We start from the raw sequence: 56,856 nt of genomic DNA on the forward strand, positions 1-56,856 counted from the left end.
ACCACCTCCTCGGCCTTCTTGAAAGAGAGGGTTTTCTTTGCGGCGAGAGATTCAATGAGTTCCGATTTGTTCATTGTGCACCTCCGGAGAACCGTATTTACGTTAGCAGCATCCTTTTAAGTACTTTTTGGCTAGGTATTTGACTTCCTCGGTACGTCCCTGGCTCCCCAGGATCGGGACCAGCTTCTCGGCGGCGGCGCGCGCCACGGCCGGCATCTCCAGCGCCTTCGACCACATCTCGATCGCCTTCGCCTCGTCCCCCGTCGTCTCGTAGAGCTCGCCCAGCATGAACTGCGCCTGGTCCGCCATCACGTCTTCTGCCTGCATCCGTTCAACCAGGGCGATCGCCTCGGCATACCTGCCGCCGCCGGCCAGAAGTTGCACCAGCGCCATGTAAACCATGCCGTTTTGCGAGTTGGCCGAAAGAGCACGATTCAAGAGGCTTTCGCTCTCATGAATGCGCCCGGCCCTAAACATTATAAGTGCCACTTCGTATAATACAATGTCATTTTCACCAGATAACAGCATTTCTTGCAAAACGGGAAGTGCATTAGCGTCCTTTCCGTCGTGTATCATGAGATAGGCTTGGGCAAATTTGCTTCCCATGGCGCCGTAACGGGCTGGGAGGTCGCCGGGAAGCGGCGCCACCATGAGGTGGAACTGGTCTTCTTCCGCGAGATCGAATCCGGCGGGCTCAGCCTCCAGAGGCTTTTGGTGTGCATGGGTGCCGCAGGAGGTGCAGGAGCCTCCGCCATGCGGCTTGTAGGGGCCGGCAACTTCCTTGGCGGGAGCGGCGGCAGCCGTGGGAGCAGCGGCAGCGGCAACGGGCGCGGACTGGGGCGCGTTCCCCTGCTGCACCCTGGCAAGCCCCGCCGTTGCCTTGGCCTTGATCCGCTGGTCCGCTGCCAGTTCGCCAGCAAGGGTGAAGTGGTCGAACGCCTTTTGCAGCTCACCCTGGTTCAGGGAATGCTCCCCCTCCTCCAGGTTGAGCTCGCCCAGGCGGTTTCCCGAGTGGTCGAGCCCCTGGCGTATTTCGCCCTGGTCGGTGGCGGCGTCAGCGGGGCAAAGCCTCAGCGCTTCGAGAAAGTCGACCCGGGCGTCGGCATAGCGCTCCGCCGCCAGGAACTTTGCGCCCTGGGTCTGGTAGTAACGATGATCCTTCTTCTTGAAAAGTCCGAATAACATGAGGCCCTCCGCCTTTACATAAACCTGTATTTATTTTGTATTTCAATCCCGAATCAGTTCGGTCACGCTCTCCAGGTGGTAGGTCTGCGGGAACATGTCCACCGGCTTGGAGCGGGCGACCCGGTACCCGGCCCCGCGGAGCTGGCCCAGGTCGCGCGCCAGGGTGGCGGGGTCGCAGGACACATAAAGGATTCTTTCCGGCGCCAAAAGCGCCAGTTCCCCGGCAGCTTCGGCGCCGGCGCGCGGCGGGTCGAGGACGACCAGGTCGAACTTTTCCTTGCGCTTTGCCAGCCGCCGCACCGAAAGCGCCGCGTCACCAACTTGGTAGCTCGCGTTGAGGGCGCCGTTTGCCTCGGCGTTGGCCGCGGCGTCGACGATCGAGGGAGCGTACCCTTCCACCCCGACCACTTGGCCGACCAAGGGCGCGATGGGAACCGAGATGTTGCCGTTGCCGCAGTAAAGGTCGAGCACCCGGGCACCTTCCCGCAGCGCCCCCCACTCCCCCACCGTCTTGATCAGTTCCAGGTTCTGGCGGTAGTTGACCTGGGAGAACCCCCCGCGGCTGAAGCGAAGCCGCACCTCGCGCGACCCGGGAAAAAGCCGGGCGGGAACCCCGTAGCTCAGGGAGTCGACACCGAAGACGGCGCTCATTTCCCCCTTCTCCCCGGTCTTCAGGTAAGCTCCAGTTACAGAAGGAAGCTCCGGTCGGGCGGCAAGAAGCCGGTCCGAAAGGGAGGCGGCGTCTTGCCCGCGGTAGTGGACGACCGCGATGGACTCGCCGTCGTCGCCCATGGCGAGATCCACTTGGGATATCCCCTCAGGCTGCGGCAGCCTTGGCAAAATCCCCCTGACTTCGGCCAGCACCTGGTTCAAAAGGGGCGCAGCCAACGGGCACCCGGCGGCGAGATCGACCACGTCGTGCGAGCCGCGCTTGAAAAACCCCAGCGTCGGCGAGCCGCCTTTACGGGCGACCTTGAGCTGGATCCGCGAGCGGTAACCGTAGCACTCAGGCGAGGGGGAGACCGGCAAAACCAACTCGCGCGGCACCTTCCCGATGCGCGCCAGCGTATCGGCAAAGATCTCCCCTTTCTGCTTCAACTGCTCGGCGTAGGGGAGGTGCTGCCAGTCGCACCCGCCGCAGACCCCGAAATAGGGACAGGCGGGTTCGGTGCGCAGCGGCGAAGGCTCCAAGAGCTCAACCACCTCGGCCTCCGCGAAAGAGCGCTTCTCCTTGACCACCCGGACCCGGGCCCTGTCGCCCGGCGCGGTGAGCGGAACGAAGCAGGCCTTGCCGTCGATGCGGCCAAAGCCAGCGCCGCCGTAGCAAAGCCTCTCGATTTCGACTACCGCCTCAGCCACGGTAGCCGCCGACCACAAATGCCTTTCTCTTGCCCAGGATCCGCTTCAATTCGGACTGTACCAGCTTGCGGGGAAACTCCGAGCCGGAGAGGTATGAAAGCGAATGGTCGACAAAGTGCTGGATCACCTTTTCGACGGTCCCCGGGATGTCGTCGGTGGCGACCCCCTGGTGTTCGATGTCCTTGGAATAGCTGACGCTGCCGCCCAAAAGCTTGGCGGCGTCGCGGTGCGCGGCCGCGTCCTCGAAAAGGTCGGCGCTAAGCGGCACCTCACAGCAGATGTTGATGCGAACCTGATGATAATCGCCGAAGTAGCGGCGCGTGGCATCGAAGAATCGAACGGTGAGCCCGTTGGCAAGCGGGATCTCCCTGATAAGTTTTTTCATGTAAAGCGGGGCTCCTTGGAAAATCTCGCCCTATTTCTAGCATGTTATGAAAATCCTGTAAATAGTGTATGCTGCAGGGGGCGAAATCCTCCAGAGAGAGAAAACCAGCTTGCAATTTGCGATAAATATTTGTAGACTCACAGATTGTTAAAGAAGCCACCCAACGGCCAGGAGAAAAAATGAGCAAGGAAGAAGCAATAGAAGTAGAAGGAACGGTAATCGAGCCGCTTCCGAACGCGATGTTCAAGGTCAAGCTGGAAAACGACCACATGGTGCTGGCACACATCTCCGGCAAAATGAGGAAGTTTTTCATCAAGATTCTGCCCGGCGACAAGGTGACCGTCGAACTCTCGCCTTACGACCTTAGCCGCGGCCGCATCACCTACCGCGCCAAGTAGTCCTCCCACAAGTCTTCGGCGTCTGTCCCAGCCATCTTCCGATCAGCTGCAAGGCATAACCGATATAAAGGACCAACGGGTTTAGCCCGCCGCCTCTCGCTGCGCGCTGGATCTTTATTTAATTTCACCAGATAGAGAAGGAAGAGCACATGTATACTGCAGCCGATCTGAAAAAAGGGCTGAAGATCGCCATCAACGACGAACCGTACATCATCACCCACTTCGATTTCGCGAAACCGGGCAAAGGTCAGGCGCTTTACCGGACCAAGATGAAGAACATGATCACCGGTTCCACCATGGACCGCACCTACCGTTCCGGTGAAACCTTCGAGCCGGCCCGCCTGGAAGACCGCGTGATGCAGTACCTGTACAAGGAAGACGATCACTACTGCTTCATGGACAACGACACCTTCGAGCAGATCCACATCAGCGAAGAGGCCATGGGCGACGCCAAGAACTACCTGATCGACAACCTCCAGGTGGACGTGCTCATCTTCAGGGAGAAGGCCATAGGCGTCGACGTCCCCAACTTCGTCAACCTCAGGGTGGTGCAGACCGACCCCTGGGTCAAGGGCGACACCTCCGGCAGCGACTCCAAGCCCGCCACCGTCGAGACCGGCTACGTGCTTCGCGTTCCCCCCTTCATCGAAGAGGGAGAACTGATCACCATCGACACCCGCACTGGCGAATACTCCACCAGGGTAAAGGGGTAACGCATGGGAAGCTGGCCCCTGGCCAGGCGCCGCCAGGCGCTGGTCGAACGGGGGGCGATCTTCGGCAGGATAAGAGAGTTTTTTCAAGAAAAGGGGTATCTCGAAGTCGAGACCCCTTTTCGCATACCTGCCCCCGCCCCTGAAGCCCAGATCGACGCCATCCCCGCCTCGGGATGGTTCCTGCAGACCTCCCCGGAACTCTGCATGAAGCGGATGCTTGCGGCAGGCTACCAGCGCATCTTCCAGATCTGCCGCTGCTGGCGTGACGGCGAGCGCGGCGTGCGACACTTGAGCGAGTTCACCATGCTGGAGTGGTACCGCTCCAAAGCCGATTACCTGGTGCTGATGGAGGAAACGGAAGCGCTCGTCCAGCACGCCGCCGCAACCGGCAGCATAAGCTACCGCGGACAGCAGATAGCACTTAGCGGCAAGTGGGAGAGGATCACCGTCGCCGACGCCTTCCTGCGTTACGGCGGCATCTCCATGTGGCAGGCGCTTGCCGACGGCACCTTCGACGTAATCATGGTCGATCGCATCGAGCCCAATCTCGGCCTTGCCCGCCCCACCTTCATCTACGACTATCCGGCCAGCTGTTCCGCCCTCGCCCGATTGAAGCCTTCCGACCCGACCGTTGCCGAGCGTTTCGAGCTCTACATCGGCGGACTCGAAATAGCCAACGCATTTTCCGAACTGATCGACCCGGTCGAACAGCGGGCGAGATTTGTAACTGCGGCCGCCGAACGTGCGGCGCAGGGAAAAGCCGCCTATCCCATGCCGGAGAAGTTCCTATCCGCCCTAGACGAGATGCCGGAGGCCGCCGGGATAGCATTGGGAGTCGACCGGCTGGTCATGGTGCTGCTCGATGCCGAAACTATCGACGAGGTAGTCGCCTTCACGACGGAAGAGCTTTAACCCCCTCTACTAACCCTCCCCCCCCCGGCGCGTTGCAATTTGTCATGGCCGCATTGCAATTTGTCATGACCGCGTGCTAACTTGTCACGACCGCGTGCTAACTTGTCATGACCGCGTTGCAATTTGACATGACCGCGTTGCAATTTGACATGACCGCGTTGCAATTCGACATGACCGCGTTGCAATTCGACATGAGCGCGTTGCAATTCGACATGGGCGCGTTTCAATTTGTCACGTGCGCGTTTCAATTTGTCACGTGCGCGTTGCAATTCGACATGAGCGCGTTGCAAATTTACCTGAGCTCGTGACAAATTTACCTGAGCTCGTGACAAATTTACCCTAGCCCGCTTGAAATCCGACGCGAAGCTGGCTCCGTGAGGTTGGATAGGAGAAGATCAGTACGAGTACAGCACGGTGAGCGCGGCTTTTTCTCTGGGGTTTGCAATGCTCTCGCCTTGCGTCTCGATGCGGTACAGCGCCGGCACGTGTTTCGGGGAGACGCCGGAGGAAGCGCCTGTGACTCCGGCGGCGCTGTCGAGAAGCTCGACCCCTGAGGTGTCGGAGTTGCCGGGCTGGGTGTCGACGATCTTTGCGTAGACCTGGTAACCCGGCCCCTTAAGGCCCGGCAATTTGAAGGTCATATCGGGGGCTTGCTTGGGGTCGGGGCTCTGGTTCCCGGCTTGGCAGGCAGCCCATCCAGAGGAACGGAGGGAAAGTTTCTGCCCAAGGCAAGCATCCGAACTGAGCCCCAGGGATAGCGCAATGAAATCGTTCTTGATGGCGGCTCCGGGGGTTGAGGAGCCAAACATGCGGGGGATGAGTTCCTTGGTGATGAGCTGGACACCGCCGTGGGATGCCTCAAGAGCGGTCTTGTAGCGCTTGTGGGCGGCGGAGACCTTGGTCTGCATCAGTACCAGGTAGAGAACGGCGAGGGCGATCGCCAGCGATATCAGCGCCAGCAGCAACGCCGTGACCAGGGCAATGCCACGTTCGTTGCCGAGTACGGTGACGGGGTTGCTCCAGCTCCCCTTCTTTACTGAACCAGGTTCTTCGGGCGCGTCACTATGGTGTAGAGCTTCCAACGGTATTTTCTCCAGTCATTGGTGAATAAGGTCGCCATTTCAGTTGCGCTCAGGGTCCTGCCCGAGGTGGTGGGCCTGGCACGGTCGCCTACCTGTATCGAATCCCCGGAATAGTTGAACGAGTCGTCCCGCCGCCCTTCCTGCACCAGGAGGTAAACCCGCACAACTTTGACATGGTCTCTGATGTCGGCGGCGTCGTATGAGTTGAGCGTGGAGCCGGAAAGGTAGCTTATATCTCCGTCGTCCTTAGCGTCATATTCAAATTCGACCTGCAGGTCGGCCACGCAGTTTAACAGAGGGTACGACGTCGCGAAACGGCCGGTGGCCTGGTCGACGACCGCCTTATAAAGGATGCCTGTGCCGGGGTTGCAGGTTGGAGGCGCCGATGCCGGGCGGGACAGGTAGTAGTCGGTGCGGTGGTAAGGCATGCGCAAGACGCTCCCCAGGCCGGGGCTGTTGGCGAGACCGTAGGCGGTCACGATATGGGAACCGTCTGCCGGTTTGAAGGACTCGCCGGCAGGGAGCGCTCCGCCTGCTCCGATCTTGACCTCGAAATCAAGTCCGTCCATGAGCAGGATCTTCTCTTCGGCACCCGAGGTGGTGAAGGTGGAAAGGATGGCGGTGGCGCGGTCGCCGGGGCCGAGATCCTCGGCGTTGTACCACTTCTTGAGGTAGCTCTGATTTTCCGTACCGGTCGAGGAATAGTTCAGGTAGCTCCACTTGCGGCTGACATCGCCGGTGCCCCGGTTGAGGGCCGCCATGACCGAGCGGACCACGAGATAGTCAGGACCGCCGCTGACGTTGGCCGTATCGCTGCCGTTTACTTCCTTGCTGCAGGTTCCGGCCGCCAGGGCACGGATGTCGCCGCTGTCGACGGCGTTGAGGGAGGCGGAATCCATCCCCTGCGCCAGTGCCCCGTTCGCAGCAATCACCTCGGCATTGGCGCTTCCCCCCAGGTTTCGAAAGGTAATGGCCCCGGTGTAGCTCTGAAAGCGCCAGGGGAGGCCATAGCCGGCGTGCTCGATGTCGTAGCGCAATAGCTCCAGCCCCACGACCCCCTCGATGTTACTGACCAATGACGACGAGTTTTGGGAGGAGAGCGCGACAATGCGCTGGAACGCTTGGTTTGCCGCCAGGATCACGAAGAGGAAGATCCCCATGGCGACCAGCATCTCCGCCAGGGTGTAGCCGTTGTCGTTTCGCATCAGCTTCACTTGCCGTCCTTATAGCTGCGAACCGTCCTTACCTCGTGGAAGGAGGTCATGTTCTTGTAGGCCCACTTAACCTTCACGATGAACTGGTAGCTGTCGCTTGAAGGAATCTGAAGCGCCTCCCGTATCACCGTGTACTGTTTGTCCCCTCCTCGCAGCTGGCTCGCAACCGAGATAGTTTGCAGGGGAGTTACCGCCGACTGCGGCAGGCGCATCAACTGCGCCATCTGGCTTTCACCGATAAGTACCGCCTCGTCGCGCAGCTGGTTCTTGACGTTGCTGGCGGTGCTGAACCCTACCACCTGGAGCAGGCCGAAGAGGCTCACGATCACCACCCCCATGGCGACCATGACCTCCACAAGGGTGAAACCGGCGCTACCGGATGGTGATGTTTTCCGAACTGCATGCTGCTGATGCATTCCTTTTCCCCGTTTCTATGCGCGTGGGCGTGATGACCAAGGTGTCGGCCGCAGCCTCGTTGCCGGCTGGTTCGGTGCAAACGGCGTCGCTGTCCGCGCTGTCGCTGACGCCGGCCGCGTTGAACACGATCACGAAAGGATCCGACTTGAGCGAGAGCCTGTGCCGTAGTGTCTTTCTCTGGAGCGGGTTGCCGGTGGCGCTCCCCGAGGAGTACGCCGCGAAGCCGGTGGGGGTGAGCGACACAGCCCGGGCCCGCTTCTCGAAAAGAGCCTGGCTGCGCGCCGCTAGAAGATCGGCGTGCAGGGTCTTCACCTGCGCCTCAATGGAACTTTTCCTGGAGTAGCGGTTGAACTGGAGCGTCGCCAGGCTCAGGAGCACTGTCAGCATCGCCAGCACGATCAGGAGTTCCAAGAGGGTGAACCCCTTGCCTGCGGATATTGTGCGTTTCAAGCTTCCCCCTCGCCTCTTGTGCCCTTCCCGCTTCAGGAGGTGCCGCTAGTGTTCTTTGATGTGCATGATCCGCTTCACCGGCTTCAGGTTGCTTTTGGTGAAGATGGGGGGTGAATCCGCCGACGCTTTCCCGACCAGGGAATCGAACACCTCGCGCGGGTCCGTGTGCGGCGGCCGTTTTTCCAGGTCTAGCTCCTCGAAGCTCCCGGTGGAGAGCTGAACCAGCACCTTGCCCTGCAGCGCCGCGGCCGGGGGATTCCCCCCGGTATCGAACTTCGCCGCCCATAGCGCCGTGGTCCCCCCGAACCCGCAGGGGTCGGAGGTGGGTGCGTAGGTGGTGTAGTAGACCACCCCGTTGGTAAGCGCCACAGGATCGGTGACGACACGCTCAGCGCCGAGCGAGGCGGCAGTCTGCTCACCGGCGAGATTTATGTACCACCCCTGGTTGCTGATGCTGTTCGATATGGTGCTTGACTGGTTGGTCAGCTGCGACAGTGAAGTTCCTGAACTGCAGGAGGCATCGAGGCGGTCCGCTGAGGTGTAGCACGGATCCTTCACGCCGTAGAGCCGGCGCTGTCCGTCGTTGTCGTCCTGGTTGTAGTAGTAGCGCCCGGAGCCGAAGTAGAGCCAGAGGTTGTGGTTCTTGCGGTCCTGGAGCCGGACCACGCTGGTGGTAACCGGCCCGGTCCCGTCGATCACCTTGCTGAGCTTCCAGTTCCGGGGATTCGGGTCCTCGCCGGTAACAACCCGCAGCACCCCGCCCCCGGTCCAGGTGGTGCCTAAGAGCTGCGTGTAGCCGATGTAAATGGCGTCGTCCTGGTAGTGCCCCGGCGAGGCGGTGTTCCACCGGTCCGTGTCGGAGACGCCGCTCGTGATGGTGCCGGCGAAGGCGTTTGCTATCTTGCTGCCATCGACCAGGGTGTCGAGCACAGCGGCAACCGTGCCGTCCTCAAGGTTCAGCACGTAGATGGTGAGGTTTTGGGTCGAGGTCCCCTTGAACTGGTGGCTGGCGGTGTCAATGGGACCGGTAGGGCCCGAGGCGAGCACGGCGAACCACTTCCCGTTCTTGGACTTGTCGGGGGTGACGTTGTCCGCCTTGCGGGCGCTGATCTTCACGAGCGCCGCCCCTGCAGTGGAAAAACCGAGGTTCTGGTGCCCGAACTCCCACATAAGCGACGGCGACTCGGGCTGCGTGACGTCGAGGGCGAAGTAGGAGGAGTACCCGACACCTTTGGTGACATCGAGCGGGTCGAGGGCCGGGGTCTCGACGCAGTCGGTACCCTTGCACCCCGCACCTTTCATCTTGGACGCCCCGCCAAGCCCCATGCTCCCCACCAAGACGGTGCGCCAGTTGCTTCCGTCCGTGGCCTTGGCGCAGTTCCAGTAGTCGCTGCTGCAGCCGGCAGGCTTACCCATGCTCACGTCGTTGATGATGGTTGACCCGTCCACGTAGTAAAGGTGTTTGTATGCCGGGTCCGCGTAGTAGGTTAGATAGGGAAGCGCGTTTTTGGGGATGAAGGCCCACTGTTCCTCCCCCAAGCCGGTGCCGGAGAGGGAGGCCCGACGGTCCCCGGAACTGCTGACATCGAGTTTGCCAAGCTTGAAGGCGTGCAACATTCCGTCGTTGGCCCCGACGTACACCATGCCACGATTGGCATAGGCGGAACTGTAGATGAAGCCTGTTTTGTGCCGGTCATCGCCGTAGGAGGTGTCGCCGTATCCTCCAGGGACAGGGGTATTATAGGCATTTAGCTTCATCGTGGACTGCAGCTTGGGCGTCGAGGCAACGATGTCCCCCAAGCGCCAGACCCCTGGGGTTCCGCCTATGTTCACGGTGCGGTTTCGGTACCCCCCCTGGTCGGTCCCCGCAATATAGGAGATGATCTTGTCCGCCTCAGTCTGGTTGGCCGCCTGGAGCAGGCTGCGGGTGGAGGCGAGCGAGGTGTCCAGGCCGGTGAAACTGGTGAGGGTGCCGACAGTCTGGGTGTAGATGGTGCGCGGCGCGCTCCTCTCCCAGAGAAGTTTTCCGGCGCGCCAGATGCTCTTCACCGAGTCGGCGTCCACCTCATCGAGGAAGGTGTAGCTGTCGGCGACACCGTCCCCGTTGCTGTCGACGTCCGGCCTGCCGTCCCCCCGGGCGTCGCTGAAGCGCCGCGCCGTGGTCCGATCGAGCGAGGCATTGTAGCGAAATCCGACCACGTTATCCCGGCCGAGGTTCAGGTAGTGCGCCGGCGAGGGCGTCGCCTCGACGTAGTCGCTGTCCTCCCGCATGGTGCTGTTGCTGATGAAGGGATCGACGTAGTACCACATGTTATGCAGCTCCCCGATCCAATCCACAGAGGTCTGGGCGCCGAAGAAGCGTTTCGGGTAAAAGAGCGCCTGCAGCACGTTGGCGCCGCTCCCCTCGCTGTTGCTGAGGATGGAAGCGGCTGTGCCGGAGGAGACCCGGGCCAGGATGTCGTTGAAGGCGTTTTGCAAGGATTCGGCGAGGACGGAGCCGGTCTGGGCCTCGAAGTAGGTGTCCGGTATGCCGTCGCCGTTTTTGTCCCACTTGCGGGTCTTGTCCGGCCTGCCGGTGGAGTCGTAGTCGTCGTACCCTCCGTACTTGGCCGTCTTCTGAAGTATTTCCCGGCCGATGGCGGAATCGTCGAAGGCGAAGACCGTGTAGACCGTGATGTTCTGCTTGCCGGGAAGGACATTCTTCCCCAGGGTGGAGGAGCGCAGGTCGGTGTTATGGGCCCAGTAGGCTACCGCTTCCAGGTAGTAGCTCCCCGACTGGGCGTTGGCGCTCGCCGCGTACTGGCTGGGATACCTTTCCTGGCTGGCGATGCTGTCCATCCAACTCTTCACGTCGAGGCTTGGGTCCGTCACCTTGCCGGCCAGGTTGGTGGAGGCGCCCGGAAGGTTCTCGTCCTGAGTCGACTCCCCGTCCGTCAGGATCATCACGAAGTTCTTCTGGCAGGGATACTGGATCGGATCCCTCCCCGAGTAGGTCCCGCCGTTGTAGGCACTATCGGCAGCTTCGAAGTAGCGGCTGGCCTCGAAGAGCGTTTCCGCGAGCGGGGTCCAGGTGGAGGGATCGGTATTCTCTATCTGCGTGACCAGGTTGGTGCCGGTTGTCCCCAGATCGACAGCAACGTGACCGCCGTCCCTCACCGCGGTAACGCCGCTTTCGTAGCGGTAGCCGTCGTTAAAGAACATGAGGCCGAAATTTATCTTGTCCCGGTAGCCCGTGATCAGTCCGTCCTGCGGCGGATTCTGGCCGACGTAGACCTTGACGTCATAGCTTCTGTTGTTGGTGGTGTCCCTGATCACCTCAGTCGAAGTACCGGCACGGACGGTGTAGCGAACGTTGTTGTAGCTCTTGTAAAAGTCGCGGTCCGGGTCCTCCGCCGCGATGAGGTAGTTGGTCGTGTTGGTGGAACGCGACAGCGCCTTTCCTCCCACGAGCACCTTGCGAATGATGTCGACGCGGCGCATGGTGAGCCAGTTCAGGAAGTTGCCCGACCAAAAGGAGCTCTTGTTGACGGCGGCGGCAGTATCGGGCTCGAAGTAGGAGCCGCTGTACTTATACATCCTGGCGCTGTCGAAGTAGCCGAAGTAGGGAAAGGCCGGATCGTAACTGGTGTCGTATGAGCTGGTACCGGTACCGGGCGCCTTGTAGGCGAATTCGTACATGCTCCCCGAGTTGTCGACGATGAGGAGCAGGTTCGGCTTGACCCCTGTTCCGTCGTTGCTCACGTAGGGGGGAACCTGGCAGTAGTCGTTGAGAGAAGGTGGCGGGGTCGCCCCGGCAGTAGTAAAGGTCCAGACCTTCGCGCCGGCGAGGTAGTTGCCGGAGAGGTCCTGCACCGCAGTGGAAATGGTCACCGTATAGGTGGTACCTGCTGCAAGCGGCGCGGAAGGTGTGAAGGTGGCGACCCAGGTGGTGGGGTTATAGCTCACCGTGCCGCTCACACCGCTTACACCGAAGCTGCTGGACGATATGGTGCCGGCGCTGACGGCCTCGCTGAAGGTGGCGCTTATGGACGCGCCGGTTGCGACACCGGTGGCGCCGGAGACCGGGGTGACGGAAACCACCCTCGGAGCGATGCTGTCTAGCTTGAGGGTACGGAAGGTAAAGGTGTAATCTCCGGGCAACCGGTTCCCCGCTGCATCACCGACTGTGCTGCTTACGGTGACGGTGTAGGGCGTGTCGGAATTGAGGCTGGAGGTGGGATGGAAAGTGGCGATCTTTTGGGTGCTGTCGAGGGAAACCGTGCCGCTGACAGTGCCGCTATTGACGCTGATGCTGAAGGTGGTGATGCTGAGGGGGTCCATCACCTCGCTGAAGGTGATACTGATGTCGGAGGCAATAGGGACGTCGGTGGCGGAGCTGGCTGGGAAGGTTGCCGTAACCGCAGGAGCAGTGTTGTCCGTGGAAGGTTTCGGCTTGGTGGTGAAACTCCAGCTGTAATTGGAGCCGCTGCTGGAACCCATAGCGATGCCGCTTTTGTTCTTGACCCTGTAATCGATGCTGACCGTGTAGGTGGTACTGTACTGGAGGTTGTTCTTCAGGCTGATCTTGACCCAGTCCCCCTTTGAGTCGTTAACCAGGCTCACCGAATACTTGGCGCCGTTGTCGACGCTGATCCTGCCGGAGAAGCTGTCCTTGTCCATTCGGGCATCATCGAACTCAGCCCATATGGTGTCGACCACAGCTGGGTCAACATTGGTGGCACCGCTTGCCGGGGAAAGGGAACTGCCGAGGATCTGGGGTGCGGCAAACGCCGACGCCGCCAGGCAGCCGAAAATGAGGCAGGTGACTAAGGTGGCGAAAAGCGTCTTCATTTGGGTGCGTCCAGTATGGTAACGGTGAGAGCAGTGCCGTCCTTGGGGGCGATGCGCACCAGGGTGTGCGGCAGGACGCGGCGTTGAGGGACAGGGGCTCCCTCGTTGAAGAACCTTGTACTGTCATCGACTCTGATGCGGCGGGTATCGCCGTCAGCAAGCCGCACCGACAGATAACCTGCGTTGCGACCGGTGACGGTGCCGAGAAATTCCTCTTCTGCATGGCAGAGGGCGGCGACAAACAAGGTGGGGACGTAGATAGTCAGAAAGATGGGAAAGAGCCGTATCAAACGGTACATATCTGCTCCAATAACAGTAGCGGATCACAGAAGCCGTCCGCCGGCGCCGCTCCAGCGGTTCTGCCATTTAACGGTATACGCGGCTGAGGCAGTCAACAAAAAACCAGCAAAGATAAAAATATGAAAAATAATGTGCTGTTATTTCAGTCGTATACCACAACAATTAAGACCCGTCATCTAAATAATTTCATAACGCCATATCGCGACATTCGGCCAAATAACGTTGTTTATTGGTTAAATCTAAGTTGGATTGCAAGAGGTGAAAAAAGTCAGTAAGAACCAACAGGGGCTTCAGGGGGGGTACTGCGGGGAGCGCCACAGAGGCGGCAACTAAGGGAAGTGCTGCTACAGCATGGCGCGGCAGAATCAGATCAACTGAAGGATGAACTATGGGCTGCAACTGCAACCGCAGGAACATGACATCCCCTTGGCCTTGCCAAAAGCCTCCCTTCCTTCCTTGAAACTCAGGTACGCGATGAGCATGGCTCCAATGGCATCCAGGCTTCCGACACCGGTCAGCTCATATCCTGCACTGGAGACCAACAAAGCCAGGGAGAAGTAAAGGCAGGCGCGGGAACAGGCCGCGTCGGCCAGAATTGCGGGGGAATTGAGGGCTTTACCTACGGCCGTCTTCTGGCGGATGAGGTACCACATGAAAGAGACGGAGACCAGGGAGACGACGACGCCCCCAAAGGTGGTATCCGGCTTATGGTGCTGGTAGAGGTTGAGGAAAGCGGTAGCCACGAGCCCTGCCGTCAGCAGATAGAAGGAGACGCCGGTGATCTTCAGGGCGCGCTGCTCGAACTCGTCGCGGCTCTCCCCGCCATTCGCCCTGATCCGCTGCAGCATGTGCCAGACACCGACCGCGGATATCACCTCTATGAAGGAGTCGGCCCCGAAGCCGAACAGCGCCAGCGTCTCGTCGGCTGCCCCTATCCACATGGATACGAGACCTTCTAGGACGTTGTAGAAAATAGTGAACAGGGCGAGATAGCTCGCGCGCTTGTAGCCGGATGATCTCATACCGTGACACTCCAGGTTTTAACCTTTTCTTTGATGGCGTCCCTTATGCTGCGGATCGCGGACAGTTTTTCCTCGTCTGTCCCCTGCAGCACAGAGGGATCCGGGAAGCCCCAATGAAGCCTCAGCGCCTGCCCCGGGAAAAGCGGGCAGCGCTCGGCACTGGTTTCGTCGCAAACGGTGATGACGTAATCGAAAAGCTCACCGCTGTCGATGAAATCGGAAACCTGCTTGGTCTTGTTGCCTGAGATGTCGATGCCGACCTCCTTCAAGGCCCGGACCACGAGAGGGTTGAGCTTGCCCGATTCGATCCCCGCGCTTTGCACCTCGAACCGTACCCCGCCCGCCTGTTTCAGAAACGCCTCGCCCATCTGGCTTCTGGCGCTGTTATGTATGCAGACGAACAAGACTCTTATCTTAGGTTTCATAAACTGACTCCTTCAAATGCTGGATGCCGAAAAGTAGCGGCGCTGGAACCAGAACGCCACGTTTACCAGGGCTATCATGACCGGCACTTCCACCAAAGGGCCGATCACCGCGGCAAAAGCGGCGCCGGAATTGAGTCCGAAAACGGCGACGGCGACGGCGATGGCCAGCTCGAAGTTGTTGCTTGCAGCGGTGAAGGCAAGGGTCGTGGTCTTACTGTAGTCGGCCCCTAGCTTTTTCCCCATCCAGAAGGAAACGAAGAACATGGCGACGAAATAGATGAGCAGCGGGATCGCGATACGGGCAACGTCGAGAGGGAGCTGCACGATAAGGTTCCCCTTCAGGCTGAACATCACGACGATGGTGAAGAGAAGCGCTATCAGCGTGATCGGGCCGACCCTGGGTACGAACTCCCGGTGGTAGCGCTCCTTCCCCATCACCTTGACGCCGACCAGGCGCGTGATGGCACCGGCCAGAAACGGGACGCCCAGATAGATGAAGACACTCTTGGCGATCTGCCCTATGCCGACTTCCACGATGCTGCCCGACAGGCCGACCAGAGGCGGGAGAACCGTGATGAAGAACCAGGCATAGACGCTGTAGAAGAGGACCTGGAAGATGCTGTTGAAGGCAACCAACCCCGCGGCGTACTCGGTGTTTCCCTTTGCCAGATCGTTCCAGACGATGACCATGGCGATGCACCTGGCCAACCCTATCATGATGAGTCCCACCATGTACTCAGGCTTGTCGGGAAGAAAGATGACAGCCAGGATGAACATCAGGACCGGGCCTATCAGCCAGTTTTGAACCAGCGAAAGCCCGAGAACCCGTTTGTTGTGGAAGACCTCCGGCATATCCTCGTACTTCACCTTGGCGAAGGGAGGGTACATCATGAGAATGAGGCCGGCGGCAATAGGGATGTTGGTGGTCCCTACCTGGAAGCTGTTGATGAAACTTTCAACTCCCGGAAACAAGTACCCCGCTCCCACCCCTGCAAACATAGCGAGGAAGATCCAAAGGGTAAGATAGCGGTCGAGAAACGACAGTCTCCTGGAAACTTCGCCGGACATACATCCTCCTTTCAGACAGTTCTTTACATCCGAATGAGCGGATGCCTGGCAGCAAAAAAATCAGGCGCAGTTGGCGCCCTTGGTAAAAGAGGAGATCTTCTTCAGGTCCGCAGCGACGGCAGGCAGCTCGGTCAGCAGTTGCTTCAACACACCGGCAAGCTGTGTCTTCATGAGATCGTCGGTCGATAGGGCATAGACGATCCAGACCCCTTCCCTGCGGTCGGTGACCCATCCGGCGTTCTTTAGGTAGGCAAGATGCCTGGAAACCGTCGATTGCGGCAGTTGCAGGGTGGCGGTGATGTCGCAAACGCAAAGCTCCCCGGAACAAAGAAGCAGCGCCACGATACGGAGGCGGGTCTCATCGGCGAGAGCCTTGAAGGACTGTACGGTCGTTTTCATGGGCGCGATTATATCCGGATGAGCGGATACGTCAAGAGTTATTTTACTGCTCAACCCTGCCACTTTGACAGGCAGCCAGGCGACTGCCGCACAACCTCTATCCTGCTTCCCTCCCCTGGCCTGCGAGACAGAGACTAAAAAAGGGTCGAGACATGAAGCCTCGGCCCTTTTCACCGCCCTCTTACTCACTCACTCTGATACAGGCGGTGCCCATTCGATTCTGGGAAGAGAGTTTTTGGTCGCTGGTTGCTCCTTTTTCGCGCCCTGCTCTTCACTCCCGGGCTTACCGGTCAGCAACCCCTTTACCTTTCCGAAGAGAGAATCTGCGTTCCGGTCAAGCCTCATGTCCTTCACCTGTTCAATCGGCTCATCAAGGGTGATTGTTTGGGTCTTGCCTGAACTGTAGCTGATGATCATTTGGTCGGCATAGGCAGAACCTGAGACAATAGAAAGAGCTACGGCGAGATGCGCGCCCAACATCTTTACCTTCACTTGCCACCTCACATTTACTATCTGAGTTGTATAAGCTCTTGGCCTCCGCCGTCAATCCCTGCTGCGAGGCAGTTGGAATAATGGCACAGCCACTATTTATGTCAAGCCTGTGCCAGTTACCTGTCGTACTGAGCCATCGACAGTAACTTCCAAGCAGGCCGATGAGAGCAGATGACAAGGCAAGCCCCTCGTCCCCAGCCCCGCATTTGCCCAGCCCCGCATTTGCCCAGCCCCGGTTTCGCCTAAATGCCGATCCCGTCATCCCCGCAGTTCTTTTGGGGGTTGTTGCTCCTCTTGAAAAGCAGCACGCTTATCCCTTCCGGCGTCCGGTCGAACTCGAAGGCAAGGCAGTTCTCGTAGGCTACAAACGCCACCGGCTCCAACTGCCCCAGATCGCGCAGCCTGAAAAGGAGCCGGTTCCCTTTCTCAAGGTGCTCCAGGGTCGCCCGAGGTACGTCGATTACGAAAGCGCCCTTCTCTTCTCTCAGGTCGACAAGGTTCAGGTTGTTAGCTGCCAGTTCGCCGAGGCTGATGCGCCGCACCCATGAGCTTCCCGTTCCGGCCCCGCCCTCGGTCAACTCGGCGGCATCCTGCGGGAGAGCCTCGACCACCATGCCGGCGGCGACCGTGGCGTTGGTGAAACGATCGATAAGGATGAAGCTGCCGGTATCCCTGTTCTCGCGGTACGGGTCAAAGGAGACCGGGCGGTCGAGTTCCAGCCGCGCCAGACCGATCTCGTTCAGCCCCAGCGTCGCCACCTGCTTCTGCTCCAGGGTGTTGACGTCGGTCGCGTAGTGGACCGCGGTCACCCTGCCGGGAGTGACGCCGGTGGCGGTTTTCACCAGGTACAGCTGTCCGGGCTGCAGCGGCTCGTCGTGAAGCCATACGAGTTGCGCCTCGGGATGCCTGGTGTAAAGCGGCGGCGCTTCGGCGCGGGTCAGCATATCCCCGCGACTGATGTCGATCTCGTCTTCCAAAGTGAGCGTCACGGCCTGGCCGGCGACGGCCTCCTCCAGGTCGCCGTTCATGGTGACGATCCTGCAGACCTTGCTGACCAGCCCCGAAGAAGCGACCCGGATCTCGTCGCCGGGACGTATGACGCCGGAAGCGACTGTGCCGCAGAACCCGCGGAAATCGAGGTTGGGACGGTTCACCCACTGCACCGGCAGCCGGAAGGCCTGGTCGGCGCGGTCGTCCTCGACCTGCACCGTCTCCAGGAAGTGCAGCAGCGGCGGCCCCTGGTACCAGGGGGTGTTGGCGCTCTTCTCGATGATGTTGTCGCCGTTCAAAGCCGAGATCGGGAGCGCGGTGATGGAGCTAAAGCCGAGCGGAGCGGCGAATTCCCGGTAATCCTTCTCGATGGCAGCGAACTTCTCGGCGTCGAAATCGATCAGGTCCATCTTATTGATGGCCAAGACGATGTGCCGGATCCCCACCAGCGACACCAGGTAGCTGTGGCGCCGGGTCTGGGTCAAAAGCCCCTTGCGGGCGTCCACCAGGATCACCGCCACCTTGGCGGTGGAGGCGCCGGTTACCATGTTGCGGGTGTACTGCTCATGGCCCGGGGTGTCGGCGACGATGAACTTGCGGCGGTCGGTGGAGAAGAAGCGATAGGCGACGTCGATGGTTATCCCCTGCTCCCGCTCGGCCTGCAACCCGTCCAGAAGCAGAGCATAGTCGATGGCGCCCCCCTGGGTCCCCACCTTCTTGCTGTCCGCCTCAAGCGCTGCCAGCTGGTCCTCGAACACCATCTTCGAGTCCCATAAGAGACGCCCGATAAGGGTGCTTTTGCCGTCATCAACGCTGCCGCAGGTGATGAAACGGAGCAGGGATTTCTCCTCCTGACTCTTCAGGTAGGCGAGGATGTCTTTCTCGATCAGTTCCGATTGATGTGCCATTAGAAGTACCCCTCCTGTTTCTTCTTCTCCATGGAGCCGGCCTGGTCGTGGTCGATCAGCCTCCCCTGGCGCTCGGAGGTGCGGGTAAGGAGCATTTCCTGGATGATCTCGGGAAGAGTGTCGGCCTCGGATTCGACTGCGCCGGTAAGGGGGTAACATCCCAGGGTGCGGAAGCGGACCGATTTGTGCTCCACCTTCTCGCCGGGCTTAAGTTCCAGCCGGTCGTCGTCCACCATGATCAGCATGCCGTCGCGCTCAACCACGGGCCTGACGGCGGCGTAGTAAAGCGGAACGATCGGGATCTGCTCCAGGTGGATGTACTGCCAGATGTCGAGTTCGGTCCAGTTGGAGAGCGGGAAAACCCGGATGCTCTCGCCCGGCTTGATGCGGGTGTTATAGAGGCTCCAGAGCTCCGGGCGCTGGTTCTTCGGGTCCCAGCGGTGGTTCGCGCTGCGGAAGGAGAAGATACGCTCCTTGGCGCGCGACTTCTCCTCGTCGCGGCGGGCGCCTCCGAAGGCAGCGTCGAACTTGTAGTGGTCGAGCGCCTGCTTCAACCCTTCGGTCTTCATCACGTCGGTGTAAAGCGCGGAGCCGTGGGTGAAGGGACTCACCCCCCTCTTGACGCCGTCCTCGTTCACGTGCACCAGGAGCTCCATGCCGGACTCCTTGGCCATCCGGCCGCGGAACTCGATCATTTCGCGGAACTTCCAGGTGGTGTCGACGTGCAGCAAGGGAAACGGCGGCGGAGCAGGATAAAAGGCCTTGCGGGCAAGATGGAGCATGACGGCCGAGTCCTTGCCGATGGAGTACAGCATCACCGGGTTGTCGAATTCGGCTACCACCTCACGGATGATGTGGATGCTTTCCGCTTCGAGTTGCTGCAGATGGGTCAATTGTCTGGTCATATGAGTTCCCATGGTAAAGCTGTGTAACGGCTGCCCAATGCTGCCACCGGGCAATCCCCCTGTCGTTAGCTTCCTATCTTCTGTGCAACCCGCACTCTTTGTGCTCCGGGTTCTCCCACCACCAGCGGCCGGCCCGAGCGTCCTCCCCCGGCTGCACGGCGCGCGTGCAGGGGGCGCAGCCGATGGAGCGGTACCCCTCTTTCAGAAGTCGGTTCTGCGGCAGGCGCTGCTGCTGCACGTACGCGAGAAGCTCTTGCTCGTTCCAGTCCAGCAGCGGGTTCAGCTTGAGGATGCCCCCGTTCAAATGGTCGAGCTCGATCGATTTCAGGTCGATGCGGGTCACGTTGTGCTCCCTGCGCATCCCGGTGATCCAGCCGGAGAGCCCCTGAAGGGCCCGCCCCAGCGGTTCCACCTTCCTGATGTGGCAGCACTCGTGGCGGTTATCGAGCGATTCCCTGAACGAGAAAAGCCCTTTTTCCCTTTCCAGTTTTTCGACCGCTTCATGCCGCGGGAAGTACCAGTCGATGGAGATGCCGAAGCGCTGCGAGATGGCGTCGGCAACCTCGTAAGTCTCTTCGTTGAGCCTTCCGGTATCCAGCGCGAAGACGCCGATCTCCAGGCCGGCAGCTTTGGCCAGATCGATGATGGCGACGTCTTCCAACGAAAAGGAGCACGCCAGTTTAACCGGGCCTTCAGCGGCTTCCAAGCCGAGTCGAAGAATATCCTGCGGGGATGCGTTCGAGGGGACTTCAGGAACAGATTTCATAGCGGCTTCCTTTGCAAGGTCGTTACAGGAGCGGCACTCGCCACACTCATTAATTTTGTTGTCCACCTTGTACAATATATAACCAAAGCAGTCAAGAAAAATTTACGGCATTGTCCCGCGGCGCGGTGGAGTTTTTCGAAAAAATGTTTCCTGGAGTATGTGAGCGTTCTGGTTAGAACGTATAACTTGGCATTCTGACGAAGTTTTTCCGGAAAGAGAGCATAAGGTTCCTCCTAAGCGAAAGAGCTTCGGGAAGGTCAGGCCGGGCAGATATTTAACACTAAAACCGGTGTGAATTGCGGCGACATACGTGCTGCAGAGGCAACAGTGTACTACTGCGTGAAACTAAACAATGGTTATACGGGCAAACCCAGCTGCGGCTAAGCTGGAAGCTCCGGTTCGTGCAGAATGCGGGTCCGCCTCCAGGCGCCGAAACGAAAACGCAGCGACCAGATGATCGCGGTGACGAATACGAAGAAGGTAGCCAGGGTCCACTCGGCGACCAGCCCCGGCATGATGCGGTCGATGAGCCACAAGAAAACCAGGAATACGGCAGATGAGTAGAGGAAGGTACGGGCGATCCAGCGGGTGTCTCCCGCCGAGGCCAGCACGCAGCCGATCATGACGTTGGCGGCATCGAAGAGGCAGTAGAAGGCGACGAACTTCATGATCAGGGAGCCAGCGGCAACGATGCGCGCGGCGTCTCCCCCAGCCCCTGCAAAGACCGACATGAGTGGTGCCGACGCCGTGGCAAAGAGGATAGCCATAGCGAGCATCCATACCTCGCAGATCAAAAGCGATTGCCACGCGATGGCCGGGACCTGATCGTCTTCCCCTCCCCCGCGAGCATGGCCCACCAGAATTCCCGCGGCCTGTCCTAGCCCCAGCGCCGGGAAAAAAGCCAGCCCGTTGATACGGAAAGCGATGCTGGAGGCGGCAAGTTCCACCGTGCCCAGGCGGCCAATCGCCACGAGGAAAAGGGTCCACGCGGTGAGTTCGCCGCTGATCCTGAGTCCCATCGGGGTCGCCAGCGCGAGGAAACGGCGCCACTCCGCCCAGTCCAGCCGCCGGGCCATCCGGTCGGAGAACCCACCGCCTATGGCGAAGATGCCCAGGTAAAGCGCGGCGGAAACTCCTTGGGCGCTAACGGTGGCAACCGCGGCGCCGGCAATCCCCATCCGGGGGAAGCCCCACGCACCAAGTACCAGCCCCCAGGCCAGAAGCGCATTCACAATCAGGGAGATGAAGGTCACCGCCGTTACCAAAGCGGGGCGCCCTATGCCCGAGAGCCACCCCCCAAGTGCGGAGCCCAGAACCGGGAACAGGGACCCGGCCATGCAGAGCAGGAAGTAAACCTGCTCGTCGCGTGCTACCTGCGCTTCGTGCCCCGCCAGCAGGAAAAGCTGCGCCAGCGGCCAGGCAATGGCAAGGGCCAGGATACCGGAGGCGAGCGAGGTATGGATGCCGAGCCAGGCGGACCTGCGGACCCCGCGGGCATCGCCTCGCCCGTGGTTGTGGGCGACGAAGGTTCCAGCGTAACCGGCGGTCCCGAAGAGAAAGCCCTGGAACAGGATGACGGCGAGACCGGACGGGCCGATCGCCGCCACAGCCTCGCTGGAGTGCCGCGCCAGGATCAGGGCGTCGATAATCTGCATCAAGGTTATGGTGGAAGTGGAGAGGATCATGGGGCCTGCCAGTTTCAGCAGGCGCCGGATATGGTTATGTCTCATAGCGGCCAATGTACCTCATGAGGTGAAGCACTGTCGAGCACTAAGGCTGTTCGCTACCAGCATGCCGATTTCCATAGATAAAGATTTTGCGTTGCCATCAAGACGCAATTCAGATAAATTCCCCCAATATGCTAAAGAAAGGTAGGCGACAGACTCACACACCAAAGGAGGAAATGACAAGTATGGACAGTGGGGTTATGAGGAAATCGCTGGCCGCTGTGTCACTGGCGGCGCTGACTATGACACCGGCGCTGTGGGGAGCAGAACAGGCGCCGCCCGCAAAGCAGAAGGACGTGAAGTCCTGTTCGGTCTGCCACAAGCCTGTGGACGGGCAGATGCGCGCCTTCTTCGACCAGGTCGCGCTTAAGTCCGACAGCATCCAGCTGAAGCTCGACAATTCCTTCGAGGTGGTGAAATTCGACGTAGACGCGCTCAAGGTCATCAACGGTTCCGATCCCGGCAACGTAAAAAAATCGCTGAAAGGGATCAAGAAGGGGCACGAAGTCAGGGTGGCCTACACAGTGGGAAGCGACGGGATGAAGAACATCTCGGAGATCTCCATTAAACCGGCTATGAAGGTGCCGGCGCAAAAGCAGGTTAAGGTCGAAGAGTTGGAAAAATTGCTCTCGGGAAAGACGAAATACACCCTGGTAGACGCCCGTCCGCCCGTCAAGTTCCAGGAAGGGTCAATTCCGACTGCCATAAACATCCCGCTGCCGGCGTTCCAGAAGAACCTAGACAAACTTCCGAAGGACAAGGGGGAACTGCTGGTCTACTTCTGCGCCGGAGTCACGTGAGCGCTCAGTCCCTCTTCCGCCCGTGAGGCGGAAAAAGCCGGTTACACCAACGTAAAGATCTTCCACGACGGGATGCCCGAGTGGAACAAGAGAAACTTCACCGTCCTGAGCGCGCAGGCCCTCAAGGAAGGATGGCTGGACAAAGAACTCTCCTTCGTCCTTGTCGACCTGCGTTCCGAAAAAGAAGCGAAGGGTGGCCATATCAGGGGGGCGGTCAACCTTACCGCCTCCGAAATCATCCAAGCGCTCAAGCCGTTCAAGGAACAGAAGCCTCCTATCGTGCTGTACGACGCGAAGGGGGACGGCAGCGCCGAGAAGGTCGCCATGACACTGGTGCAAGCTGGCTTCCCCGGACCGCGGGTGCTCTCCGGCGGGTTTGCGGCCTGGCAGGGGGCGAAGCTTTCCGTGGAGGCAGGCGCGCCGGCTGCCAAGGTTGCTTATGTCCCCAAGCCCAAGGCGGGCGCCATATCGGCAGCAGAATTCCAGGCTCTGGCCAAGGCAATCCCTGCAAACGTGGTGATAGTCGACGTCCGGGGTGATGACGAGGTGGACAAAGGGATGATCAAGGGGGCAAAAAACGTCCCTGCCGACGAAGTCGCTTCGCGCCTGGCGGAGATACCCAAGGACAAGGAGCTGGTGCTGCATTGCACAACCGGCGCCCGCGCCGAGATGGCGTACAACATACTGAAGGAGAAGGGGTACAAAGCTCGGTTCCTGGATGCGGATATCACCGTCGCCAGTGACGGCGGATTCCAGATCAAGTAGCCGTTTTCAGTGCAAAGTAAAAACGCCCCGACGGCATTCGTCGGGGCGTTTTTTTGTCCGCAGCGTCACTCTGCGTCGATCGCCGATTTCCACCCCTGCGGGTTTTGCTGTATCGCCAGGAGCAGGATGGGATCGAGCTTGAAGTTCTTGTAGATGTAGTGGCTGGTCACTTCCTCAGCCTCCTCCTTGCGTTGCCCGAACTGGTCCGGGGGGGAGCAGCGGTACTCGATGAAGGAAAGTGTTGCCGGGTTGAAAAGGAGAGTTGCAGACCACCCGCTTCGGCGGGAGCTGTGCCCGACAGCTATGTCGATCGCAGAGTCGAGTTTCAGCACTTTCGCTTCGCCATTCATTGCAGTGTAACAGCATGTCCTCATAGGCCCGACCTCCTGGATTATTGTCGCCAACATCCTGAATATGGTCCGCAGCGGCGCTGAAACAGCAAAAGCCTGCCATAATGAAATGGCAGGCTTCTGACTAGCCACTTCGACAACCCCTCTTTCCAGAATGCTGGACAGGTGGCTTTGCGTCCCCAGGTTACCCTGGGTTTGCCTTTTCGTGTGTGTAAACAGAGTGTGTTGATACTGTTACGATAACTGGCAGCGATTGTCAATGAGATTATTTATTCATTTTAAGACAGCCACTCTTCATTTTGGTACTCACTCAACTAACTCCAGCAAATCAAGCACATATCTCCTGTGCCCCCCCCCCTCAAGCACCATCAAAAAATAGGTAGTATTAAAATAGATAGTATGCTATCTATTGTGATATGAGTTATTCAAAAAACATTATCGACAAGAACAATCTCCTTTTCCACATCGGCTTACTCACCCGGCACTGGCGCAAAGTCCTGGATGTGGAATTCCAGAACTGCGGCTTGACCGAGGCGACCTGGCGGCCGCTTTTGCACCTAAGTCACCTGGGCGACGGCATTCGCCAGAAGGATCTCGCGGCCTCGGTCGGGATCGAGGGGCCATCCATGGTCCGCCTCGTAGAGACCCTCATCGCGAAGGGGTTGGTGGACAGGGCCGAGGACAGCACCGACCGCCGGGCGAAACTGCTCTCGCTGACCGACAAGGGGCATTCCATGGTCGCGCGCATAAGGGAGACCGTGCTGTTTCGCGAGGAGCAACTGCTGAATATCTTTACCGAGGATGAGGTGGAGCAACTGGCCGGTTTCATGGAAAGGCTCGAGTCGGCAGTGGCAGATGCCAGACGGAAAGGAAAATGATGCAGTGGCCTAGAATGCTCCCTGCTCTCAGAGCAACCGCAGCCGCACTCGCCGCGCTGGTAGTCGCCCATCTGCTCCGCCTGGAGAACCCCTACTGGGCCGCCATGACCGCGCTGATAGTCGTCCAGCCCACGAGGACGCTTTTGTTCGAGAAGAGCTATTACCGCCTGGTCGGCACCGCCATAGGTTCCGCAGCCGCCTGGCTATTGCTGCTCCAGACCACCTCCCCGCTCGCCCTTACCGCCGCCCTCTCCATCTGGATCGCCGCCTGTGTCGGCGTCGGCAACCTGCTCCACGGCCTGCGCTCGTATGCCGCATTGATGGCCGCCTGCACCTGCGCCGTAATCGCCATGAGCGGCTATCAAAACCCCGGCCACTTGGGCGGCATGGCCTTCGGCCGGGTCGCCTGCATCGTCGTCGGCATCCTCGTCACCACCTGCGTCACCGCCCTTTTCACTCCGAGCCACCGCATGGACGAGTTGGGCGACCGGCTCAATAAAGTCGCCGCAGATGCGGTGCGCTGGCTGGCACAGCTCGCAGAAGGCGCCGGCAAGCAGGCTGGCACCGACTTGGAACAGGAGATCCTCTGCGAGGCAGCTGAAATAGAGGCGCTCCTGGATGCCGGCGGGATAAGCTCCTCTTTCAGAAGCCACAGGCGGAACGCCAGAAACGTGCTCGGCGCCCTCCTTTCCATGCTGGCCGCGGGGAGGCTCGACGCGGAATCGCCGGAGAGACTGCAACTGCTGCAGCGCGCAGCTTCAGGGTGGAGCGAAGCTTTGACCCGGCGGCTTCAGGAACTGGCGGCCGGGCTGGAACGCGACCCGGGGCCTGAATGGTGCGCTAAGGCGAAAGCCCTGGCAGCCGAGACGACGCTCCACCTCCCACTGCTGGGGCGGGCACTGTACCATCTAACCGGTACCCTGGAGGTCGTGCTGGCCAGCCATGCAGACGACGGCGCCAACGAGGCGACTTTGCACCTGATCCGCCACCGTGACTGGCAACAGGCAGGGCGCGCCGCCTTTCGCGGCGGAATCGTCATCGCCGCCGTCGGTCTCGTCTGGTCGCTGACCGGATGGAGCAAAGGTCCGCTCATGCTCATGGCGCTCTCCATCATGATCAGCATCTTTTCCAGCAAGGAGCACCCCGCCAGGTTCGTCGGCCTTATCTTCATAGGGGCGGCGACCGGGTCTACGCTCGCCGTATTCTGCCGGCTGGTGCTGCTCCACGGGGTCGGCGACTTCGCCGTCACCGCCGCCGTCATCGCCCCTTTCATACTTCTGGGCGCCTACGCCATGCAGCATCGCCGTACCGTGATACCCGCGACGGACGCCACCCTCTTCTTCATCTTCGTGATCCAGCCGGGGGTATCGGTCACGATCGCCTCGGCCGACCTTGCCATCGGAGCCGTCGCCATGGTCCTTGGGGTAGCCGCGGCCTGGATAGGGTACACCTTCCTCGTCCCCGTCAATCCGGCCCTGCGCATGCGCTCCCTCTTGGCCGCCATGGCAAAAGACATCGCACGGATGTCGACGCAGGCAAACCGCGGTTCTCGGGTACGCATCCGCGGCAAATTGCAGCATCGGGTGATACGGCTGGTGGCATTGGCCAGAAGCTTCGATATCACCCCTGCAGCCGTGGCATCGGGAGCAATCGCCGTCCTTGCGCTTACCGCCACCATCGAGCGGTTGCGCGAGAAACTGGAGTACGAAGAGCTATCCCCGGAGTCCGCGCGGCAGCTGCGGGAGACGCTGGACCGGATCGCCTGCATGGCACAAACCCCTGCCCTGGAAAGCCGCCTGCTTCAGGGGTGGGCAGATGACCTTTCGGCTGTCCTGAAACCCTTGCCCCCCACAGAGGAAAGAGTTGAGGCAGCAGACGAAGGGGCTGCCATGAGCGCCGTGATGGTGCCGGCTTCCTGACATAGCAAAGATGAACATCGAACCTGGGGGCGGACAGCGAGCCGCGTGAAGGTAGACAACGAAAAAGGAGCAAGAAATGGACATCGCAGGAAAAACAGTTTTGGTGACCGGCGCGAACGGCGGGATCGGTCGTGCTCTGGTCGAGGGATTGCTGAAAAAAGGGGCCTCCAAGGTTTACGCAGCGGCAAGGACCATCGAAGCCGTGGCGGAACTTTCGAAAATCGACAAGCGGGTGACGGCGGTAAGGCTTGAGGTCACCCATGCCACCAGCGTGGCTGCAGCAGCGGAGCACTGCCCTGAGGTCGACCTCGTCATCAACAACGCAGGGATCAACCGCTGCGCGGGCTTCATGGCTGAAAACGCCATGGAGAACGCGCGCCAGGAAATCAAGGTCAACTACCTGGGAACGCTGGCCATGTGCCGCGCCTTCGCCCCGGCCCTCATCGAGCGCAAAGGATGCATCGTCAACGTTTGTTCCGTCATCGGGCTGGTCAACCTCCCGGTTAACGGCACCTACAGCGCCTCGAAGGCTGCGGGACACTCTCTGCTGCAGGGGATCCGGGCCGAATTGGCGCCGCAAGGCGTGAAGGTGCTGGGGATCTATCCCGGCCCGGTCGACACCAGGATGACCTCAGGCCAGGAGATGCCCAAGGCGACTACTGAGGAAGTGGTGCAAGCGATACTGGAAGGGATCGAAAAGGAGCAGGAGGAGATTTATCCCGACGCGATGTCGAAAGAGGTTTCCGCAGCGCTTCTGCAGGCGCCCAAAGAGGTCGAGCGGCAGTTCTCCGCCATGATCCCCGCCTAGAGGAAATGGTCAGACGGGGGGTCCGCTAAAGCGCTACGGCGACCAGCGCGACCACCCGCCTCCTCCCCTGCGAGTCCCCCATCACCTGGAGCGGGAGTTCGACGGCGCCCCCGGCGGCTTCCTTGCGCTTTATACCCATCCTATCCACAACCACAGCTTCGCGGACCGTCCAGATATGCCGTTCGGCCCGCCCCAGTACGTCGGCAACCAGGGCAAGGTAGACGTCCAGCACCTTGTCCTCCTTCCCTATCTCCAGGAGCTGTGCCTCGATCTGCGCCAACTTCCCTTCAAGCTCCCCGACGTCCATCTTTTCACCATCGTTCTCGTCAAACCCCCAGCCGCCGCGGTGCAAGAGCGAAAGCTTGGACTGAAGCAGGGCACGGTGCTTCTCCAGCCTGCCGCGCCTGGTCTTGGTCTCGGTGATCATCCCCAGGGCTATCTCCAGCAGGTGGTCGTAGGCGCGCCGCTTGAGCTGGTAGCGGGTCTCATCCTCGGCGAGGGACACGTCCAGCAGCCGGTGCGATTCGAAGCTGACGCTGACCTGGGGTACGTCGCGCAGCACCACTTCCCCCGAAACCTCCGCCCCGAGTGTCGCCCTCTCCCGCTTTTCCATGAGCAGCAGCCCATAGGCGGTCCCCTCCGCACCCTTTCTTTGCCTCAGTTGTGCAAGGGCCGGGTCCTTTTCCAGAAACCGCTCCAGTTCGGCGGCGGAAATGAAAAAGCTACGCAGCAGTGGGTCGCTGTCGTAGCTTTTCCGGTTGAGGGTCACCGGCGGGCCGGCCTGGTCCACCAGGGATATGACGTGATCGATGGCGTGCAGAACAGCCGGGCGCAGCTTCTTCTTGTGGCTGGAAACGGCGCGTATCCAGGGATCAGTACCGTCGACCGCGCGCTCGATGGCGGCCTTCACCAGGGATTCGGGAACCCCTCCCAGCTTCCGTTTGCTGCCGAAAATCGATTTAAAGAACCTCAGCAACTGCTACCTCCAACCTGGCGCCGCTAAAGCGCAGGTTCAATCTTTGCCCTTACCCTTGCCTTGCTGCACGTCGTATTCCCTTTTCATGGTGTAAAGCGTCCGCAACAACTCGTACTCGAAGGGGGATCCGGTCTGGCGGTAACGGAAAGGAATCCGGTGCCGCCGGTCCAATGCGTTGACGCCGGTATAGGCTGTGGTGAAGGTGCTGCTGTTGGCCCAGGCAATCGGCCCGGCGTAGACGAAGGTTGCGGTATCCGCCGCAAACCCTCCGGTATCCCGGACGTTGGAAGCCCCGAGGACCGGCAGCATCAGGTAGGAGCCGTCGCCGGTTCCGTAATGCCCCAGGGTGAGGCCGAAATCCTGGGTCTTCCTTTCCAGCCCCCAGGTCGTAGCAGGGTCCCACAAGCCGGCGACACCGACCGTGGAATTGATCAGGAAACGGCCAAGGGTAACCCCGGCGGCCTTGAACTTGAACTGGAACAGGTTGTTTGTCAAGTTCGTAATCTCGTTCAGGTTGTCGATGGCGTTAGATACCCGGTCCTCCAGGTAGTTGGGCATGATGATCTCGTAGCCGCGCACCACGGGGCGGTAGAGATACTCGTCGAAGTAGTAGTTGAAGCGGTAGCTCCCCCGGTTGAACCCCTCGACCGAGTCCTTCACGTCGAGCATGTTGTGCGTCCCCGGCTTGACCAGGTCCTCGTACTTGCGCAGCGGCGGCTCGACCGGCCCGGGGCCAGCCTGGGGAAGCGTGCTGCAGCCGGATTCCAGCGCGAGCGCCAATACGGCTCCCGCGATCAGCACAGTAGCTCCGCATCGCGTTTTCATTGCGCCACCTCCTTGCCGGAAAGAAGCTCAACCATGGAAGAGACCACGCTCGGGTGGAACATGTTCCCCATGTGGCCGCCGCTGGGATAGATCCGCGCCCGGTCCCCGAAAACCTCCTTCAGATAGCCTATGTTTCCCGGGACCAGGATGACGTCGTCCTCGTTGTGAATCAGCCCGAATTTCTTGGAGCCTTTCAGGTACTGGTCGAGGTAGTGCAGGTCCTGCCGCGCCAAAAGGGCTTGGCGGGTCAATCCGGGCGAGTGCTTCTGGTAATGGGGGTAAAGCCACTGGTCGAAGTAGTCTATGAACCGCGTCTTGTAGGCGACGATGGCGTAGCGGGTGAGCGAGGTGGTGGAGGTGAGCCGGACGTTCCTCGGCACGATGTACCCTCCCCCGTTCATGACGTCGGCGGTGAAGATCATGTCCGCGGCGTTCATCCTGGAAGTCAGGCCGATCAGGGCGGCGAGGTTTGCTTCGCTTGGCTGCAGCCGCTTATAGGTACGGTACATCGATTCGCCGCTCAACCCCCCCGGCTCCCAGGACTCGGTGATGTGCATGGTCTCGGTGAAGATGTCGTGGAACCAGGCGTCGAAGTTGTCCATCCCCCCGGGGACGTTGTCGACCAGCAGCTGGTCCAGTGCCTGGACCGAATCGTAGAGGCTTACCGGCGGGTTGAGCAGGAGCACCCGCTTGAAGTTGAAGTGCCTTTGCTCCTCGTCGAGCTTCGCTACGAAGGCGGCGTCGAAAGCGCCCAGGCTGTAGCCTGCCAGGAAAAAATCGGAGACCGCGATGTCGCCGCGGACCTCCTGCCAGGCCAGATCCATCACCCGGTACAGGTCCTTGGCGTCGTCCTCGGCTATTCCGGGAAGCCCCGACGACGCGTTGACCACGAAATCCATATGGGTCGGCGAGGTGATGCAGAGGACGTGGAATCCCGCCTGGTGCAGCGCCTTTTGCAGCTTCTGCATGCGGGGCACGTCGTAACGGGAGCCGGAACCGGCGACCAGGAACAAGAGCGGCGCCTTGTGATCCTGGTAGGCGAGGCTGCAGTCAAGACCCTTCTCGTACCAGAAGACCTCGGGGATGTCCCTTTTGGGGAAAGGGCGCACCACGAACTCGCGCAGCGGCACCTTCTTGGGAAGCGAGACCTCGAACTCCTTGGGGAGTTCCATCACCGTCGCCTCGTACGGGTTCACGAACGGATAGAAGTAAGGCGGCGGCGCAGCCGCAGCGAACGGTGTCAGGCAGAGGAACCAGAGCAGTAGCGTTATCGCCATGTAGCGCATCATGATCTACCTCCCGAAATATGTGCATCAGGGGACGAGGCCTGCCTCTTTGAAATAACGGAGGGCGCCGGGGTGAAGCGGAATGACCGCGACCCGAGCGGCGTCCCGCGGGGAAAGGTCCTGCAGGATGGGATGCTGGCGGCGGAACAGGTCGAAGTTGGAGATGACCTCCCGCACCACCGCGTACACGTTTGCCTCGGGCTGATCGGCCGAGGTGAAGAGAACCGCGCGCAGGCCGATGGTGGGGACCTTGCCGCTCACTTCGACGTTGGGATAGAAGTTGGTGGGTATGGCGACGGCCATCAGCAGCGGGTTATGGCTGACCACCTGCTGGATCAGGGCGCCGTCCAGGGATATCAAGGTCACCTTGCGCTTGCCCGCGCTCGCTTCCAGCACCGTCAGGTTCGGATGGCCGACGATGCAGAGGTAGGCGTCGATGTCCCCTTTTTGCAAGAGTTCAGGCGCGATGGCGGTGGAGTGCTCCGAGGTGACCACCTCGCCGGGATTCAGCCCGGACATCTGCAGGAAGGCTCCCGCATAGGAGTTGTCTATCGACCCCGGGGCGCCGATGTTCAACCGCTTTCCCTTCAGGTCGCTCACCCGCTTGATGCCGCTGTCGACGGCGGCGACGACGGTGACGCTCTCGACGTAGAGCCCTAGCACCGCGCTTAGGCCCGACCGCGCCTTCCCTTCCCAGGGACGGACCCCCTGCGTGGCCCGCCTCAAAAGCTCGGTCTCGGCGATGCCGAAGGTGGCCTTACCGTCGGCGACCTGGTCGATGTTGGCCACCGACCCCGGCGAGGCGACCGTGGCGAGCCTCACGCCGTTTCTGCCGCTGCTGGGGTTGAACACCTTGGCTATGGCGCTTGCGGCGGCATAGTAGGAACCGGTGGTGGTTCCGGAGGAGATGGTGAGGGAGGGATACTGAAAGGCGGTGAGAGAACAGGGGACGGACAGGACGGTGACTGTCACAAGGAGCGCCATTAAGCGCGGGTAACGCCGGTGCCGGGTCATAGGCAACACCCTCCTGCCGTTCAATGTCTGTTTAAATGCACCTAAGTGTTATAGCATCTTTTTCCTTCAAGTCAGTGTCTGCTGATAAAGTGAACCAGATTTACCGGCCACTCCGGTTGCGGCTCATCCACCAGGTTGTAGTAAGCGATGACCAAGGCGATGAAGGCGATGAAAACGTAGAGCGTGATTCTGCTTCTGGACACTGGCTCCCTCCTGCAGCGGTCCACTGGCTGGGACCCGGACAATTCAAGACACAAATCAACATGCCGGGGAGCCCCTGACTGGAGGTTCCCCGGCATATTCAGTAACTTCAGTAACGGCTGACTTAGACAGAGAGGAAAGCTACTTGCTCCCCCCCCCGAGGACCCTGTAGAGGGTGACCTGGTTGCTCAGCCGCACCAGGCGCGCCGTAATCAGGTTCTGCTGCGCCGCGTAGAGCGAGCGCTGGGCGTCGAGCACGTTCAGGTAGCTGTCGATCCCGGTCTGGTAGCGGGCCTGGGACAGGCGGAAGGTCTCGGCCGTGGCGCCGGTCAAGGAGTGCTGCGCCGAGACCTGCTCGTCGATGGTCCCCTGCTGCGCCAGGGCGTCGGCCACCTCGCGGAACGCGGTCTGGATCGCCTTTTCGTACTGGGCCACCGCTATGTCGCGGTCCACCTGGGCCACCTGGAGGTTCGCCTTGTTGCGCCCCCCCTCGAAGATGGGGACTGTGATCCTGGGGGCGAAGCTCCAGGCGAAGTTCCCCGGCTTGAAGAGGCCGGTCAACTGGTCGCTGCCGAAACCGACGCTGGAGGTCAGGGTTATGCGCGGGAAGAACGCGGCCCGGGCCGCGCCTATGTTGGCGTTGGCCCCGCGCAGCAGGTACTCGGCCTGGAGGATGTCCGGCCGCGCAAGGAGCACGTCGGAGGGAAGCCCCGGGGCGAGGTCCTTGATCGGCGTCAGGTTTTCCGAGAGCGAGGCGGGGAGCAGATCGCTCCCGACGCTGGAGCCGACCACCAGGTTCAGCGCGTTCATATCCTGCGCCACGAAGGTGGTGAAGCGGGCGATGTCCACGCGCGCCGCGTCGACGCTGGTCTGCGCCTGCTGCAGGTCGAGCGCCGAGGCGACCCCGGCCTGGAAACGGCTGTTACTCAACTTGTACGACTCCTGCTGGTTGGCCAGGGTGTCCTTGGCGAGCTTCAACCGGTCGAGGTCGGAAGCCAGCGCCAGGTAGGCGGTCGCCACCTGGGAGACCAGGGTGATCTGCACGCTGCGGCGCGCCTGCTCGGTGGAGAGATATTCCTCCAGCGCCTGGTCTTTCAGGCTCCTCACCCGCCCGAAGAGGTCGAGCTCGTAGGAGCTGATTCCCACCCCCACGTCGTACTGGTGCACCGTCTTTCCCTTTCCGTTCACGGAGAGGTCGTCCGGGACCCCCTGGACGCTGAGGCCGGCGTTGCCGTTGACCTGCGGCAGAAGGTCGGCCCGCTGGATCTGGTAAAGGGCGCGGAAGCGCTCCATGTTGAGTACCGCCACACGCAGGTCGCGGTTGTTGTTCAGGGCGAGCCCGATCACCTTGCGCAGTTGCGGATCGAGGAAGAACTCCTGCCACGGGACCTCCGCCAAAGGCTTTTGCTCGGCCTTGGCAGCCTGCCCTTCCTTATAGGACGGGCCGGCGGGCCAGGCGTTGGGGACGGGAGGAGCGGGTTTTTCGTATTTGGGAGCCATGGAGGCGCACCCGGCAAGGAAGAGGAGCGCGCCCAGGGTCAATGATCTGGCGGTCAAACGTGTCATCTCTAATGTACCTCCGAGACGGGGGGTGCAGCAGGTTCGGTTGCCGGCTTCTTCTTCATGAAGAACTTCGTCACCATGACGAAGAAGAACGGGATGAAGATCAGGTCGATGAAGGTCGCCGACAAGAGGCCGCCGGTGACCGCGGTGCCGATCGCGTTCTGGGCGCCGGCGCCTGCCCCCTTGGTGAGCGCCAGGGGGAGCGTGCCGAAGAAGAACGCCAGCGAGGTCATGATGACCGGCCGGAGCCTGATCTTCACCGCGGCGAGCGTCGCCTCCACCAGTTCGTGCCCCTGGTGCATCTGGTCCTTGATGAACTGGATGATGAGGATGGCGTTCTTCGTCGAGAGGCCGACCGTGGTCAAGAGGCCGATCTGCAGGTAGATGTCGTTCGGGAGCACCCTGAGCGTCACAGCGGTGATGGCGCCGACCAGGCCGAGCGGAAGCATCAGGAGGTTTACAAACGGTATGGTCCAGCTCTCGTAGAGGGCGGCGACCGCCAAAAAGACCACCAGGAGCGAGATGGCGTAAAGCGCGGGGGCCTGGGCGCCTGCCGCCTTCTCCTCGTAGGAGAGGCCGGTCCACTCGTAGCTGATCCCCGGCGGGAGCGTGGCAGCGATGGTCTCCATCTCGGCCATTGCCTCACCGGTGCTTATCCCGCTAGCGGCGCTCCCCATGATCTCCATGGACGGGATGCCGTTGTAGCGTTCCAGGCGCGGCGAGGCGTAGTCCCAATGCGCGGTGGCGAAGGAGGAGAAGGGAACCATCTCGCCGGTGTTGTTTTTCACGTACCACCTGTTGATGTCATCGGGGACCATGCGGTACTTGGGGTCCGACTGCACGTAGACCTTCTTGACCCTGCCGTTTTGCAGGAAATCGTTGACGTAGGAGGAGCCCCAGGCGGTGGCGAGGACGTTGTTGACGTCGGCAAGAGATACCCCGAGGGCCCCGGCGCGAACGTCGTCGATGTTCAGCTTGAACTCGGGCGTGTCGTCCTGGCCGTTGGGGCGGACCGCCATCAACTTCGGGTTCTTCATGGCCATGCCGAGGACCTGGTTGCGGGCGTCCATCAACGCCTGGTGGCCGAGCCCCCCGCGGTCCTGCAGCTGGAAGTCGAAGCCGTTGGCTTGACCCAGCTCGACTACCGCCGGCGGCGAGAAGGCGAACGCCATGCCGTCCTTGATCTGGGAGAAGGCGCCCATGGCGCGCCCGGCCAGGGCCGGAGCCTTGAGGTCGGGGGTGGTCCTGAGTTTCCAGTCCTTGAGCTTCACGAAAGCGAGGCCCATGTTCTGGCCGCGCCCGGCGAAGCTGAAACCGGCGACGGTGATGAGCGACTCCACCATCTTGTTCTCCTTCACCAGGAAGTAGTGCTCCACCTGCTCCAGCACCTTGAGCGTCCTCTCCTGGGTGGCGCCGGCCGGAAGCTGGACCTGGCAGACGATGAAGCCCTGGTCCTCGTCCGGCAGGAACGCGGTGGGGAGGCGCAGGAAGAAGAAGGCCATGATGCCGACCAGGCAGCCGTAGATGAAGAGGTAGCGCAAAGGCTTACCGAAGGAGTTGCCGACTATGGACTCGTACCTGTGGCGTGCGGCGTCGAAAACCTTGTTGAACCAGCTGAAGAAACGGCTGAACCAGCTCCCCTCTCCGGGGGTGTGCCCCTTCTGCACCGGCTTGAGGAGCGTCGCGCAAAGCGCCGGGGTGAGGATCTGAGCGGTCAGAACCGACAGGATCATCGCCGAGACGATGGTGATGGAGAACTGGCGGTAAATGACGCCGGTGGAGCCGCTGAAAAACGCCATCGGGATGAAGACGGCGCAAAGGACGGTCGCGATCCCCCAAAGAGCGGAGGTGATCTGCCCCATGGACTTGACCGTTGCGTCGTGGGGGGACAGCCCCTCGTCGCTCATGATCCTTTCCACGTTCTCGACCACGACGATGGCGTCGTCGACCAAAAGGCCGATGACGATGACCAGGGCGAACATGGTCAGGGTGTTGATGGAGAAACCTGCGGCGAAGAGAACCCCCAGGGTCCCCAGGAGCACGACCGGAACCGCGATGGTCGGGATCAAGGTGGCGCGGATGTTCTGCAGGAACAGGAACATGATGATGAAGACCAGGAACACCGCCTCCATCAGGGTCTTCAACACCTCCTCTATGGAGATCTTGACGAACGGGGTGGTGTCGTAGGGGTAAACCACCTTGGCCCCTGCCGGAACGAATTTCTCCAGTTCGGCCATCTTGGCCTTCACCCGGTCCGCGGTATCCAGCGCGTTGGCGCCGGCGGCAAGCCTAAGCGCCATGGCCGCGACCGGTTTCCCCTTGTAGCGGGCCAGGATGTCGTAGTTTTCGGTGCCGACATCGGTCTTGGCGATATCCCTGAGCTTCACCGTCGACCCGTCCGGGTTGGTGCGCAGCACGATCTGGTCGAACTGCTCCGGGTTCTGCAACAGGGTCCGGGCGGTAATGGTGGCGTTAAGCTGCTGACCATGGACGGCAGGCTGCCCGCCGAACTGGCCCGCGGAGACCTGGGCGTTCTGCGCCTGCAGAGCGTTGACCACGTCGTTTGGGGTCAGCTTGTAGTTGTTCATCTTCTCGGCGTCCATCCAGACGCGCATGGCGTTCTGGGAACCGAAGACGGTGACCTCCCCTACCCCCTGGACTCGGCTTATGATGTCCTGGAGGTTGGAGACCATGTAGTCGGTCAACTGGTGCCGGTTGAGCGACTCGTCCTCGGAGACGAGCCCCACGATCAGGAGGAAGTTGCGGGTGGACTTCACCACCTGCACCCCCTGCCTCTGCACCACCTGAGGCAGTAGCGGCGTGGCGAGCTGCAGCTTGTTCTGCACCTGTACCTGGGCCACGTTGGGGTCGGTCCCCGCCCTGAAGGTCAGGTTGATGCTGACCGAGCCGGCGGAGTCGCTGGTGGAGGCCATATAGAGCAGGTTGTCGATACCGTTCATCTTCTGCTCGATGACCTGCGTTACAGTGTCCTGGACCGTCTGCGCTGAGGCGCCGGGATAGATGGCGTTGATCGAGATCTGCGGCGGCGCGATCGGCGGGTACTGGGAAACCGGCAGCGCCTTGATGGCGAGCAGACCGGCCAGCATGACGACAATGGCAATGACCCAGGCGAAGATGGGCCTGTTTATGAAAAACCTGGACATGGAATAAGACTCCTTGACTGGCGACCGTAGGTTAACGTTGTTCGTTTGCGTGCAACTTCAAGCGTGCCGTGCTGGGTCGCCTCAGGGTACTGGCTCCGCAGGTGCCTGTCCCCCTTGGCGCCCCGCACCGCTGCTACTTCTTCTGGGGCTGTGCCGCTGCCGGCGAGCCCTGCGCCGCCGGCTTGGCACCGGGAGCCGCGGCCCCAGTGGCAGCTGCCTGAGGTGCGCTCTTGGCCGCACCGGGAGCGCCTTGGGCGGCGCCCGGAGCACCCTGGGGTGCGCCCTGCGGCTGGGCCTGGAACGGGACCGCCTTCACCGGGGTGCCGGGGCGGGCTTTTTGGAGCCCTTCCAGTATCACCTTGTCCCCCGGGTTCAAGCCGCCGCTCACCAGCCAGCTTTCGCCCACGGTACGGGCGACCTGGATGGGGCGCGGTTGCGCCGTGCCGTCTGCGCCTACCACCATCACCGTCGGAACTCCGGCCGCGTTGCGGGTGACGCCGCGCTGCGGCACCAGGATGGCCGCCTCGTTGATCCCCTCTTCCAAGACGGCGCGCACGAACATACCAGGGAGGAGCGTCTGTTTCGGGTTCGGGAAGACGGCGCGCAGCGTGATGGAACCGGTGCTCTGGTCCACGGTGACGTCGGAGAACTTAAGCGTGCCCGTGACCGGGTACGGGGTGCCGTCCTCCAGGAGGAGCTTGACCCGTGCCTGACCGGCCGCGTCCCTTTTCAAGAGTCCGCTGGCGAGGCTGCGGTTCAGCTTCAGCATGTCGGAGCTGGACTGGGTCACGTCGACGTACACGCTGCTCAACTGCTGTATGGTCGCCAGTGCCGCGGGCTGATTGGCGGTAACCAGCGCGCCGTCGGTCACTGCGGAGCGGCCGACGCGTCCCGAGATGGGGGCGGTAACGCGGGTATAGGCAAGGTTGATCTTAGCGGTCTCGACGGCAGCCTTGGCTGAAGCCACGTCCGCCTCGGCCTGTTTCAGGGCGGCGTAGGCGTTGTCGTAGTCCTGCTTGGCGACCGCGTTGATCTTGACCAGGTCGCGGAAACGCTCTTCCTTGAGTTTGGCCGGAACGAGGTTTGCCTCGGCCCGCGCCTCGCTCGCCTTGGCGCTGGCGTAGGCGGCCTGGTAGGTTGCGGGATCGATCTGGTAAAGCACCTGCCCCGCCTTCACGTCGCTACCCTCGGTGAACACGCGTTTCTGGATGATGCCGCTTACCTGCGGCCGCACCTCCGCGATGAGGTACGGGGAGGTACGACCTGGGAGCTCGGTGGTCAAGGCGATGCGCTCGGGCTTCACCTCGATCACGCCAACCTCGGGCGGACCCATCTGGGGCCCCTTGGGCTGCTCCTTTTTGCCGCAGCCGGCCAGCCCCAAGATGCCGCTCAAAAGAACAACGGTAAATAAACGCGCCCTGTACTTACTCTGCATGAAACACCTCGTAATTTTTGATACTTCCGTCGTTATAGTCAGGAACCGTTTCGATATGTTGCCGGCTGGCGCATGGCAGCCGTAGCGTCGTCATTTGCGCCTGAACGAGGCGACTACGATGATGCCGCCCCAGACCAAGGCAATCAGGAATAGGAAGATTTTCATCAGCATGTTTTGGTTCGCCCCCCCAAAATGAATGTTCATTCATCACCTGCGCACAGCGTCCCAGCAGGCGCCGACGGTCTGCTCAATCAGCTCCTGGTCTAGGTTGATGAAACCAAGGATCTGATCGCGACAGACGTCGATAAGTGGCGAGAAGAACAGGGCGAAAAGGATCGACAGCGGAAGGGGCTTAAAGATCTGCTGCTCGATCGCCTCCTGGAACAACTCGCTGATGATGTCCTTCTCCCCCTTGCCGAATATCTTCTCCCGGCGATGGTCCACGCCGAACGGGGAGTTGTGGAACTGCTCGACGAAACGCAGCTCCAGCGGCGCCGAGACCAGGTAGTTGACCAGCACGGTGCCGAAGTGCATGAAACGCTCGCGCACCGGTCCGTTGTCGGGGTATCCCTTCAAGATCGCTGCCACTACCCGCGCCTCCACCATGCTGTAGATGCCCCTGATCAGCGCGTCCTTATTCTCGAAGTAGCGGTAGATGGTCCCTGCTCCGACCCCCGCCTTGTCGGCGATCATCGCCATAGGCGCGCCATGGAACCCCTGTTCCGCGACCAGTTCCAGCGCTGCCCGGACTATCAGGTCTCGCTTGTCACATTTTTCCATCCTGACTCCCTCAATGCGGAATGAACCTTCATTCCTTATAGATCCGTTGCCGATTCTTTGTCAAGACTGTTTACTCTTTGGCGGGGGTTAAAAAATAACAAGAAAAGAAGAGGCGCGGGCGAGTGACTGTCGCAGCATCGGCATGACTGCCGCGATTGTGGCTAAAGGGATTTCGGCAGGTGGCAGGATAAGCTCACGGGCCAGTGCAGGAGTAGAGAGGGAAGTACCAAGAAAAGCAAAAGGTGCAGCTATGAGCTGGGCGCCTCCGTCACAGCCGCCGGCACAAAGAGAACTGGGATCGTCGCACGCCGGGCTACTTCATTGGCGGTACTCCCCAGAATCAGTTCTGTCAGCATCCCCTTCCCCTTCCCGCCCATAACTATGGCGGTGAAGGCCCCTTTGTTCATGCTGGAGAGAATCTCCTCCGAAGCCCTGCCGTGCACGAGGTCGATGCTTACCTCTGCGGCCCCCAGCCTTTCGAGTCGACGTTTTTTCGCCTCCAGCAGGTACCAGCACTCCTCCTCGCGGCTGCGCTCAACTTCCGGGTCTTCGTCCATTGCTTCCATGACGTGCATGAGCGTCACGGAACAACCGGTCTCCAGTGCGACCTTGCCCAGGAAATCCAGCGCCTTCTCAGCTGTTTCCGAGTAGTCGGTGGGGAAAAGTATGCGGGAGAAGATCTTGCGGCAGGAAGCACCCTCTTCCCCAGCTCTGGCGAGATCCAGACGGTCCAGAAGCAAGGGGTGCGTGGTAGTCCTCAAAAGCTCCCTGGAGACGCTGCCTAGTGCTGCCGAGCGGAAGAGACCCTTGCCGTGGGATCCGGCGAGGATGGCGTTCACGCCGTGATCTTTCGCGGCCTGCTCCAGCATGGCAGCAGGCGGGCCCAATAGGCTCTCTACCGCGACCTTCATCCCAAGCATCTCCAGAGCATCCCTCTGCCTGCGCAGCACCGCGTCAACATCGACCGGTTGCACAGGCAGCACCTCGACCGCGCCGGTGGCATCGACTACTTCGGTGACATGGACAAGGACGACTTCCTCTGTCCCTATCTCTTTGAATGCCCGGGCGCACTCAATGAGCTCGTCGGATGCTGGAGTCAGATCAGTGGCCAAAAGAATTTTCCAGAACATGGCGCCTCCTATGACAGTTGTTACGCCTTCTATTTTCTCCCCATGCAGACAAATTTTCAAGTGACAGCAGCACGAGCAGGAACTCTGGTTTCACTCACTGACAGCACCCGAAGCGAAACGTTTGGATGTGACAAGAGCAGCAGGTATCCCATGGCTTTGGCTATTTCCACTGACAGACTCTGCTGTTTGACGGGAGGGAAAATTTCAGGTAGATTCACGCGCCACAACGACTTCGAAGCATGGGGAGGATAGCATGATCGATCTGCTACGCAAGCGGCGGAGCATTCGCAAGTACACGCAGGAACCTGTGTCGCCAGAGGCTCTGGAGGCGCTCAGGGAAACTGCGCTCCGCGCGCCGTCATCCAGGGGGATAAACCCATGGGAGTTCATCTTCGTGGACGACCCGTTTTTATTGAAGCAACTGGCCGAAGCCAAGCAGCACGGCTCGCAATTCGTGGGGGGCGCGCCCCTCGCCATAGTGGTATGCGCGGACAGCAGCAAATCCGATGTTTGGGTGGAGGATTGCTCCATCGCGGCCATACTGCTTCAGTTCACGGCACTCTCCCTGGGACTTGGGAGTTGTTGGGCACAGATCAGAAACCGCGGCCGCGATGCGAACAGAAGCGCCGAAGAGTACCTCCAGCAACTGCTGGGACTGCCGCAGCAGGTAAAGGTAGAGTGCATAATCGGAATCGGCCACCCCGATGAGCGGAAGCTTCCACTGGCGGCGGACAAGCTGCAGAGGGAGAAGATCAGAAAGAATCACTGGTGACATAGCGATGCGGTGCCGGCACTATCGTTGACAACACCAATGAAAGGTACTACAGTCGCGCAGCTTAAATATCCTTCACCATCAGCAAGTTCTACAGCAGGAGCGGCTCGACGCGTCGTTTGCATAAAGGGAGATAAAGGTGCGGGAAAAACTCAGGGAGATGGGGTACGGCGTCTCTCACAGCATCCATCGGGACAGGTTTTTGAAGAATCTCGACGTCTGCGTCAGGTTCAAAGGGGCAATAGTAGCGGAGGCATGCTTTACCGATGACGGCGACTCGGCCTACTGCCACCACGTGAAGGTCGAGCCGGAGTTCAGGCGCAGGGGTATCGCAACCGCCATGTACCAGTACGCCGAAACCGTATTCCTGAAGAAACTTGAGAACCACTGGCACAATGACCCGGAGACCCAGAGCCCCGAGGCCATGGCATTCTGGGCTCAACCTCACCGCCCTTTCGGCCCGGCGTCGGAATGAGGATGAAGACGGCGTCCGCCCGTCTTTGATCACAAGAAAAGGCCCGCTCGTGAGCGGGCCTTTCTTCTTTACTCCACTGCTTTTTCCCAGTTGTCAGTGCCTGTTGAGGACGCGCAGCGTCTCGTTCGCCTCCTGGAGCTTCCGGTTCAGGAGCTTCAATTCGTCCTTCGTGTAGGTCGTCGCCCCTTGTTCGTTGATCATCACCTGCAGCTTCTTGATCTTGTCCTGGATGCTGTCCACCTCCTGCCCGCAGTCCTTCAAGAGCATTTCGCATTCCTTGGCGCATTGGTCGTCGTGGTTCTTAGCGCTGTGTCCGTCAGCTGCCAGGGCCGGAGCCGCCACCGCAAACATCGATACCGCCAAAAGCATTGCCAGTTTCTTTTTCATCGTTACATCCTCCTTTGGAATTGTCTCTTTCGTCCTAAGACATCCTCTCTGTAGCATCAGGCGTGCCACGCTGTAAGTCACTGTAATATCGTCAGTTCAATGCGCCACAACGATAAGAGTAAAGAATATTCAACAACGTCGCGTGGCATATTCTCTAACCTGCTCCAGGTACCACTGGGTCCCAAAGCTTAAGCCTTGGGTTGCCTTGGGTTCCCAAGCTGGAGCTTGGCAACCAGAAAAATCAAGGCGCGATGATGAATTGGCCAGTCTCCCCTCGCCCTCTGGGAGAGGGGCGGGGGTGAGGGCGACGCCCATAGCGACAGGGGATGGACAGGTACAGAAGGGGACGGCTGGCAAGAAAGGGTTTTTACGACGGCCAGGGTTCAACGGGGGAAAAAGTCGGCACATCCTGGAGGAGGGTCAGGATGTGCCGGATAACATGTCAACCGCCCGTGAGGTCCGTCCTGATGATCGTGAGAAGCGACTCAAGGGACTCTTCCATCTTTTGTTCCAGCGCTCGACGCTGGCTGCCGGTTGGGGCCGGCGTTTTTTCCGCAACCTCTAAAGCTGCGACTTCTTCTACTGCGGGACGCCCGCTCGCCAGCAGTTCGTAGTGCACATGAGGACCGGTGGATCTCCCTGTGTTTCCCGAATAGGACAATACGTCGCCTGCTTTCACCTGCTCGCCGGCACTCACTTTGACAGAGGCGTTGTGGCCGTAGAGGGTTCTGTCACCGTTGCCGTGCTCGACGATGACGGTGGCGCCGTAACCGCGACGCTCCCCAGCGAAGACGACCCTTCCCTTGCGGGTAGCCCGGACCGGGGTGCCGACGGGGACAGCGATGTCGATGCCGCGATGAAAAGCGAGCTTGCCGCTGCCAAAGGGATCGACCCGCCAACCGACTCCGGAGGTCACGACCCCGTCCACTGGCAGGGCGAGGTCGGCCAGGGCGACGGCAGGTAGAGTGCAAAGAACGAATGCGGCTATTGGCAAAACCCTCATGCAACCGGCTCCTGAGGCGTGATTTCGGCTCCGCTAACGAAACCGGTTACAGCTCATATCAAGTACCGTGCCCAGAGGGAAGCAGCAATGGCAAGCTACTGTTTTGCTGGAGAAGACTGACCAGCAGCAGCGCCCGCTGTGGCTCTGGAAGCTGGCCCGCTGAAGAATATTCACACCCCGCTTGACGAATATTCAACAAAAGAGCGGGCCGCGGGCAAAGTGGTTCCCACATTTTGACCCCTGGGAACCTCCGACTTTTATGTTGACTTGAAAGCTCGGCATTGGTATTCAGCTGTCTCGGTGTTAACTGCAGTGGCTATTGGAGGGAAACATGAAGGTTCGTGACAGCGGCATGCCCGACGAGGAGATGTGGACCACTTTTTTCGATCCCGCCGCCATCTTCGGTACGCTGCAGATGGACCAGGGGCTGCGCGACTTGGTGGAATTCGGCTGCGGTTACGGCACCTTTACCCTCGCCGCGGCGCGCATGGTCACGGGGATCGTACACGCGCTGGATATAGAACCGGAACTGGTGGAGCTGCTCAGGAAGAAATGCGCGGAGGCCGGTATCACCAACGTCCGCCCCACGCTGCGCGATTTTATCGGAGAGGGAAGCGGCCTGAACGCGGGTTCGATGGATGGCGCCCTGCTCTTCAACATCCTGCACCACGATGAACCGGTGGCCCTGATGCGGGAGGCTTACCGCGTACTTTGCCCCGGCGGAAGGCTCGCCGTCATCCACTGGAACTACGATCCCACCACGCCGCGCGGCCCCTCCCTGGAGATTAGACCGAAACCGGAGCAGTGCGTCGCATGGGCAAAGGAGGCGGGATTTTGCTTCAACCAGGGCGGCCGCCACGACCTTCCCCCCTATCACTACGGCTTGATCTTCATAAAGCCCTGATTCGTGATTCATCGCCCTTCTCCAGCCAATACCTGCCAGATGCGCTCGGCGGCCCTGCCGTCCCACAACTGCGGCACCCTGGCCCGGCCCCGCTTCTCCAGGCTTAGCCGGTATCCCGCGAGGATCTTTTCAGGTGCCGTGCCGGCAAGGACGTTGGTCCCAATCTCTACCGTAATCGGGCGCTCGGTATTCTCCCTGATGGTTACGCAGGGAACCCCAAGCGCGGTGGTTTCCTCCTGGAGACCTCCGCTGTCGGTAAGGACTGCTTCGGCGTCCTTCCAGAGAAAGAGCGCCTCCCGATAGCCAAGCGGGGGCAGGAGGACCACCTTGCCGCTCAACTCGATGCCGTGTGCGCTCATCATATTCCTGGTGCGAGGATGGACCGGGAAGAAGATGGTTCTTTGGCGGGCCAACTCGTTGATGGCCTTGGCGATCCCCGCGAACGCCTCCCTGGAGTCCACATTGGAGGGGCGGTGCAGGGTGAGAAAGAGGTACGTCCCAGCCCCATTCTTCAGACGGTGGCTATCGAAGCTGGAGGAGTCCATCCCCTCCAGAAGCTTCACCTGTCGCAACAGGTTGTCGATCATCACGTGCCCCACCGCATGAATCCTTTCCGGTTGTTTTCCTTCCCTAAGCAGGTTCTCTACGCCGCTTTCCTCGGTAACGAAGAAGCTGTCGGATATGGCGTCGGTCACCATGCGGTTGATCTCCTCCGGCATGGCCAGGTCGAAGCTCCGTAACCCCGCCTCGACGTGCGCCACAGCAACCCCGCACTTCTTCGCCACGATACTGCAGGCAAGGGTCGAGTTTACGTCGCCCACCACCAGCACGAGGTCGGGCGACTCCTGCCTGCAGACCTCTTCGAAGGCGACCATAATGGCAGCCGTTTGCTCCGCGTGGCTTCCCGAGCCGACGTTCAGCGAATAGCGCGGCTCGGGGATTTCCAGTTCAGCGAAGAAGGTGCCGGACATCTCCTTGTCGTAATGCTGTCCGGTGTGAACGATGCTGCAGGCCACCGAAGGGTAGTCAAGGGAAGCGCGGTAAATAGGAGCGATCTTCATGAAATTGGGCCTGGCACCGGCGATGAGAAGGACGTTCATTAGGTTTCCTCCGGGATCCGGCGGCAAGAGCCGGGTTAGAGTTAGGTGGGACAAAAAGGTGTGCATGGGGACGGGGGAGGAGTCGGCAGCAGCCTGACCCCTGAAAACATTACTGAGTTTTAACATTCAAGAAGATAAATGCAACCGGGCTCCGGCGGCCGGCCAGGCTGCGGGTGCAGGTGCTCTAGAAAAAGTAACATGCAGCGGCTGCGGTTTTCATTTGAGGGTTATAACAATAAGGCGAACGACGCCCCCATCATGAGCAGAGGGCTCAAAGCCATCTCACGAGGAGGACCTGAGATGGCACAGCCCCCCCTCGCCCTCTCCCTCTGACCGGTACCCGCCGTCGCCCCCATTGCAAAGATCTAATTAGGACACAAACAACATTTTACAAAAGGAGATTTTTTTATTGACCAAGGGGAGACAAATAAATACTATCCGCGATGTCGATCACTTGGTCCCGCAGTCGGCGTTTTACGGCACGCCGCTTTGCCGCCCATCAGGAAGCCCAAGGAAGCTCTGGCACTTTTATTCCGCAAGAGGAACAGCCATTTGCCATTGCAGATTCTCCTCATAAGCGACAACGCTTCTTTTGCGGACTACCTGAACCATCTCCTGGGCGAGGCGGGACATGCGGTGACGACGCTTCATGACCCAAGCCAGGGATTTCCCGCGGTCAGGCGGCAAAAGCCGGAGCTGATCATACTCGCCCTTGAGCCGGCGAAGATTGCGCCTTTGGCCGTTGAGCACCGCGCCCATACGCCGGAACCAAGAGTCATCCCGGTGATAGTGATCTCGGAATGCCTGAGGCTGGAAGCAGAACTCTTGCACGTCTTCGATTTCATTCCCAAGCCACTCCAGACAAAACGTCTTTTCGACGACCTCGCCTCCCTTGCGCAGCGAAACGCGCCGTTGTGCACGCCTCACGAGATCGAAGAAGATCTTTGCTGCGAATTCTCCAAACACATCCTTAGTTGCACCGGGCTCCACTTCGAACAGCGCAACCGCGCCGCGCTTTTGCGCGGGCTCGCCAAGCGGATGTACGCCCTGCGCATCGGCAGCTATCGCGAGTACCTGGCCTACCTGAAGCTGCACGGCGAAGACCGCCACGAACTGCAGAAACTGCTGCAATTTCTCACCGTGGGAGAAACCTACTTTAACCGCTATCCCGCCCATTTCGCCGCCCTCAGGGAGCGTTTCAACCCGCCTCCACCCGCAGGCCGGCCGATAAGGATCTGGTCCGCCGGATGCTCCACCGGCGAGGAGCCGTATTCCATAGCGATCACCCTGATGGAGGCCCTCCCGGACTGGAGGGACCGCGACATCAGGATCATCGCCACCGACATCAACAACCGTTCGCTCAAACTGGCCCGCGAGGGGGTTTACTCCCCCTGGTCGCTGCGCATTACCCAGGGGGAGCAGATCCGGCGCTACTTCGACCGGGTCGGGCAGAGCTTCCTGATCAAGGACGAAGTGAAACGGCTGGTCAATTTCCGTCACCTGAACCTATCCGGTCCGGGCCGCGACGAGATGTGGCAGGATCTTTCTGAGCTGGACGCCATTTTCTGCCGCAACGTGCTCATCTACTTCACGCCGCAGGCAGCAGACCAGGTGCTGCGGCGCCTCGCCGGCGCGCTGAGGGTTTCCGGCCAGCTCTTCCTTGGGCACGCCGAGACGCTCTTGCAGCAAGACACCGATCTGGAGATACGGCGCCAGGGGAAAAGCTTCTTCTACCTTAAAACCGCGCCCCGCACCTCTCGTACGCCCCAACCCCCGCCCTGCGCGAAACCGGCGCCGCAAGCCATACCGAAACTGCCGGCTGTACCGGCACAGGCTGCGCCCAAGGCGGTTTCACCTCCCCCGCCGGCGCCCTTAGCCCCGCCCTCCCCTGCTCCGCTTGCCGTCGCAGCGGCCCGCGAACTCTTCGACCAGGAGGAATTCGACCGGGCACAGGAGCTGCTGGACCGGATACTCGCCGAAGATCCGGCTAACGCGGCGGCGCTGGTGCTGGTTGCCTTCATCCTGGCGGGCAAGGGAGAGCTGCAAGAAGCGCTCAAGACCTGCAGCAAGGCCCTGGAACTGAACGACCTACTGCCGGAGGCGTACTTTCTCAAAGGGGTAATCCTCGATGCCGAGGACCGCCTGGCCGAGGCGGCCGACGAGTATAGAAAGGCGCTCCTTTTGGAGCACGAGTTCGTCATGCCGCGCTACCACATGGGGAGGCTGCATCTGAGACAGGGGCGCCAGGCGGAGGCGGCGCGCGAGATCAGAAACAGCATCAGGATCCTCGCCCGGCACGACGGCAACGATACCGTACCCTTCTCGGGCGGCCTTACCCGGGCCGTCTGCATGATGCAATTGCAAAACGCCCTGGCGCAGGTCGCCTGAGGCGTTCATCTATGAGCGGCACAAGGGGTACCAGATGACGGGAAAAGAGGAAGCCTACGACATCCGCAGCATCCTGGGACAGATGCGGGAGGAGTACTGGCAGGCGCTTTCCGAAGAGGAGGTGCAGGCCCGGGAAGTGCTGGAGTGCCTGGTCTTCACCCTGGGGGGCGAGCGCTTCGCCTTCGAGACGCAGCATGCCTGCGAGGTGATCCGGGTACCGAAGCTGATCCGGGTGCCCGCGGTGCAGACGCTTATCGCCGGGATCTTCAACCTGCGCGGCGAGATCACCGCCGCCATGGACATCCGCCCGATGCTGGGGCTTGCCCAGCCCGAGATCGGCGCCGGCGGAAGGGTAGTGGTGGTGAAAAGCGAGCAGTTCGCCACCGGCATTCTCGTCGAGGCCGCACACGGGGTGCAGGGGCTTTGCTGCGACGGTTTCGAGCCTGCCATGGCGGGAGGGGCTAAGCGTTTCGTCAGGGGGCACTTCAACGAGCAGGACGGCTCCATCATCCTTTTGGACATGGAGGCGCTCCTCGCCGCGCCGGAGATCGTGGTGGGCGAGGGATAGAAACAAAGGGTTCTGGATTGTTAGATCAAAACTAAAGAAAGGCACGGGGATGGATATGTCCAACAAGCTATCGGTAAAGATCGTCAGCGTCCTGATCATGGTCATGATCGTCATCATGACCGCCTTCTCGGTGTATTTCGTCCGCTCGCGCAGGCAGAACATGGAGGAGGAGCTCCTCTCCAAGGGGCGGATCCTGGCACAGACGGGGGGCAAGTCCATGGAGCGCATCCTGGCCGAGGCGATAGCCAACCGGAAGCTCACCATGGAGCAGCTCTTCGATGAGCGCTACGTCCCGATCCCCAACACGGAGCCGCTGAAGTACCACACCCAGTACGACAGGTTCCTGGACGAGGCGGTCCAGGCCCTGGAGGATGAATTCCTCAAGGACGACCAGATCGTCTTCGCGGCTATGGTAGACCGTAACGGTTACCTTCCGACCCACAACAGCAAGTTTTCCGCCCCGCTCACCGGCGACCGGGAACGCGACAAGAACGCCAACCGGACCAAGCGCCTGTTCCAGGACGAGGTGGGGCTTGCCGCGGCCCGCAGCCTCGCCCCCTTCCTTAAGCAGGTGTACCAGCGCGACACCGGCGAGAAGATGTGGGATCTCTCGGTTCCGGTCTACGTCCAGGGGAAACACTGGGGGGCCTTCAGGATCGGCTTCTCGATGCAGAAGACCGAACAAAAAGGGGCGGACCTCAGAAACGAGATCGTGCTCAGCATGCTGGTCATGCTGATTGCCTGCTCGGTTACCATCCTCCTCGTGGTGAGCCGCGCGGTGAGGCCTTTGGCCAAACTGACCGCGGCCGCCCACCGCATCACCGGCGGGGAACTGGACGAGACCATTCCCGTTGAGAGCAACGACGAGATCGGGACGCTGGCCGAGGCCTTCAACACCATGACCACGGTGATCGTGCGCGACCTGAAGGAAGAGATAGGCCGCAGCGGGCGCCTGATCGCCTCGGTGAAGGAGGCGGTGATCCAGCTCTCCAGCGCGGCCAACGAGATGATGGCGATCTCGGCGCAGCAGGCCTCGGGTTCCACCCAGCAGGCAAGCGCGGTCCAGGAGGTGACCACCACCTCCGAGGAGATCGCCATCACCGCCAAGATGATCACGGCCAACGCGCGGAGCGTCGAGACCGTGGCCGAGGACACCACCAGCAACTGCAACAACGGGCGCGGGGACGTGACCAACGCCATCGAGGGGATGGGGCGGGTCCGCAGCCAGGTGGAGAGCATCGCCAGCAGCATGCTGGAATTGGGGGACAACAGCCAGAAGATCGGCGGCATCGTGGAGATCATCGACGAGATCAGCGACCAGACGAACCTCCTGGCCCTGAACGCAGCCATCGAGGCCGCAGGGGCCGGGGAGGCGGGCAAGCGCTTCGCCATCGTGGCGCACGAGGTGAAGAGGCTCGCCGACCGCACCGTCGAGGCGACCCGGCAGATCAAGGGGCTGATCAGCGAGATCCAGAGCGCCACCAACAACACCATCATGGTGACCGAGGAAGGGACCAAGGCGGTGGACTACGCCTCAAGCCTCGTGGACAAGGTGCAGCTCTCCTTCGCCTCCATCGTGGGAACGGCACAGGAAACGGCGCGTACCGCCAAGGAGATCTCGCTCTCCACCCAGCAGCAGACCTCGGCCTGCGAACAGATGGCCGAGACCATGAGCGAGGTGCGCGACGTGGCGCAGCAGGTCGCCATGTCTGCGACCGAAACCGAGCGGGCCATCGCCGAAATCCTGGAACTTGCCGAAAGGCTCAAGGAGATCACGGAGGAAGAGGCGTAGATGGGAAGCCGCTACCTCGAGATCTTCTGCCGCGAGGCCGAAGAGCATCTGGCCTCGCTGCAAAGCGGGCTCCTGGTCCTGGAAAGGAACCCGGAGCGGAGCTCGCTTTTGCACGAACTCTTGAGGAACGCGCACACCCTTAAGGGATCGGCGCGCATGGTGGGGCTATCCGACATAAGCGCCATCACCCACACCATGGAGGAACAGCTGAAGGGGATGGAGCGGGGTGAGCGGCAGGTTGACGCAGACGCCATCGACCTGCTTTTGAAAGGCGCAGACGCAGTGGCGCTCATCACCTCTGCGCTTTTGCGCGGGGAGGTCCCGGAGCTCGACGTGGAGCGCTTCGTCGCCGAGTACGACCGCGGCGAGCTTACCCGCCCGGCAGCCGCCGACACCCGCGAGGCCGCGGCCGAACAGCAAAGCGAGACGGTGCGCGCCAACGTGAAGACGCTCGACCACCTGGTGAACCTGATCGGCGAGATGATCATCAACAAGAAGCGGCTGGAGGCGAAGCTCTTAACGCTCAAGGAGATCGCCGCCTCGCTTCCCACCGATCAGGCCCAGGCCCTCACCCTTTTCCGCCGCGACCTTGAGGAGGACGTCCTCTACCAGGACTACCTGATCCAGGAGCTGCACGAAAAGGCGATGGCGCTCAGGATGCTCCCCTTGAGAAGCATCTCCGACGGTTTCGAGCGGCTGGTGCGCGACCTGGCCCAGCAGCTGGGGAAGGAGGTCCGGCTCCAGATCGCCGGGCACGGCATCGAGATGGACCGCGTGCTTTTAGAGGGGCTTAAGCCGATGCTGATCCACCTCCTTACCAACGCCGTCTGCCATGGCATCGAGCCCCCGCACGAGCGTACCGCGGCCGGCAAGCCGCGCGAGGGGGTGGTATCGCTTTCGGCGCGCCACGAGGGGCGCTCGGTCATTGTCGAGGTCGCCGACGACGGCAAGGGTATGGACCCGGCCAGGATCAGGGCGGCGGCCCTGGCCAAGGGGGTCATCGACCCGAGGGAAGCTGAGGCGATGGGCGACGAGGAGGCCCTCTACCTCACCTTCAGGCCCGGCTTCTCCACCGCCGAGATCGTCACCGACATCTCGGGGCGCGGCGTAGGCATGGACGTGGTGAAGCGGAACATCGAACGGGTCAAGGGGAACATCACCCTGACCAGCGAGAAAGGGAGCTTCTCGCGCGTCACCCTGCAGCTGCCGCTCACCCTCTCGGTGATCGAGGCGCTCCTGATCCGGTGCGGCGGTGAAGACTTCGCGGTTCCCCTCAACTACGTACAGGAGATCCTCAAGGTGCGCCCCGACGAGATCACCGTACTGGGAGCGAACGAGGTGATCAAGGTGCGGGGGGTTACCACTCCCCTTTACAGCCTCGCAGCGATGCTGGAGTTGCCGCGGCAGATGAAATCCTCAGCGACGCTGGCGGTTATCGTGCTGAAGCTTGCCGACCAGCGCATGGCCTGCCTGGTGGACGCGCACCTGGGAAGCTCGGAGGTCGTGGTCAAGGGGCTGGGGAAGCAGTTTCGCAGCGTCAGGTTCCTGTTCGGAGCCACCATCATGGGGGACGGCAACCCTGCCCTGATCCTGAACGTCCCCGACCTCTTCTCGGCAGCGGCAAACGACGGGCGCAGGGCGACCCGCAGCGGCGCCGAGCTGGACGAGGAGCGGCGCTTCAAGGTGCTGGTGGTGGACGACTCCATCACCACCCGGACCATGGAGCAGAGCATCCTCCTTACCCAGGGGTACGACGTGGTGACGGCCGTCTCCGGGGAAGACGCCTTGCAAAAGTGCGCGGATGAGGAGTTCGACCTGATCATCTCCGACGTGGAGATGCCGGGGATCAACGGCTTCGAGCTGACCCGCAACCTCAGGGAGTCGGAGCGCTACCGGGAGATCCCGATAATCATCGTCTCGTCGCTGTCGCGCGACGAGGACAAGAGGCAGGCGCTGCAGTCAGGCGCGCAGGCGTACATCGTAAAAGGCGCCTTCGACCAGGGGATGCTCCTGGAGACGGTGCAGATGCTGATCGGCTGACGGCAACGATTCGGCGGGGACGGTTTCGATGACCATAAGGATTCTGCTGGCGGACGACTCGGCTTTGGTGCGCCGGATCCTGAGGGACATACTGCAGGGGGAGGAGGATATCCAGCTGGCCGGCGAGGCCGGCGACGGAAAGGAGGCGTGCGAGCTGACCTTCCGGCTCAGGCCCGACCTGGTGCTCATGGACATCCGCATGCCGGTCATGGACGGACTGGAGGCGATCGAGGAGATCATGGCGCAGGCCCCGACCCCGGTGCTGGTCCTCTCGGGCGCGGTGGAGGCAAGCGAGGTGGAGCGCGCCTTCACCGCCATCAAGCGCGGCGCGCTCGACGTGATGGAAAAACCGGAACTGGGGAGCGCGGATGCGCTGGAGGAATTCCGGTGCCACCTGCTGCAGAAAGTGCGACTCTTGGCGCGCATCAGGGTCATCAGGCACCCGCGCCGCAGGCTGAGGCTCCCCGTCTCCCTGGAAGTCCCCTCTTTAGCGCCGGGCCACGATATCCTGGCGATCGGGGCCTCGACCGGCGGGCCGAAGGCGGTGATGACCCTTTTGAAGAGCCTCCCCGCCGGTTTTCCGGCAACCGTCTTCGTGGTGCAGCACATAGCCGCAGGCTTCGCCCCGGGCTTCGCCTCATGGCTCAACCGCGAGTGCACCCTGCCGGTCAGGATCGCCGTGGACGGCGGGAGATACCTCCCGGGCGAGGCGGTCATCGCGCCGGACGGCAGGCACATGACGCTTTGCGACGGGAAGATCAGGCTCGACAGCGACCCCGCGGTCAACTGCTGCCGCCCTTCCATCGACGTCTTCTTCAATTCCCTGGCCCAGGCGCGCTGCGACCGTGTGGTCAGCATCCTCTTGACCGGGATGGGACGCGACGGCGCCCTCGGGATGCTCCGGATCAAGGAAGCCGGAGGCACCACCATCGTGCAGGACGAGCCGAGCTGCGCCGTTTTCGGGATGCCGAAGGCGGCCATCTCCCTCCACGCCGTGGACCAGGTGCTCCCCCTGGATCTCATGCCTGGGGCGATCGCGAAGCTTTTCGGCGTCGCGGCCGGCAACGAAGCAGCACGACCAACGACCTTAGTGCAGATAAAGGAGGCAACTTGTGGCAAAAACGATACTGATCATTGACGACAGCGAGGTGGTCCTGACCATGGCCATGGACGCGCTGGTTCAGGCAGGATACGAGGTGCTCACCGCCACCAACGGCATCGAAGCGAACCGCTTCATCTTCTCGAAGAAGAGGCCGGATCTGATCATCATGGACATCATGATGCCGATGCTGGACGGCAACAAAAAGGCGAAGCTGCTCAAGGAGAACGAGGTAAGCAAGGACATCCCGATCCTGCTTCTTTCTTCCAAAAGCGAAAACGAGATGCGCGAGCTGGCGGCCGAGGCGGGGGCGAACGGCTACATCCTCAAGCCCTTCAGCGCGGAAGAGCTTACCGCGAAGGTGAAGAAGTCCCTGGAAGGGTGATCGTGCCGGGTGCCGCTGCGCCGCGATTGTAAAAAAACGAACAGTGAATTTTTTTACAGTTAAGGGGAAAACGCCGTGGTTTAGCCTACTTTTGCCCACCCCTTCCAGGAACTGTAAAAATTTTCACACCAGGCCCCGCAAAACGTGCTGCAGCGCCAGCTCCCAATCCGTTTAAAACGCGTCACTTTCCCCCCGGCCTTTTTGGCATGCATATTGGAAAGCATGTTTAAGCTGAACCAATATCAAGCACCGGGGGACACCATGGATCACCAGTACAGCATCATCAATCAATGCCTGCAGTTGCTGAAGCAAAGCGACATGCCGACCATTAAAAAGCTGCGCGTGGAGATACAGCTCATTCAGATGAAGCGGCTGCTTCTGAACGACAGCCTCACCAGCGACCTGACGCACAACAGTTGCGGGGACGACGTATTCGAGGGGCTCTTGAACCAGATGCGCAGGATATGCTGCGGGAGGTACGAGGGAGAAGCGTTAACCGACCTGATGGAGCGCATCGGCGGCATGCTGACCGTTCTGGGCGGAGACCATGCCGCGCACTGAGGCAGCGTGCGCGGTCGGGAGCACCACGCGGGCCATGGTCCCCTTCCCCGGAGCAGAGGTAAGCTGCAACCGGCCGCCGTGTTCGACGACGATGTATTGCGAGATGTAGAGCCCAAGGCCGCTTCCCCCCCGGTCCAGCTTGGTCGAGTAGAAAGGTTCGAATAGGTGCTCCATGGTTTCCGGCTTGATGCCGACCCCGTTGTCACTGACTTCCACCACCACCTCGCCGTTATGGGCATCATGGCGGGTGGTCAGATGCACCTCCCCCTCCCCGTCGTCAAGCGCCTGCATGGCGTTCAGGATCAGGTTGATGAGCACCTGCTCGATCTGCGACTGGCTTCCGGGAATCACCGGGATACCGGCGCCAAGGGAGGTCTTCAACTGCACGTCCTTCTTGATCTGGCAGGCGAGCACCGACAAGGCCGCAGACACAGCGGCGTTCAGCTCCAGTTTCTGGTGCAGATGTGCGTCGCCCCCCACCCCGTAGTCCCTGAGCCCCTGCACCACCCGCGCGATCCTCTCAGAATTCTCCACGATCTTTCCGGCGTTGTCAGCCATCGCTTGGCGCGCCTTTTCGAAGGGGACTCCTCCCAGGTAAAAATCCCCCTCCTCCTCACGGACGCGGTCTAAAAGCGGCACCGCATCGCTCCACACCTTCCCGATCATGTAACCGGAGAAGCGGATCGAGGCGTTGGGGTTGTTGATCTCATGGGCCATGCTGGAGAGAAGCAACCCCAGCGAGGTCATCTTGTTGGTCTGAATCAGCCGCGCCATGACCAGTTTTTTCTCTTCCTGCACCTCGAGCTTCATCGCCTTCAGGAGCTCTTCCTGCAGGGCGAGGTTCTCAAGCTCGCGCAGCTCTAAGGAGGCGGCCATGGCGTTGATGGCGTTGGCGGCGCGCGCCAGTTCGTCGTCCCCTTCCAGGTCGACCCTCGCCGAAAGCTTGCCCGAACCTATCTCCTCGATCCCCCCCATCAGCATGTTGAAGGATGAGGTGACCCGCTTGAGCACCTGGTAGCTGAGCAGCGAAACGGCCACCCAGAAAAGCGTCCCGATGGCAAGCGAGGCGGCGACCAGGTTCACCAGCCGCTCCCGCACCGCCGACATGTCGAGCAGCAGGTGCACCCTGCCGATCACCCGCTGCTTGTCGGTCTCCTGGTGGCCAAGGAGCACCGACTCAGGCGACAGCACCGAGCTGGGAGAGGTGATTTCCACCTCCATCTTGACCGTCTCCCCCTGAGGGATCTCTACCTTGCGTGCTTCGGCCGCCACCCTTCCCTGCTGGTCGATGATGAGGACCGAAACCACGGAGGATTGGCGCGAGGTGCCCTCGGCCAGCGCGGAAAGAGCCTCACGGTTTTCGGCGAAGAGCGGCAGGCGGGCGTTTTGCGAGAGGATGGTGGCAAGCAGCCTCCCCTCGCGCTCAAGCGTGCTGCGGTAGGCATTGATCTCGGTCAGAACGTAAAAGGTGACGAAGGCCGCCGTCAAAAGCGCAATGGTCCCGGTGAAGATCAAGTAGAGGCGGACCCGGAAACTCTTGGTGAAGGGGGAGAGCCGGAATTTCCTTTTAACTCTTTTCTTCATCGGCCGGTCACGCTGGAGAGCTTCAGTTGGCGCACCACCCCGTCGTTGGACTTGATTATCGCCCGGCGCGGGTGCTCGGGCGGGATCTCCTCGACCGGCTTCCCCTCCAGAACGCTCTGCGCCATTCCCCCAAGCTGTCTGCCGATGTCGAAACGGTCGATGGTGAGCGCTACCGCTCCTCCCATGGTGAGGTAGACGTCGGCGAAGGTGACCACCGGCACCCGTTCCCCCTGTGAGAAGAGGAAGTAGGCCTCGGTAGCGCCCGGCGAAACCGCCGTAGCGTCTGGGAGCATCCAAAGCGCGTCCACCTTCCCCCGCAACGACTGCAGCACCCCCGGGGTCTCCTTGGCCGCGCGCACCTCGCGCAGCACGAGATCGACCCGGCTGCGGGCTGCCACCGCCTGCGCCCGCTTCAGGTACGCGCCGCTGCGGGAAGGGTCGTACACCACCCCCACCTTCTGGCTCCCCAACGCCTCGAACACGGAGAGGTACCTGGACGGGTCGAGCAGCATGCTGACGCCGGTGGCCCATCTGCGCGGCTTGGGATTCAAGACCATCATGTACAGTACCGGCGTGCTGTTCTGCTTCTGGGCGAGAGCGAGGGCGCGGTCGCCTACTGCTACGATCAGCTTGGGGTGTTCCTCGCGCGTGATGCGGGTCACGTCGGCCTCGGCATATTCAGAGAGGACCACCCTTCTCATGCTGGCACGGCACTCGCGCTTGAAGCCGTTCACGGCCTCTTCGTACCCCTTCTCGTGCAGGGACTGCAACACCAGTACGTCGTAGCCAAATGCGGGAAGCGGGATCAACAACAGCAAGGCAAGCAGGAGGAATCTCAGAAGCTGCATCTGACCCCCATTTCCGCCCAGCGCCCCGGATTTGCGTAAATAGGGTCGATGTATTGGTAATCGTTGAACAGGTTTCGCAACGAAGCGAATACCTCGAGCGACACCCTCGAAAATTCAAAGGCCTTTCTCAGGTGCAGGTCCCAGATGACGGCCCCGTACCGTCCGGTTTCGGGCTGATCCCAATCTATGAAGCGGCCGTTGAGCTGAGCCTGAAAAGCCGAGTCGTCCTTGTACTGCAGGCCGATTTGCAAAGTATGCTTCGGAATTCCCCGCAGATGTGGGCCATTATCTCCCAGCGTCCCCCGAATGTAGGTATATCCGGCAGTGAGAGATGTCCTGAAGAAGGGAAGCGTCTTCGCTTCGAACTCGGCCCCCTCCTTCACGTGCCGCTGGTAAATTTCACCGTCTCTGAGGCCCGCTCTGACGTCCCAGGTGTCGTTTCGGAAGAGGGTCCCCTTCAACCACAAATAGGGGACGTCCCCGGTCTCGAATCCGAATTGCGAGGTCCAGACCTTTTCGGCGGAAGTGCTGCGGTTGAGCGAGGTAAGACTGTATCCTCTGGACGTATAGGCTCGCAGGACGCTGTTTTCAGTGAGCGCATAGGTAACGCCTAAACTGGGACTGAAGTGGTCTCCAGCCGAACCGGTACTGTCGAAGCGGGCGCTCGGGGTTACGGCGAAGCGCCCTAAGGTAATGGTATCGCTCAGATAGATGCCGGTGCGGTCGGCGCTGCGATTCAGCAACTCCGCTCGAACTATAGGGTTCTTCAGGTGCGCGGTGACGTGCTCGAAGTCGATGCCGAAGGCTATTCTCTGCAATTCATCGAGCCATGAGAGTTGTACGTTGGCCCCGCGACGGTCCTCGTCGACCTCGGTGACCAAGCTGCCGACGGTTGCAGGCGCAATCAGCCCCTGCCTCAAAAGCGTCATGTTCGACTTCCCTGCCACGAGCGTCGCGTCGACCTTCAGGTGGTCCATCAGCTGGTATTGCGCGGCCAGAGTCGAAATGACTAAAGTACTGTCCATCTTTCCCATGTCGGGCCCTGCGCCGAATAGGCCGCTTTTACCGTCCATAACAGCAGTGGTGAAGGTGAGGGTACCGCGGGCCGG

The 56,856-nt window shown here is 60.9% G+C and carries 54 protein-coding genes and 1 riboswitch (2 of these 55 only partly in view); of the genes, 18 read left to right on the forward strand and 36 right to left on the reverse strand.

All coding sequences use genetic code 11. The annotated features are described in order from the left end of the window. The 4 genes in view from K419_RS0102880 to K419_RS0102895 are tightly spaced (at most 42 nt apart) and all read right to left on the reverse strand, a layout consistent with a single transcriptional unit that may run on beyond the window. Positions 1-74, reverse strand: partial view of an HU family DNA-binding protein gene (locus K419_RS0102880; protein WP_015837447.1) — the start only. The gene continues 202 nt to the left of window position 1, outside the view; 74 of the gene's 276 nt are visible here — the first part of the coding sequence; it begins with the start codon at positions 72-74; its stop codon lies beyond the left edge, outside the window. A gap of 28 nt (positions 75-102) precedes the next feature. After that, complete coding sequence (locus K419_RS0102885; protein ID WP_026840249.1) at positions 103-1,185, reverse strand: tetratricopeptide repeat protein; 1,083 nt, start codon at positions 1,183-1,185, stop codon at positions 103-105. Positions 1,186-1,227: 42 nt separating this feature from the next. After that, positions 1,228-2,544 (reverse strand): 23S rRNA (uracil(1939)-C(5))-methyltransferase RlmD, encoded by a 1,317-nt coding sequence (gene rlmD / locus K419_RS0102890; protein WP_026840250.1) that lies wholly within the window; start codon positions 2,542-2,544, stop codon positions 1,228-1,230. After that, positions 2,537-2,929: a hypothetical protein gene (locus tag K419_RS0102895; RefSeq protein ID WP_026840251.1), complete on the reverse strand. Its 393-nt coding sequence runs from the start codon at positions 2,927-2,929 to the stop codon at positions 2,537-2,539. The genes rlmD and K419_RS0102895 overlap by 8 nt, the downstream gene beginning before the upstream one ends. Positions 2,930-3,108: 179 nt before the next feature. On the opposite strand from K419_RS0102895, the gene infA reads away from it, so the two are divergent. The 4 genes from infA (at position 3,109) to K419_RS0102915 (ending at position 5,260) form a co-directional block, all read left to right on the forward strand. Next, on the forward strand, positions 3,109-3,327 hold the full coding sequence (gene infA / locus K419_RS0102900; RefSeq protein WP_012530490.1) for a translation initiation factor IF-1: 219 nt from the start codon (positions 3,109-3,111) through the stop codon (positions 3,325-3,327). Positions 3,328-3,476: 149 nt separating this feature from the next. After that, complete coding sequence (gene efp / locus K419_RS0102905) at positions 3,477-4,040, forward strand: elongation factor P (protein WP_012530489.1); 564 nt, start codon at positions 3,477-3,479, stop codon at positions 4,038-4,040. A gap of 3 nt (positions 4,041-4,043) precedes the next feature. Next, a complete protein-coding gene (gene epmA / locus K419_RS0102910) occupies positions 4,044-4,952 on the forward strand; it encodes an EF-P lysine aminoacylase EpmA (protein ID WP_026840252.1) in 909 nt (302 codons plus the stop codon). A 107-nt stretch (positions 4,953-5,059) separates the two neighbouring features. Beyond that, entirely contained in the window at positions 5,060-5,260 is a 201-nt protein-coding gene (locus K419_RS0102915) for a hypothetical protein (RefSeq protein ID WP_026840253.1), read from the forward strand. An 87-nt stretch (positions 5,261-5,347) separates the two neighbouring features. Here the strand turns inward: K419_RS0102915 and K419_RS0102920 are convergent, their stop codons facing one another. From K419_RS0102920 to K419_RS0102990, 15 genes are all read right to left on the reverse strand, one after another. Beyond that, positions 5,348-6,034, reverse strand: a complete 687-nt coding sequence (locus K419_RS0102920) for a hypothetical protein (protein ID WP_051292849.1) — start codon at positions 6,032-6,034, stop codon at positions 5,348-5,350. Continuing rightward, complete coding sequence (locus K419_RS0102925; protein WP_026840255.1) at positions 5,986-7,239, reverse strand: PilW family protein; 1,254 nt, start codon at positions 7,237-7,239, stop codon at positions 5,986-5,988. The genes K419_RS0102920 and K419_RS0102925 overlap by 49 nt, the downstream gene beginning before the upstream one ends. A gap of 5 nt (positions 7,240-7,244) precedes the next feature. Then, positions 7,245-7,595: a pilus assembly protein PilV gene (locus K419_RS0102930; protein ID WP_264175566.1), complete on the reverse strand. Its 351-nt coding sequence runs from the start codon at positions 7,593-7,595 to the stop codon at positions 7,245-7,247. Positions 7,596-7,620: 25 nt separating this feature from the next. After that, positions 7,621-8,115, reverse strand: a complete 495-nt coding sequence (locus K419_RS21490; RefSeq protein WP_035496830.1) for a pilus assembly FimT family protein — start codon at positions 8,113-8,115, stop codon at positions 7,621-7,623. A 45-nt stretch (positions 8,116-8,160) separates the two neighbouring features. Continuing rightward, entirely contained in the window at positions 8,161-12,945 is a 4,785-nt protein-coding gene (locus K419_RS0102940) for an Ig-like domain-containing protein (RefSeq protein ID WP_026840257.1), read from the reverse strand. After that, positions 12,942-13,244 (reverse strand): hypothetical protein, encoded by a 303-nt coding sequence (locus K419_RS0102945; protein WP_026840258.1) that lies wholly within the window; start codon positions 13,242-13,244, stop codon positions 12,942-12,944. The genes K419_RS0102940 and K419_RS0102945 overlap by 4 nt, the downstream gene beginning before the upstream one ends. Before the next feature lie 387 nt (positions 13,245-13,631). Then, positions 13,632-14,267 (reverse strand): cation transporter, encoded by a 636-nt coding sequence (locus K419_RS0102950; RefSeq protein WP_026840259.1) that lies wholly within the window; start codon positions 14,265-14,267, stop codon positions 13,632-13,634. Next, the gene (locus K419_RS0102955) at positions 14,264-14,692 is read right to left on the reverse strand and encodes an arsenate reductase ArsC (RefSeq protein WP_026840260.1); all 429 of its coding nucleotides are present in this window, start codon (positions 14,690-14,692) and stop codon (positions 14,264-14,266) included. Before K419_RS0102955 ends, K419_RS0102950 begins: the two co-directional genes overlap by 4 nt. Before the next feature lie 12 nt (positions 14,693-14,704). Then, positions 14,705-15,760, reverse strand: a complete 1,056-nt coding sequence (gene arsB / locus K419_RS0102960) for an ACR3 family arsenite efflux transporter (protein ID WP_026840261.1) — start codon at positions 15,758-15,760, stop codon at positions 14,705-14,707. A gap of 60 nt (positions 15,761-15,820) precedes the next feature. Further along, complete coding sequence (locus tag K419_RS0102965) at positions 15,821-16,159, reverse strand: ArsR/SmtB family transcription factor (protein ID WP_026840262.1); 339 nt, start codon at positions 16,157-16,159, stop codon at positions 15,821-15,823. Between the two features lie 189 nt (positions 16,160-16,348). Continuing rightward, positions 16,349-16,651, reverse strand: coding sequence for a hypothetical protein (locus K419_RS0102970; protein WP_026840263.1), 303 nt, complete (start codon positions 16,649-16,651; stop codon positions 16,349-16,351). 242 nt (positions 16,652-16,893) lie between these two features. Beyond that, entirely contained in the window at positions 16,894-18,549 is a 1,656-nt protein-coding gene (gene cysN / locus K419_RS0102975) for a sulfate adenylyltransferase subunit CysN (RefSeq protein WP_026840264.1), read from the reverse strand. After that, positions 18,549-19,454: a sulfate adenylyltransferase subunit CysD gene (gene cysD, locus K419_RS0102980; RefSeq protein WP_026840265.1), complete on the reverse strand. Its 906-nt coding sequence runs from the start codon at positions 19,452-19,454 to the stop codon at positions 18,549-18,551. Before cysD ends, cysN begins: the two co-directional genes overlap by 1 nt. A gap of 73 nt (positions 19,455-19,527) precedes the next feature. After that, positions 19,528-20,220 carry a phosphoadenylyl-sulfate reductase gene (locus K419_RS0102985; protein WP_026840266.1) on the reverse strand — a complete coding sequence of 231 codons (693 nt, stop codon included), beginning with the start codon at positions 20,218-20,220 and terminating at the stop codon, positions 19,528-19,530. A gap of 380 nt (positions 20,221-20,600) precedes the next feature. After that, positions 20,601-21,950, reverse strand: a complete 1,350-nt coding sequence (locus tag K419_RS0102990; protein ID WP_026840267.1) for an MATE family efflux transporter — start codon at positions 21,948-21,950, stop codon at positions 20,601-20,603. A gap of 182 nt (positions 21,951-22,132) precedes the next feature. Between K419_RS0102990 and K419_RS21495 the strand changes: the two genes are divergently transcribed. After that, positions 22,133-23,512: a rhodanese-like domain-containing protein gene (locus K419_RS21495; RefSeq protein WP_084154095.1), complete on the forward strand. Its 1,380-nt coding sequence runs from the start codon at positions 22,133-22,135 to the stop codon at positions 23,510-23,512. 65 nt (positions 23,513-23,577) lie between these two features. On the opposite strand, the gene K419_RS0103000 is transcribed toward K419_RS21495, so the two are convergent. After that, a complete protein-coding gene (locus tag K419_RS0103000; protein ID WP_026840268.1) occupies positions 23,578-23,886 on the reverse strand; it encodes a hypothetical protein in 309 nt (102 codons plus the stop codon). Between the two features lie 108 nt (positions 23,887-23,994). Continuing rightward, positions 23,995-24,072: riboswitch (cyclic di-GMP riboswitch) on the reverse strand. Between the two features lie 206 nt (positions 24,073-24,278). Between K419_RS0103000 and K419_RS0103005 the strand changes: the two genes are divergently transcribed. The 3 genes from K419_RS0103005 (at position 24,279) to K419_RS0103015 (ending at position 27,467) form a co-directional block, all read left to right on the forward strand. Next, positions 24,279-24,740 (forward strand): MarR family winged helix-turn-helix transcriptional regulator, encoded by a 462-nt coding sequence (locus K419_RS0103005; protein ID WP_026840269.1) that lies wholly within the window; start codon positions 24,279-24,281, stop codon positions 24,738-24,740. Next, entirely contained in the window at positions 24,737-26,659 is a 1,923-nt protein-coding gene (locus tag K419_RS0103010) for an FUSC family protein (RefSeq protein WP_226377613.1), read from the forward strand. Before K419_RS0103005 ends, K419_RS0103010 begins: the two co-directional genes overlap by 4 nt. A 76-nt stretch (positions 26,660-26,735) precedes the next feature. Then, positions 26,736-27,467, forward strand: coding sequence for an SDR family oxidoreductase (locus K419_RS0103015; protein WP_026840271.1), 732 nt, complete (start codon positions 26,736-26,738; stop codon positions 27,465-27,467). A gap of 25 nt (positions 27,468-27,492) precedes the next feature. Here the strand turns inward: K419_RS0103015 and K419_RS0103020 are convergent, their stop codons facing one another. From K419_RS0103020 to K419_RS0103070, 10 genes are all read right to left on the reverse strand, one after another. Continuing rightward, positions 27,493-28,443 carry a hypothetical protein gene (locus K419_RS0103020; protein WP_026840272.1) on the reverse strand — a complete coding sequence of 317 codons (951 nt, stop codon included), beginning with the start codon at positions 28,441-28,443 and terminating at the stop codon, positions 27,493-27,495. A gap of 36 nt (positions 28,444-28,479) precedes the next feature. Further along, the gene (locus tag K419_RS0103025; RefSeq protein ID WP_026840273.1) at positions 28,480-29,268 is read right to left on the reverse strand and encodes an MlaA family lipoprotein; all 789 of its coding nucleotides are present in this window, start codon (positions 29,266-29,268) and stop codon (positions 28,480-28,482) included. Continuing rightward, a complete protein-coding gene (locus K419_RS0103030; protein ID WP_026840274.1) occupies positions 29,265-30,557 on the reverse strand; it encodes an alpha/beta fold hydrolase in 1,293 nt (430 codons plus the stop codon). The genes K419_RS0103025 and K419_RS0103030 overlap by 4 nt, the downstream gene beginning before the upstream one ends. A 24-nt stretch (positions 30,558-30,581) precedes the next feature. Further along, a complete protein-coding gene (locus K419_RS0103035) occupies positions 30,582-31,568 on the reverse strand; it encodes a TAXI family TRAP transporter solute-binding subunit (RefSeq protein ID WP_026840275.1) in 987 nt (328 codons plus the stop codon). 71 nt (positions 31,569-31,639) lie between these two features. Further along, entirely contained in the window at positions 31,640-31,771 is a 132-nt protein-coding gene (locus K419_RS24250; RefSeq protein ID WP_264175568.1) for a hypothetical protein, read from the reverse strand. 139 nt (positions 31,772-31,910) lie between these two features. Then, positions 31,911-33,335 (reverse strand): AdeC/AdeK/OprM family multidrug efflux complex outer membrane factor, encoded by a 1,425-nt coding sequence (adeC, locus tag K419_RS0103045; RefSeq protein ID WP_026840276.1) that lies wholly within the window; start codon positions 33,333-33,335, stop codon positions 31,911-31,913. A 2-nt stretch (positions 33,336-33,337) separates the two neighbouring features. Continuing rightward, positions 33,338-36,496: an efflux RND transporter permease subunit gene (locus K419_RS0103050; protein ID WP_026840277.1), complete on the reverse strand. Its 3,159-nt coding sequence runs from the start codon at positions 36,494-36,496 to the stop codon at positions 33,338-33,340. Between the two features lie 133 nt (positions 36,497-36,629). Continuing rightward, positions 36,630-37,931: an efflux RND transporter periplasmic adaptor subunit gene (locus K419_RS0103055; protein WP_026840278.1), complete on the reverse strand. Its 1,302-nt coding sequence runs from the start codon at positions 37,929-37,931 to the stop codon at positions 36,630-36,632. A 207-nt stretch (positions 37,932-38,138) separates the two neighbouring features. Beyond that, the gene (locus tag K419_RS0103065; RefSeq protein WP_026840279.1) at positions 38,139-38,711 is read right to left on the reverse strand and encodes a TetR/AcrR family transcriptional regulator; all 573 of its coding nucleotides are present in this window, start codon (positions 38,709-38,711) and stop codon (positions 38,139-38,141) included. A gap of 248 nt (positions 38,712-38,959) precedes the next feature. Continuing rightward, entirely contained in the window at positions 38,960-39,841 is an 882-nt protein-coding gene (locus K419_RS0103070) for a universal stress protein (RefSeq protein WP_026840280.1), read from the reverse strand. 253 nt (positions 39,842-40,094) lie between these two features. On the opposite strand from K419_RS0103070, the gene K419_RS0103075 reads away from it, so the two are divergent. Both K419_RS0103075 and K419_RS0103080 read left to right on the forward strand, forming a co-directional pair. Continuing rightward, complete coding sequence (locus K419_RS0103075) at positions 40,095-40,613, forward strand: nitroreductase family protein (protein WP_026840281.1); 519 nt, start codon at positions 40,095-40,097, stop codon at positions 40,611-40,613. Between the two features lie 139 nt (positions 40,614-40,752). Further along, the gene (locus tag K419_RS0103080; protein WP_026840282.1) at positions 40,753-41,088 is read left to right on the forward strand and encodes a GNAT family N-acetyltransferase; all 336 of its coding nucleotides are present in this window, start codon (positions 40,753-40,755) and stop codon (positions 41,086-41,088) included. A 93-nt stretch (positions 41,089-41,181) separates the two neighbouring features. On the opposite strand, the gene K419_RS0103085 is transcribed toward K419_RS0103080, so the two are convergent. Further along, the gene (locus K419_RS0103085) at positions 41,182-41,475 is read right to left on the reverse strand and encodes a hypothetical protein (protein WP_026840283.1); all 294 of its coding nucleotides are present in this window, start codon (positions 41,473-41,475) and stop codon (positions 41,182-41,184) included. A gap of 442 nt (positions 41,476-41,917) precedes the next feature. Further along, on the reverse strand, positions 41,918-42,478 hold the full coding sequence (locus tag K419_RS0103090) for a M23 family metallopeptidase (protein ID WP_026840284.1): 561 nt from the start codon (positions 42,476-42,478) through the stop codon (positions 41,918-41,920). A 331-nt stretch (positions 42,479-42,809) separates the two neighbouring features. On the opposite strand from K419_RS0103090, the gene K419_RS0103095 reads away from it, so the two are divergent. Further along, complete coding sequence (locus tag K419_RS0103095; protein WP_026840285.1) at positions 42,810-43,382, forward strand: class I SAM-dependent methyltransferase; 573 nt, start codon at positions 42,810-42,812, stop codon at positions 43,380-43,382. A gap of 8 nt (positions 43,383-43,390) precedes the next feature. Here the strand turns inward: K419_RS0103095 and wecB are convergent, their stop codons facing one another. Continuing rightward, positions 43,391-44,482, reverse strand: a complete 1,092-nt coding sequence (gene wecB, locus K419_RS0103100; protein WP_026840286.1) for a non-hydrolyzing UDP-N-acetylglucosamine 2-epimerase — start codon at positions 44,480-44,482, stop codon at positions 43,391-43,393. Positions 44,483-45,034: 552 nt separating this feature from the next. Here wecB and K419_RS0103105 point away from each other — a divergent pair. The 7 genes from K419_RS0103105 (at position 45,035) to K419_RS0103135 (ending at position 53,315) form a co-directional block, all read left to right on the forward strand. Beyond that, the gene (locus K419_RS0103105) at positions 45,035-46,870 is read left to right on the forward strand and encodes a CheR family methyltransferase (RefSeq protein ID WP_026840287.1); all 1,836 of its coding nucleotides are present in this window, start codon (positions 45,035-45,037) and stop codon (positions 46,868-46,870) included. Positions 46,871-46,904: 34 nt separating this feature from the next. Beyond that, positions 46,905-47,438: a chemotaxis protein CheW gene (locus K419_RS0103110; protein WP_026840288.1), complete on the forward strand. Its 534-nt coding sequence runs from the start codon at positions 46,905-46,907 to the stop codon at positions 47,436-47,438. A gap of 55 nt (positions 47,439-47,493) precedes the next feature. Next, positions 47,494-49,230: a methyl-accepting chemotaxis protein gene (locus K419_RS0103115; RefSeq protein WP_026840289.1), complete on the forward strand. Its 1,737-nt coding sequence runs from the start codon at positions 47,494-47,496 to the stop codon at positions 49,228-49,230. Further along, complete coding sequence (locus K419_RS0103120) at positions 49,231-51,270, forward strand: hybrid sensor histidine kinase/response regulator (RefSeq protein ID WP_026840290.1); 2,040 nt, start codon at positions 49,231-49,233, stop codon at positions 51,268-51,270. A gap of 28 nt (positions 51,271-51,298) precedes the next feature. Continuing rightward, on the forward strand, positions 51,299-52,408 hold the full coding sequence (cheB, locus tag K419_RS0103125; protein WP_026840291.1) for a chemotaxis-specific protein-glutamate methyltransferase CheB: 1,110 nt from the start codon (positions 51,299-51,301) through the stop codon (positions 52,406-52,408). After that, positions 52,383-52,754 carry a response regulator gene (locus K419_RS0103130; protein WP_012530817.1) on the forward strand — a complete coding sequence of 124 codons (372 nt, stop codon included), beginning with the start codon at positions 52,383-52,385 and terminating at the stop codon, positions 52,752-52,754. Before cheB ends, K419_RS0103130 begins: the two co-directional genes overlap by 26 nt. A gap of 261 nt (positions 52,755-53,015) precedes the next feature. Next, on the forward strand, positions 53,016-53,315 hold the full coding sequence (locus K419_RS0103135) for a hypothetical protein (RefSeq protein WP_026840292.1): 300 nt from the start codon (positions 53,016-53,018) through the stop codon (positions 53,313-53,315). On the opposite strand, the gene K419_RS0103140 is transcribed toward K419_RS0103135, so the two are convergent. The 3 genes in view from K419_RS0103140 to K419_RS21500 are tightly spaced (each overlapping or abutting the next) and all read right to left on the reverse strand, a layout consistent with a single transcriptional unit that may run on beyond the window. Beyond that, entirely contained in the window at positions 53,247-54,899 is a 1,653-nt protein-coding gene (locus K419_RS0103140; protein WP_026840293.1) for a sensor histidine kinase, read from the reverse strand. The two genes, K419_RS0103135 and K419_RS0103140, sit on opposite strands and share 69 nt — an antisense overlap. After that, a complete protein-coding gene (locus K419_RS0103145) occupies positions 54,896-55,747 on the reverse strand; it encodes an ABC transporter substrate-binding protein (RefSeq protein ID WP_026840294.1) in 852 nt (283 codons plus the stop codon). The genes K419_RS0103140 and K419_RS0103145 overlap by 4 nt, the downstream gene beginning before the upstream one ends. Next, positions 55,735-56,856 carry the 3' portion of a TonB-dependent receptor plug domain-containing protein gene (locus tag K419_RS21500; RefSeq protein WP_051292851.1) on the reverse strand. It continues 720 nt past the right edge of the window, so the window shows 1,122 of its 1,842 coding nt (coding positions 721-1,842); its start codon lies beyond the right edge, outside the window; the stop codon is at positions 55,735-55,737. Before K419_RS21500 ends, K419_RS0103145 begins: the two co-directional genes overlap by 13 nt.

The sequence above is a fragment of the Citrifermentans bremense R1 genome (assembly GCF_000426865.1).
Lineage (GTDB): Bacteria > Desulfobacterota > Desulfuromonadia > Geobacterales > Geobacteraceae > Geomonas > Geomonas bremensis.

Excerpts from the sequence above, each read along its gene's own strand:
- K419_RS0102985 (WP_026840266.1), bottom strand. The coding sequence starts at position 20,220 with ATGAAATCTGTTCCTGAAGTCCCCTCGAACGCATCCCCGCAGGATATT.
- K419_RS0102930 (WP_264175566.1), bottom strand. The coding sequence starts at position 7,595 with ATGGTCGCCATGGGGGTGGTGATCGTGAGCCTCTTCGGCCTGCTCCAG.
- K419_RS0102895 (WP_026840251.1), bottom strand. The coding sequence starts at position 2,929 with ATGAAAAAACTTATCAGGGAGATCCCGCTTGCCAACGGGCTCACCGTT.
- K419_RS0102965 (WP_026840262.1), bottom strand. The coding sequence starts at position 16,159 with ATGAAAACGACCGTACAGTCCTTCAAGGCTCTCGCCGATGAGACCCGC.
- K419_RS0102915 (WP_026840253.1), top strand. The coding sequence starts at position 5,060 with ATGACCGCGTTGCAATTTGACATGACCGCGTTGCAATTTGACATGACC.
- K419_RS0103000 (WP_026840268.1), bottom strand. The coding sequence starts at position 23,886 with ATGAGGACATGCTGTTACACTGCAATGAATGGCGAAGCGAAAGTGCTG.
- K419_RS0103085 (WP_026840283.1), bottom strand. The coding sequence starts at position 41,475 with ATGAAAAAGAAACTGGCAATGCTTTTGGCGGTATCGATGTTTGCGGTG.
- adeC (WP_026840276.1), bottom strand. The coding sequence starts at position 33,335 with ATGACACGTTTGACCGCCAGATCATTGACCCTGGGCGCGCTCCTCTTC.
- infA (WP_012530490.1), top strand. The coding sequence starts at position 3,109 with ATGAGCAAGGAAGAAGCAATAGAAGTAGAAGGAACGGTAATCGAGCCG.
- K419_RS0102945 (WP_026840258.1), bottom strand. The coding sequence starts at position 13,244 with ATGTACCGTTTGATACGGCTCTTTCCCATCTTTCTGACTATCTACGTC.
- K419_RS0103075 (WP_026840281.1), top strand. The coding sequence starts at position 40,095 with ATGATCGATCTGCTACGCAAGCGGCGGAGCATTCGCAAGTACACGCAG.
- K419_RS0103025 (WP_026840273.1), bottom strand. The coding sequence starts at position 29,268 with ATGAAAACGCGATGCGGAGCTACTGTGCTGATCGCGGGAGCCGTATTG.
- K419_RS0103145 (WP_026840294.1), bottom strand. The coding sequence starts at position 55,747 with ATGCAGCTTCTGAGATTCCTCCTGCTTGCCTTGCTGTTGTTGATCCCG.
- K419_RS0103120 (WP_026840290.1), top strand. The coding sequence starts at position 49,231 with ATGGGAAGCCGCTACCTCGAGATCTTCTGCCGCGAGGCCGAAGAGCAT.
- K419_RS0103035 (WP_026840275.1), bottom strand. The coding sequence starts at position 31,568 with ATGACCCGGCACCGGCGTTACCCGCGCTTAATGGCGCTCCTTGTGACA.
- K419_RS0102955 (WP_026840260.1), bottom strand. The coding sequence starts at position 14,692 with ATGAAACCTAAGATAAGAGTCTTGTTCGTCTGCATACATAACAGCGCC.
- K419_RS0103065 (WP_026840279.1), bottom strand. The coding sequence starts at position 38,711 with ATGGAAAAATGTGACAAGCGAGACCTGATAGTCCGGGCAGCGCTGGAA.
- K419_RS0103070 (WP_026840280.1), bottom strand. The coding sequence starts at position 39,841 with ATGTTCTGGAAAATTCTTTTGGCCACTGATCTGACTCCAGCATCCGAC.
- K419_RS0102925 (WP_026840255.1), bottom strand. The coding sequence starts at position 7,239 with ATGCGAAACGACAACGGCTACACCCTGGCGGAGATGCTGGTCGCCATG.
- K419_RS0103015 (WP_026840271.1), top strand. The coding sequence starts at position 26,736 with ATGGACATCGCAGGAAAAACAGTTTTGGTGACCGGCGCGAACGGCGGG.
- K419_RS0102885 (WP_026840249.1), bottom strand. The coding sequence starts at position 1,185 with ATGTTATTCGGACTTTTCAAGAAGAAGGATCATCGTTACTACCAGACC.
- cheB (WP_026840291.1), top strand. The coding sequence starts at position 51,299 with ATGACCATAAGGATTCTGCTGGCGGACGACTCGGCTTTGGTGCGCCGG.
- cysD (WP_026840265.1), bottom strand. The coding sequence starts at position 19,454 with ATGACCAGACAATTGACCCATCTGCAGCAACTCGAAGCGGAAAGCATC.
- K419_RS0103090 (WP_026840284.1), bottom strand. The coding sequence starts at position 42,478 with ATGAGGGTTTTGCCAATAGCCGCATTCGTTCTTTGCACTCTACCTGCC.
- wecB (WP_026840286.1), bottom strand. The coding sequence starts at position 44,482 with ATGAACGTCCTTCTCATCGCCGGTGCCAGGCCCAATTTCATGAAGATC.
- K419_RS0103110 (WP_026840288.1), top strand. The coding sequence starts at position 46,905 with ATGACGGGAAAAGAGGAAGCCTACGACATCCGCAGCATCCTGGGACAG.
- K419_RS0103140 (WP_026840293.1), bottom strand. The coding sequence starts at position 54,899 with ATGAAGAAAAGAGTTAAAAGGAAATTCCGGCTCTCCCCCTTCACCAAG.
- K419_RS0102940 (WP_026840257.1), bottom strand. The coding sequence starts at position 12,945 with ATGAAGACGCTTTTCGCCACCTTAGTCACCTGCCTCATTTTCGGCTGC.
- arsB (WP_026840261.1), bottom strand. The coding sequence starts at position 15,760 with ATGTCCGGCGAAGTTTCCAGGAGACTGTCGTTTCTCGACCGCTATCTT.
- K419_RS0102950 (WP_026840259.1), bottom strand. The coding sequence starts at position 14,267 with ATGAGATCATCCGGCTACAAGCGCGCGAGCTATCTCGCCCTGTTCACT.
- efp (WP_012530489.1), top strand. The coding sequence starts at position 3,477 with ATGTATACTGCAGCCGATCTGAAAAAAGGGCTGAAGATCGCCATCAAC.
- K419_RS0103050 (WP_026840277.1), bottom strand. The coding sequence starts at position 36,496 with ATGTCCAGGTTTTTCATAAACAGGCCCATCTTCGCCTGGGTCATTGCC.
- K419_RS0103005 (WP_026840269.1), top strand. The coding sequence starts at position 24,279 with ATGAGTTATTCAAAAAACATTATCGACAAGAACAATCTCCTTTTCCAC.
- K419_RS0103010 (WP_226377613.1), top strand. The coding sequence starts at position 24,737 with ATGATGCAGTGGCCTAGAATGCTCCCTGCTCTCAGAGCAACCGCAGCC.
- K419_RS0103095 (WP_026840285.1), top strand. The coding sequence starts at position 42,810 with ATGAAGGTTCGTGACAGCGGCATGCCCGACGAGGAGATGTGGACCACT.
- K419_RS0103115 (WP_026840289.1), top strand. The coding sequence starts at position 47,494 with ATGTCCAACAAGCTATCGGTAAAGATCGTCAGCGTCCTGATCATGGTC.
- K419_RS0102990 (WP_026840267.1), bottom strand. The coding sequence starts at position 21,950 with ATGAGACATAACCATATCCGGCGCCTGCTGAAACTGGCAGGCCCCATG.
- K419_RS0103030 (WP_026840274.1), bottom strand. The coding sequence starts at position 30,557 with ATGATGCGCTACATGGCGATAACGCTACTGCTCTGGTTCCTCTGCCTG.
- cysN (WP_026840264.1), bottom strand. The coding sequence starts at position 18,549 with ATGGCACATCAATCGGAACTGATCGAGAAAGACATCCTCGCCTACCTG.
- K419_RS0103055 (WP_026840278.1), bottom strand. The coding sequence starts at position 37,931 with ATGCAGAGTAAGTACAGGGCGCGTTTATTTACCGTTGTTCTTTTGAGC.
- K419_RS0103135 (WP_026840292.1), top strand. The coding sequence starts at position 53,016 with ATGGATCACCAGTACAGCATCATCAATCAATGCCTGCAGTTGCTGAAG.
- epmA (WP_026840252.1), top strand. The coding sequence starts at position 4,044 with ATGGGAAGCTGGCCCCTGGCCAGGCGCCGCCAGGCGCTGGTCGAACGG.